The organism is Micromonospora sp. NPDC005298 (genome assembly GCF_040607375.1).
GTDB lineage: Bacteria > Actinomycetota > Actinomycetes > Mycobacteriales > Micromonosporaceae > Micromonospora.
Window position 1 is genome coordinate 1 of record NZ_JBEXGP010000035.1, and the last position, 46,037, is coordinate 46,037.

Below are 46,037 nucleotides of genomic sequence, written 5' to 3' on the forward strand. Positions count from 1 at the left end.
TCAGGCCAATCTGCAGCGGTTCGCTGATCTGGGTGTGGATGTGCAGATCACCGAGTTGGACGTGATGACCGGCTCCAACCAGGCCAACATCTTCGGATCGGTCACCCGCGCCTGCATGAACGTCTCCCGCTGCACCGGCATCACCGTGTGGGGCGTACGGGACAGCGACTCGTGGCGCGGGAGCGACAACGCGCTGCTGTTCGACAGGTCGGGCAACAAGAAGGCCGCGTACACCTCGGTCCTCAACGCCCTGAACGCGGGCTCGAACCCGACGACGCCCCCGCCGGGCACCCCGGTGGACACCACCGCCTGGTACGTGCTGGTGAACCGGAACAGTGGCAAGGCGCTCGACGTGTACGAGCGGGCGACCACCGACGGTGCGCGGATCGCGCAGTGGGCCAGGAACGACGGGGCGTGGCAGCAGTGGCAGTTCGTGGACTCGGGCGGTGGCTACTACCGGCTGAAGTCCCGCAACTCGGGCAAGGTGCTGGACGTCTACAACTTCTCCACCGCCGACGGTGGAGCGATCGTCCAGTGGAGTGACGGCAACGGTACGAACCAGCAGTTCCGGCTCGCCGAATCCGCCGGTGGATACCTCCGTCTGATCAACCGCAACAGCGGCAAGGCGGTCGAGGTGCAGGGCGCGTCCACCGCCGACGGCGGCAACGTCGTCCAGTACGCCGACTGGGGTGGCAACAACCAGCAGTGGCAGCTGGTCCGCACCGGGTAGCCACCCCGGCACCCGCGGCGCGGCTTTGAACCTGCTGTACGAGCACTGCGGTGGCGCGGACCCACACGTCCGCGCCACCGCCGTCACCCGCCCGCCGGATCGAGCTTCTATAGTCGGCAGGTGAACGCGGAACAGGTCCGGCAGGCGTACTCGTCAGTGGCGCAGCTCTACATCGGGCTGTTCGGCAGCCGCGAGCAGGTGCACCCGGACGACCTCGCCTTCATCGAACGGCATCTGGCGGGCCACCCCGGCCCGGTGCTCGATCTGGGCTGCGGGCCCGGCCACATCACCGCCCACCTCCGTTCGCTTGGCGTCGACGCGGCCGGAGTCGACATGGTGCCCGAGTTCATCGACCACGCGCGGGCGACCCACCCGGACGGGAGGTACCGGCTCGGGTCCATCGACGCCCTCGACGTCGCCGACGGCTCGCTCGCCGGCATCCTGGCCTGGTACTCACTGATCCACCTTCCGCCGCAGGATCTCGACGGCGTGCTCGCCCGACTCCGACGGGCGGCCGCTCCACAGGCGACCGTGGTGGTCGGCTTCTTCGACGGGGACGAGGTCGACGCCTTCGACCACAAGGTCGTGACCGCCTACCGCTGGCCCGTCGACGAGTTCTCCGCGCGGCTGGCGCGAGCCGGGTTCACCGAGGTGGAGCGCCTTCAGCGGTCCACCGATGGCACTCATCGACGGCACGCCGTCATCGCGGCGACCGCGACCGAGAGGCCGAACGGACGGTGACGACCGCACGGCGCCAACGCCGTTTGCGGTACCTGGACGCCGGGCAACAAGAGTCACCATGACGAATGAACGACGCATGTCTGTCGGCGACTACGTCCTGCGACTTGTCGGGGGAGTGGCGGTCATCGTGGGGCTTCTGGGCATCTTCGGCACCTTGGCCGAGGGCAATGTCGTCGGAATGATCCTCAGTGGCATCTTCATCGTCGGTGGGGTCGTCGCCCTCAAGCGTTCAGGGCCATCGGGTCGCGCGAAAGAGGCGGCGTGAGCTGAGCCCGTCGTGAGCGCCGCCCGGGCGGACGCGGCGGGCACGGCCTCCACCAGCGGCGACGGCACGCCGTGCGGCGGGAGGGGCGGCCTCGGGCGGGTGTGACCACATCGTCCACGATGTGGTCACGGGGCGGACACCACGTCCGCCGGTGGCATCCTGTCCGGGAAGCATGTCGTCCCTCGCGCCACGCGCACGATGCGCCGACGATCGGAGCACCGCCCATGATTGGCTCACGCATTCTCGCGTTCGGCCACTACCAGCCCGCCACCGTGCTCACGAACGACGACCTGGCCCGCATGGTGGACACCAGCGACGAGTGGATCCGCAGCCGGGTGGGGATCCGCACCCGCCACATCGCGGACAAGGCCGACTCCGTCGACTCGATGGCGGCCCACGCGGCCCGGCATGCTCTGGAGAACGCCGGCGTGCGTGCCGAGGACGTCGACTACGTCCTCGTCGCCACCTGCACCGCCGAGGACCGGTCTCCGAACATCGCCGCCCGGGTGGCCGCACAGCTGGGTCTGCCGAGCCCGGCGGCGCTGGATCTCAACGTCGCCTGCGCCGGCTTCACGCACGCCCTCGCCACCGCCGACCATGCCATCCGCGCGGGGGCCGCCCGCACGGCGGTCGTCGTCGGCGCGGAGAGGCTGTCGGACTGGACGGACTGGTCGGACCGGAGCACCTGCGTCCTCGTCGGTGACGGAGCGGGCGCGGCGGTCCTCACCGCCGCCGACCAGGCGGAGGTCGGGCCGGTGGTGTGGGGCTCGGTGCCGCAGATGTCCGACGCCGTCCGCATCGAGGGACGCGACGGTACGTTCCAGCAGGCGGGACAGACCGTGTTCCGGTGGACGACGACCGCCCTGCCGCGCATCGCCATCTCGGTCTGCGAGCGTGCCGGTGTCGATCCGGCGGAGCTGGCGGCGATCGTGCCGCACCAGGCCAACCTGCGCATCATCGAGCCGCTGGCCCAACGGATCGGCGCCGCGAACGCGGTGATCGCCCGCGATGTCGTCGACTCGGGCAACACCTCGGCCGCCAGCATCCCCCTGGCGCTGTCCAAGATGGTGGAACGCGGCGAGATCCCCTCCGGGGGCTGGGTGCTGCTGTTCGGCTTCGGTGGGGGCCTGTCCTACGCCGGCCAGGTGGTGCGCTGCCCCTGACCGGATCTGGCGGTGACCGAGCCCGCGCGGCGGCCGGTCGGGCGGTCGCCGGACGACGGCCCAGGGCTACGCGTGGTGTCGCTCGCGACGCGCGGTCAGAGCTGCGCGATCACCACTTCGGTGGCCCGGGCGACGAGGGCGTCGTCGTGGGTGGCGTCCTTCTCGTCGCGGCTTGACAGCACGGCGAGGACGACCGGGGCGCGATCCGGCGGCCAGATCACGGCGATGTCGTTACGGGTGCCGTACCCGCCGGTGCCGGTCTTGTCCCCGACGACCCAGCCGTCGGGGACGCCGGCCCGGACGAGCGCGCCGCCGGTGGTGTTGCCCCGCAGCCAGCCGATGAGGATGTCGCGGTCGGCGGGTTCGAGGGCGTCGCCGACGGCGTACGCCCGCAGGTCGCCGGCCAGTGCCCGAGGGCTGCTGGTGTCCCGCCGGTCGCCGGGAGTCGCCTCGTTGAGGCTGGTCTCGTACCGGGCGGCGTCGGTGACCGTGTCACCGATCCCGCGCAGTTGGGCCTCGAACCCCTGGGGCCCACCGAGGTGACGCAGCAGCAGATTGCCGGCCGTGTTGTCGCTGTGGCGGACGGCGGCGTCGGCGAGGGCGCGCACCGTCATCCCGTCGGCGACGTGCCGTTCGGTGATCGGCGAGTGCGCCACCAGGTCCTTCGCCGGGTACCGCACCACCCGGTCCAGCTCGGCGTCGGTGGTCTCGTCGAGGACCTCGGCGGCGGCCAGCGCCTTGTACGTCGAGGCGTAGGCGAACCGCTCGTCGGCGCGGTACGTCACCGTCCGGCCCGTGCCGGTGTCGACGGCGTAGATCCCCAGCCGCGCCCCGTACGTCTCCTCCAGCCGGCGGAAGTCCTGGCTGCGGTCGGGTGTCGGGGAGGCGCTGGCGGGTGTCTCGCCACTGTCGCGCGTCGGCGCCCCGGTCGGGTCGGCGGTGCCGCACGCGGCCAGGGCGACCAGGGCCGACGCCGCGACGAGCGCTGTCGCCGGCCGTCCTGGCGGCCCGGCGGTGGCACGGGCACCGAGCATGTCCTGAACTCCCCGGGGTGCTGGCTGACGGTCGCGGGCGGGAGACGGAGGCCATGGTATCGCCCTCGCCGACCAGGGGTATCTATCAGCAGAACTGCTGATAGGAGTGGACATGACCAAGGTTCTGATGGTGTTGACCTCGCACGACCAGTTGGGGGACACCGGAGACAAGACCGGTTTCTGGCTCGAGGAGCTGGCGACGCCCTACTACCGCTTTCGGGACGCCGGATGGGATGTGACGCTCGCCTCGCCCCGGGGCGGGCGGGCGCCGCTGGACCCGAAGAGCACGGAGCCGGACTTCCAGACGGACGAGACCCGCCGGTTCGAGGCGGACGCCGAGGCGAAACGCCAGCTTGACGCGACGGTACGGCTCGACTCGGTGGCGGTCGAGGACTTCGACACCGTCTTCTACCCGGGGGGCCACGGCCCGCTGTGGGACCTCGCCGAAGACGACAATTCGGTCAAACTGATCGAGCGGGTCGTCGCGGCGGGCAAGCCGATCGCGCTTGTGTGCCACGCGCCCGGGGTGTTGCGGCACTGCACGACGCCCGACGGTGAGCCGCTGGTCGCCGGACGGCGGGTCACCGGATTCACCGACAGCGAGGAGGGGGCCATGGGTCTGACGACGGTCGTCCCGTTCCTCGTCGAGGACGAGTTGGTCGCCAAGGGCGGCGAGTTCTCCAAGGCGGGAAACTTCGAGCCGTACGTGGTGACCGACGGTCTGCTCGTCACCGGTCAGAACCCGGCGTCGTCGGGTCCGGCAGCGGACCACCTGATCTCCCTGGTCGGCCGGACCGACGGCTAGCTGGGCCACCTTTCGTCCGGCGGGACCACGACCGGTGGTCCCGCCGGACGAAAGACCGCGCCTGGCGGCCTATGACATCTGATGTATGTGCGGCCTGTCGCGTGTCTGGCCGTCGTTCCTGCTGGTATCGGCCCTGCCTGCCGCCGCCGCCACTGTCGGGCGTCGTCTGAATCTCCCTGGTCACTGTCCCCGTGGGGCGGCAAGGTCCACATCGATCGATCATTGCCTATCTCGCGGCTCCGGTGTAACCTTCGCGAAACACATCGGATGTCTGACTGTCCATGGGCCGCCAAGGACCCACGCGGCGACGTCGTGGTGTGGCACCACCGAGCGGATCCACTGTGGCTCTCATCCCTGTCGCGCGTGGGGTGGCCGGATCGGTCACCGTTTGGAGGATCGATCGATGTCAGACCTGACCCGACGGCAGGCCCTGCGGATGGGCGCTGCCGGCGCGGGCGGCGCTCTGCTGCCGCTCCCGTGGACGGCGGTGGCCCGAGGTGAGTCGGCGGCACCGCCGGCGGTGCTGGCCGCCGGGGACCTGGCGCTCTGGTACGACGAATCGGCTGGCACCGACTGGCTGCGGGCGCTTCCGATCGGAAACGGCCGGCTCGGCGCCATGGTGTTTGGAAACGTCGACGCGGAGCGACTACAGCTCAACGAGGACACCGTCTGGGCCGGTGGCCCGCACGATCCCAGCAACACCAGGGGTGCCGGGGCGCTGGCGGAGATCCGTCGGCTGGTCTTCGCGAACCAGTGGACCCAGGCCCAGAACCTCATCAACCAGGCCATGCTCGGTAACCCTGTGGGGCAGTTGGCCTACCAGACCGTTGGCAACCTCCGGCTGACCTTCCCCACCTCGGGCTCCGCCTCGCAGTACGACCGGCAACTGGACCTGACCACCGCCACCACCTCGGTGACGTACGTGATGAACGGTGTCCGCTACCAGCGCGAGGTGTTCGCGAGCGCGCCCGACCAGGTCATCGCGATGCGGTTGACCGCCGACCGGTCCGGGTCGATCTCGTTCACCGCCACGTTCGACAGCCCGCAACGGACCTCGGTCGCCAGCCCGGACGGCGCCACGATCTCCCTCGACGGCGTCTCCGGTAACCAGGAGGGGGTCAACGGTGCGGTCCGCTTCCTCGCGCTGGCCAACGCCACAGTCGGCGGCGGCAGCGTGTCCAGCTCCGGCGGCACCCTGCGGGTCACCAACGCCACGAGCGTGACCTTGTTGATCTCCATCGGTTCCAGCTACGTCAACTACCGCAACGTCGGGGGTGACTACCAGGGTCTCGCACGGGGGCGTCTCACGGCCGCCCGTGCCAGCAGCTACGACCAGTTGCGCAGCCGGCACGTGGCCGACTACCAGGCGCTGTTCGGTCGGGTCAGCCTCGACCTGGGCCGTACCGCCGCGGCCGACCAGCCCACCGACGTCCGGATCGCCCAGCACAACAGCGTCAACGACCCGCAGTTCTCCGCGCTGCTGTTCCAGTTCGGCCGGTACCTGCTGATCTCGTCGTCGCGGCCCGGCACCCAGCCGGCAAACCTCCAGGCCATCTGGAACGACTCGTTGACCCCGGCCTGGGACTCCAAGTACACGATCAACGCCAACCTGCCGATGAACTACTGGCTGGCCAACACCACGAACCTGTCGGAGTGTCACAGCCCGGTGTTCGACATGGTCCGGGACCTCGCGGTCACCGGCACCCGTACCGCACAGGTGCAGTACGGCGCGGCAAGCGGCTGGGTCACCCACCACAACACCGACGCGTGGCGGGCCACCTCCGTGGTGGACGGCGCCTTCTGGGGCATGTGGCAGACCGGCGGCGCCTGGCTGAGCACCCTGATCTGGGACCACTACCTGTTCACCGGTGACGTCGAGTTCCTGCGGGCGAACTATCCGGCGATGAAGGGTGCCGCGCAGTTCTTCCTCAACACCCTGGTGACCGAGCCGACCCTCGGCTACCTGGTCACCAACCCGTCGAACTCACCGGAACTGAGCCACCACACGGACGCCAGCGTCTGCGCCGGCCCCACGATGGACAACCAGATCCTGCGGGACCTGTTCGACGGCTGCGCCCGGGCCAGCGAGATCCTCGGCGTCGACGAGACGTTCCGCGCCCAGGCGCGCGCCACCCGCGACCGGCTCCCCCCGATGAAGATCGGATCCCGGGGCAACATCCAGGAATGGCTCTACGACTGGGTGGAGACCGAGCGCAACCACCGGCACATCTCCCACCTGTACGGCCTGGCCCCCAGCAACCAGATCACCAAGCGCGGCACCCCGCAGCTGTTCGAGGCCGCGCGCCGGACGCTGGAGCTGCGCGGCGACGACGGCACGGGCTGGTCGCTGGCCTGGAAAATCAACTTCTGGGCGCGGATGGAGGAGGGCAAGCGGGCCCACGACCTGATCCGCTATCTCGCGACCACCGCACGGCTCGCGCCGAACATGTTCGACCTGCACCCGCCGTTCCAGATCGACGGCAACTTCGGCGCCACCGCGGGCATCGCCGAGATGCTGTTGCAGAGCCACGCCGGTGAGTTGCACGTCCTGCCGGCACTTCCGCCGGCCTGGCCGAGCGGCCGGGTGACCGGTCTGCGCGCCCGGGGCGGGCACACGGTCGGCATCACCTGGGCCAACGGACAGGCCACCGAGATTCTGCTGCGGCCGGACCGCGCAGGTACGGTCCGCCTGCGGTCGCGGATCCTGACCGGGACCGTCACGGTCGTCGACACCGCCGACGGTACGGCCGCCCGGACCACCCGGATCGAGAGCGACCTGGTCGACGTCACCGTGCAGGCCGGGCGCACCTACCGGGTCACCAGTTCCGGCGCCACGACACCGACGCTGGAGCAGAGCTTCAGCAACGCGGGAATCACCAACGACACCAACACCGGCGTCGGCAACTTCGACGGCAACGGGGCGACGCTCTCCGCGCAGGCCCTGGCGCAGGCCGGTGCCAGCCCGGGCGGCACGGTGAGCCGCAACGGTGTCACCTTCCGCTGGCCCAACGTCAGCCCCGGTCTCGCCGACAACGCCATCGCCTCGGGCCAGGCGATCAGCGTGACCGGCACGGGCAGCACGCTCGGTTTCCTGCTGACCGGCACCTACGGGGCGGTGTCCGGGACCGGAACGGTCGTCTACGCCGACGGCACCCGCCAGGCGTTCACGCTCAGCTCGCCCGACTGGTACGGCGGGCCGCAGTCCGGGGCCACCGCGGCCATCGTGTCGGCGTACCAGAACCGGCCGGGCAACGTGCGTCAGAACACCGCTGCGTGCATCTACTACGTCGGCGTCGCCCTGCAGAACAGGGCCGTGGCCCGGGTCGAGCTGCCGAACATCAGTGCCCGACCCGCGTCCGGTGTGCCGACCATGCACATCTTCGCCGTGGCGATCGGCGCCTGACGGGTCCGTACGCACCGGCCGACCATCCGGCCCCGCACGTGTCCCGACCCGGACGCGAGCGGGGCCGGCTGGCGTGAGGCACCTTGACGGGCGGCCAACACATCCGCGAAAGTCTATGTCGCAGAGATTGGCACGCTGTGGGGAGCCCGGTGTGCCATCGGGCAACTGTGTATGCCGGTACGGGTGCGATCGGGCCGCGCCTGTTAGCGCTAACAGCGATGCGTACGCCCATGGGCAGACGCCAACTCTCACGCGTGACGCCGTGGATCGTGGTGCGTCACCCCAGCTCAGGAGAATGTTCTATGAGGAAACTCAGAGTGCGCAACGCCGCCCTGGTGTCGGCCGGCGCGGTCCTGTTGGCATCGACGGCGGTAGCCCTGGCGGCGCCGGCGGGCGCCGCGGCCGCCGGCTGTTCGGTGGACTACAGCGTGTCGTCGCAGTGGCAGGGTGGCTTCGGCGCCAACGTCACCATCACCAATCTCGGCGCTCCCGTCAGCGGCTGGACCCTGACCTGGTCCTTCGACGCGGGTCAGACCGTCCAGCAGGCGTGGAACACGTCGTTGACGCAGAACGGCGCGACGGTCACCGCACGGAACGTCGACTACAACGGGGCCATCGCGACGAACGGCACGGCCTCCTTCGGCTTCAACGGCTCGTGGACCGGCAGCAACCCCGCTCCGGTGAGCTTCGCGCTGAACGGGGTGGGCTGCACCGGCGGCACGGAACCCACGCCGCCTCCGACCACCCCACCTCCGACCACCCCGCCCCCGACCACCCCGCCGCCGAACGGGCCGGCGGACATCACGGTGAACAGCGCCACCCGGTACCAGACGGTCGACGGGTTCGGTGCCGCGCAGTCCATCTGGGGTAGCGCCTGGTCGACGGCGGACACGCAGACGCTGGTCGGGATGGGTGCCAACCAACTGGGCCTGTCCATCGTGCGTACCGGCCTGTCACCGGTCTCCAGCGAGTGGGCGACGCATGTCAGCTCGTTGAAGACGGCGAAGTCGTACGGGTCCAACGTGAAGATCCTGGCGTCTCCGTGGACGGCGCCGGCCGCGTGGAAGACGAACAACAGCCGGGTCAACGGCGGCAAGCTGAAGACCGACTACTACGACGACTACGCCAACCACCTGAACAGCTACGTGCAGTACATGCGCAACCAGGGCGTGAACGTCGACGTCACCTCGGTGCAGAACGAGCCGGACTGGCACCCGGACTACGACTCGATGGACTGGAGCGGTACCGAGCTGCGCGACTTCGTCCGCGACCAGGGCGCCAGGGTGCAGAACACCAAGCTCATGGTCGCCGAGGCGGTGAACATGAACTACGGCTTCACCGACCCGACCCTGAACGACACGACCGCCCGGAACAACATCGGCTACATCGGCGGCCACCTGTACGGCACCGAGGAGTCGGGCCGGCTGAAGCCGTACCCCCTCGCCGAGCAGTACCGCAAGCCGGTGTGGATGACCGAGTGGAACCACCACGAGGCGGACGGCAGCGGTTCGAACATCTGGGGCAACCCCAGCAACCTGGCGGTCTGGGACGAGACGCTCGACGACATCATGCGCACGGTGCACAAGTCGATGGAGTCGAACTGGAGCGCCTACATCTGGTGGTACGGCAAGCGCTACTACTCCTTCATAGGTGACGGCGAGGCGGCGTACGGCACGACCGCTGGCGCCCCGCTCAAGCGCGGGTACGCCTTCTCGCAGTACGCCAAGTACGTCCGCCCCGGCTACCAGCGGGTCGCCCTGACGAAGAGTTCCAAGGCCACACCGCTGGAGGTGACCGCCTACCAGGGCGACGGGAAGATCACGCTGGTGATCCTCAACCGGTCGAACAGCGCGGTCAACAACGCGGTGATCCAGGCGCCGCAGAACGTCACCCGGGCGGAGCACTACCTGACCTCGCAGAACGCCAACGCGGCCAGTCAACCGACGAGCGTGAACGGAGGGCAGGCCACCGTCAACGTCGGCCCGCGCAGCATCTCCACAGTGGTGTTCACCCTCTGACGGCCACGCCGGGCGTGCGGGTGTGGCGGATCGTCCGCACCCGCACGCCCCCGATCGTGGTCCCGCCCGGGCGGGAGCGGCACCTCTGCGTCCCACACTCCACAGCGATATTTAGTGAGGACCGTCGATATTGACGTGAGCCCGTCGACGACGACAGGATCTCGGCACCACCCCCACCGTGATCCGTCTGTGAGGCGTCATGACCCGTCCCCGCCTGCCGCTCCTGCGCGCAGCCGCCCGCCTGGCCGCACTCGCCACGGCCACCGCCGGCGTGCTGCTCGCCGTCGCCACACCCGCCAGCGCCGCCGTGCCCACCGGCCGCTACGTCGCTCTGGGTGACTCGTACACCTCCGGCCCGCTGGTCCCGACGCAGATCGACCTGAACTGCCTGCGGTCCAACCGCAACTACCCGGCCCTGGTGGCCGCGTCCGCCGGCTCCTCGTCGTTCGCCGACGTGAGCTGCTCCGGCGCCACCACTGACGACATCCTCTACGGCGGCACCGGCCAACTGGGCATCACGCTGCCGCCGCAGCTCAGCGCGGTCACGTCGAACACCGCCCTGGTCACGGTGCAGATCGGCGGCAACGACATCGGCTTCGCCGGGATCATCGGCGACTGCGCGGAGGCCAGCCTCAGCAGCCCGCTCGGGTCGCCGTGCAAGAACCGCTACACCGCCGGAGGCGTCGACCAGTTGCAGGCCCGGATCACCGCCACCGCGCCCAAGGTGACAAGCGTGCTCCAGGGGATCCGCCGGGCCGCGCCGGGCGCGCGGGTCGTGGTGCTCGGCTACCCGGCGATCGTGCCGGACAGCGGATACGGCTGCTGGCCCGTCGTCCCGATCGCCTACCAGGACGTGCCGTACCTGCGCGCCGTCGAGAAGTCGCTCAACGCGATGCTTGCCAACACCGCGGCCGCGAACGGCGCCACCTACGCCGACGTCTACACCCCGTCCATCGGGCGCGACGCGTGCAAGAGCAGCGGCACCCGGTGGGTCGAGGGACTCGTGCCGCAGAACGCGGCGGCCCCGTTCCACCCGAACGCCCGAGGCGAGCAGGGAATGGCCACGGCGCTCCTCGCCCGACTCAACAGCTGACCGGACACACGATCGGCTGAGCCGGCTCCGTCATGGGGGGCCGGCTCAGCCGCGTCCGGTGGTCCGGGCGTACGGTCAGGCCGGCCCGGACGGCAGGCTGTCCATGAACGAGCTGACCGAGAAGACGGCTCGCCCCGCTCCGGCCGGTCCGTAGCCGGGAGGACTGGACAGGCCGTGGGCGTCCATCGTCGCCCGGTAGACCTCCAGCAGGCGGACGTGGTACTCCAGCGGAGCGCCCTCGGGGTTGTCCCGGCCGAGTGGCGTGGTGGGCTCCGGGCACCAGGTGGTGAACCGCGGGGTGATCCCGCGCGACATGAAGTACTCCAGCCCCTCGGCTGTGGAGTCGATCGCCTCGTTCACCCTCGTGAAGCCGTGCGGTGCGGCCATCTCGACGCCGGCCACGAAGTTCGGGATGACGTTGCGCGGGCCGAAAACCTCGGCGGAGTCGAGGATCCGGCGGTGCCACTCCTCGCGGCCGACGTACCGCTCCTTGCCCGGGCAGTACAACTCGAACAGCCGCTTGTCCCACACCTCGTAGTTGGGGTGGTAGATGCGGATCCCGTAGTCGTGGAACCGCTGCACGTCGGCTCGGGGCAGCGCCTGGGCGACGACCTTGCCGATCCACCGGCCGGGGAACCGCTCCTCGATCGCCTGCGCGTACTGGCCGTAGAAGTCCGCCTCGGCCAGCCCGCCGACGTGCGAGGTGATGCTGCCGCCGGTGAGGGTGTACGCCTGCGAGGCCCGCTCGGTGTCGTACCGGTCGATGATCTCCAGGGCCTCCAGCACCTCGTCGACGGGCTTGACCCCCGTGTAGGGACGACCCGCCTGCTTGTGCTGCCGCCAGTTGTGGTTGATGTCGCAGTACTGGCACTCCTCCTTCGCCCCGAAGTACTGGCAGACCCGGAACGCGGTCAGGTAGATGAGGTAGCCCCACTGGATGGTCGGGGCGACCTCCATCACCGACTTTCCGTTGGCGAGCGTGTGCCGGTAGTAGCTCGGCATCGGCGGCAGTCCGACGTCGGCGATCGGCCGGCCGTCCAGGAACAGGCGCAGCCGCCCGTCGCTGTCGGTGCGGACGCGGTACGGAGACCCGGGGTTGGTGCGTACCGAGACGACCGTCCGGCGCAGCTCGTACGGCCCGCCGGTGAGCACGATCTCCTCCGGCGGTCGGCGCAACGCGGCGGTCCCCAGCTCCGGCAGCGTGCGGTGGTCGAAGGAGAAGATGAAGTAGGACTTCGGCTTGACGTCACCGTTCTCGTTGTCGGTCAACGCCGAGTCGTCGAAGGCGAGGCCGCCGCGCAGCAGGTCCTCCTTGATGACCGCCTCGCGCGGCACGTGCGGGAATCGACTCATCAGGTCTTCGACGAGGTCGGTGCGCGGCGTCATGCGGTCCTCCCGATCGGGGTGCGCCGGACCGGGTGGCGCAGCGCCACCCGGTCCCGACGGCTCAGTTCTGCTTGGTCTCCCAGAAGATCTTCGCGATCTCGTCGATCTTCGCGAGCAACTGCTCCGCGACGGCCGGGTCGGTGGCACCCTTGGCGCCGCCGGCACCGGCCAGCTTGGTGGCCTCGTTGAAGAGGGTGTGCAGCTGCGGGTACTTCTCGAAGTGCGGCGCCTTGAAGTAGTCGGTCCACAGCACCCAGAGGTGGTGCTTGACCAGCTCGGCCCGCTGTTCCTTGATGATCAGCGACCGGGTGCGGAACTCCGGGTCGTCGCTGGCCTGGTACTTCTCCGAGATCGCCTTGATCGACTCGGCCTCGATGCGGGCCTGGGCCGGGTCGTAGACGCCGCAGGGGAGATCGCAGTGGGCGCTCGCGACGGTCCGCGGGCTCAGAAGGCGGGGCAGGTTCATCAGATGTCCTCCAACAGCGAGCAACGTGATCCACGGCGGAGGTTAAGACTTCAACCACACTTCATGTCAACTCGGTCGTCGTGGGCTCGCCACACACCGATTGTGCCGCTCCTGCTCCGCCCGTACCTGCCGGAGACGCCTGTGAGAATCGTCGCCGTGACCGGACGGATCGGGGTGCGGCCGACGACGTCACGCGGCGAGACGGGTGATCGCCGCGATCGACAGGTCCACGTCCGCCTCGGTGGTGGTGGCGTTCGACACCGAGATGCGCATGAGCCGCCGTCCCCGCCACGTCGTGCCGCCCGCCCAACAGGTGCCGTCCGCCTGCACCGCGGCCAGCACCCGGTCGGTGCGCGCGTCGTCACCGAAACCGACGAGCACCTGGTTGAGGACCACCTCGTTGGCGACCTCGAACCCGGCCGCGGTCAGACCCTCGGCGAACCGGCGCGCCAACGCGCAGCAGCGATCCACCAGAGCCGTGAGCCCGTCCTGCCCCAGCTCGCGAAGGCCGGCCCAGACCGCGAACCCCCGGGCCCGGCGCGAGGACTCGGCGGTGAGAGCCGCGCCCGCCGGCACGCCGTCGGCGCCGACGAGGTACGCGGCGTTGAGGGACATCGCCGCCGCGTGCGAGTCGGGCCGGGCGCAGAACGCGAACGCGGTGTCGTACGGCAGGTTGAGCCACTTGTGGCCGTCGCAGGCCCACGAGTCGGCCATTTCCAGCCCGTCCACGAGATGGCGGGTGGTGGGGCTCACCGCGGCCCACAGGCCGAAGGCCCCGTCGACGTGCACCCAGGCGCCGTTCCGGTGCGCCAGCTCGCTGGCTTCCCGCAACTCGTCGCAGGCGCCGGTGTTCACGTTCCCGGCCTGGAGGCACACGATGGTGGGGCCGGCGGGGCCGTCGCTCAGGACGTCGCGCAGCGCCCCGGGGTCGATGGCGCCGTTCGGGCCGGCAGGCACCGGCTGTACGGCGTCCACGCCGAGGCCGAGCAGGCGCAGCGACCTGTCGATCGTGGCGTGCCGCTCGGCTCCGGCGATCACCCGGATCGGCGGCGCACCGAGCAACCCACGCCGTTCCACGTCCCAGCCCGCGTCCGCCAGCACCTGGTGCCGGGCGGCGGCGAGCCCGGCCGTGTTGGCGGCCTGGGCGCCCGTCACGAAGCCGACCGACGCGGTCGCCGGTATCCCGAGCAGCTCCTTGAGCCACGCTCCGGCGGTGGCCTCGGCCGCGACGGCGGCCGGCGAGGTGACGGCGTTGAACGCGAGCTGGTCCCAGCCGACGGTGAGCATGTCGGCGGCCGTCGCGGCCGGTAGCGCGCCACCCACCACGAAACCGAAGTAGCGCGGGCCGGCGCTGGCGACGAGACCGGGCTCGGCGGCGGCGAGCAGGTCCGCCACCACCTGCTCCGGCGGGCAGGGTTGGGCGGGCAGCGGGCCGGCGAACGTCCGGGTCGCCTCGGCCCGACCGGGCGGCGGCGCGACCGGCCGGTCCGGCAGCGAGCGTCGGTAGTCGGCGGCGTGGTCGGCGGCCAGGCGGAACAGGTCGGTGAGGTCCTTCATCGACGCACCATATCCCCGGCCGGGGTGCGGTCCACGACCTCGATCGCGGCGAGGTGTCGGTGGCCGGCCGACGATTTTTGGGATGCTGTGGCGGTTCACCTGACGACATCACCCGATTCGAAGGGGCACCGCGATGGCAAAGGTCATCTCCACGCTGTTCATCTCGGCCGACGGTGTGGCCGAGATCGACCCCGACTGGCACTTCCCGTACTTCGACGACAACATGGGTCGCGCTGTCGGCGAGGACTACGACACCGCCGACGTCCTGCTCATCGGCCGGGAGACCTACGACAGCTTCGCTGGCGCCTGGCCGGACCGGGAGGCCGCCGGAGGGGAGGACGCGTCGTTCGCCAAGCAACTCGGGGACATGCGCAAGATCGTCGTCTCGCGTCAGCCACTGACATTCTCCTGGCGGAACTCGGAACTGCTCTCCGGTGACCTCCTGGACACCGTCGCCGCGCTGCGGGCCGACCCCGACAGCAGGGGTGTCCTGATCCCCGGGTCGATCTCGGTGGTGCAGCAGCTTCTCGCCGCGGGACTTGTCGACGAGTTGCGCCTGCTGGTGCATCCGGTGGCGGCGCGCAAGGGCCGCAGGTTGTTCGACGACGGCGGGACGCCGTACCACCTGAAGGTGACCGCGACCGAGGCGTTCCCCACGGGCGTGATCCGCGTGATCTACGCGCCGACCGACGCGCCCGGGGCGGTCGGCTACGACGAGATCACGGACCAGGTGCCGGCCGGCAGCTAGCTGGCTTGCGTCCCGTCGACGACCGCCGAGCCGGCCCCGCCGCTGTGCGCGACGGGGGCGGCTCGGATCGTCCGGAGGATCGCTGACGTCAGGCGGTCGTGCAGGCCGCGCCGTTGAGGGTGAAAGAGCTCGGCCCGGCGGCGTTGCCGGTGTGCGTGGCCTGGAAGCCGATGCTGATCGATGCGTTCGGCGCGATGGCCGCGTTGTAGGCGACGTTCCTGGCCGTCACCTGCCCGGAGCTGGGGGAGTAGCTGGCGTTCCAGCCCGAGGTGACGCTCTGCCCACCGGGCAGGGTGAACACCAGTGACCAGCCGTTGACGGCGCTCGTGCCGGTGTTGGTGATGGTGATGTTCTCGGTCAGCCCGGTGTTCCAGGCGTTGACGGCGACACTCACCCGACAGGCGCCGGAACCCGGCGGCGGCGTCGTGGGCGGAGGCGGCGTCGTGGGCGGTGGCGTCGTGGGCGGGGGCGGCGTCGTGGGCGGAGGCGTCGTGGGCGGGGCGGTCAGGCCGAAGAACCCGATGGCGGCCGCGGCCATGCCGCCGGCCGGCAGGCTGTGTCCGGCGCCCTGGATGCTGTACGCCTCGACCTGGACGGCGCCGCTGGCGTCGGCGTACCTGCGCCGGTTCCAGTTGGCCTGCGGGGTGTCGGTGGACGTGGGTGTCTGGCTGAGCCCGAACACGTTGGTCCACTGCTCGATCGTCTCCTGAAGGAGCGAGTACGGCACGAGCGTGTCGTTGGTGCCGTGCCACACCTGCACCCTCGGCCGGGGGCCGGAGTAGCCGGGGTAGGCCTGACGGACCGCGTCACCCCACTGCTGCGGGGTGCGGTTCATGCTGCCGCCGGTGCACTGGCTGGTGGCGGGCGGGTAGTCCGCCGCGTTGGCGAAGCAGTTGAAGGGCACGCCCATGAACGCGGCGCCGGCCTTGAACACGTCGGGGTACAGGGCCAGCATGTGATTGGTCATCATGCCGCCGGACGAGCTGCCGGTGGCGTACACCCGGTCGGGGTCGGCGTTGTACTGCTGCTGCGCGTACCGGATCATCGAGATGATCGACACGGGGTCGCTGCCTCCGCCGCGGCGTTTGGCGGCGTCGGACCAGACGTCGAAGCAATTGCCGAACCCGGCCTGCTGGGTTGCGCTCGGGTAGATGACGATGAATCCGTACCGGTCGGCCTGGGCGGCGAACTCACTGCCGGAGTAGAAGCCCGGACCGGATCCGCCGCAGCCGTGCATGGCCACCACGACCGCCGGGCGGGACGGGCGGACGTCCGGCACGTAGACGTGCATGCGCATCCGGCCCGGGTTGTCGCCGAAGCTGGTGACCTCGGCCAGCGACGCGGCGTACGCGGGGCCGATGGTGGGAACCAGCAGGCCGGCGGCCACCAGCGACGCGGCGAGGCCGAGCAGTAGCAGTTTCCTTCTGACTTTCACGGGGACGACTCCTTCGATCACCTGTGCAGGCTGGGACTGGCCGCGCGTTCGGTTCGCGGGTGTGCCCGGTCGCCCGCGGTGATCGCGCGTCGCCTCGTACGTGTGGGTGCCCTGCCGGCTCCGTACGGGATCGCGTAGCAGATATTGTCCTCTCAGGGCGAATAAGTGTCAATCGACGGTCCTCGATCAATGGGGTGCGTCCGTCCGCCGACGATCGGTCTACAGTCGGGACAACGTCCCTGAGCCGAGCCCGGAGGGCCCGTGGCGAGCCCGTTCGACATCGAGGAGATCTATCCGGACGACGGGGAGCACTCGCTTCGGCTGCCCCGGAGGCAGGCCGGCACCTCGCCCCAGGGCGTGGCGGTGACCCTGCTGGCGGACTACACCGTCCGGACCCGTGCGGCGCTCCCGTCCGCGGGCATCGTCGCGCTGCTCGCCGAGTCGGGCGTGACCACGGCCGGCGCGCGGACCGCGATCAGTCGGCTCTCCCGTCGGGGAGTGCTGGAGGGCAGCAGGCACGGCCGTCGCAGCTCCTACCGGCTCAGTCGCGCCGCAGCCACCAACCTCTCCGCCGGCGCCCAGTGGATCCTGACGTCCACCGCCGCGACGACGGAGTGGGACGGGTGCTGGACGACTGTCGCCTTCTCGCTGCCCCAGGACCGGGGCGCCCAGCGGCGGGCGCTGCGCGGTCAGCTCCGCTGGCTCGGATACGCGCCGCTGTACGACGGACTGTGGATCTCGCCGTACGACCTGACCCCGGCCGCGCGGGAGCTGCTCGGGCAGTTGTCGGGGGGCCGCGTCACCGTGTTCCGGGGGCGACAGTCCATGCTCGACACGCCCAGCCAACGGACACCCATCGACGCCTGGGACATCGACGCGATCAGCGGGCACTACGACCTGTTCCTGCGGCGGTGGTCGCCGCTGCTGCCCCTCGTGCGCTCGGGGCGGGTCGACGGCGCGGCGGCGGTGCGGGCGCGCACCGAGGTCATGGACACCTTCCGGCGCTTTCCCATCCTCGACCCGCGTCTGCCGCTGGAACTCCTCCCGGCGGGATGGCTCCGCCAACCGGCCCGGGATCTGTTCGCGGCCGTCTACGACGGCCTCGCCGAGCCGGCCGAGCGGTACGTCCGTGCGGTCGTCGCGCGGTTCAGCGACGACGGGGACCCGGGCGTGCGGGCACACACCACCGCCGACCTCCTGACCGGGGTACGCGACGACGACCGGTGACGGCCACCGGGCACCGTGCCGCTCACCCGGTGTGTACCTTGTGGAGAGATCGCGGCGACGGGAGGCCCGGGTGACGTTCGGCAGCGGAGAGCTCTCAGCGGCAGACCGGATCGACACCACAGTCGCTCACCCCGCCCGCAGGTACAACTACCTGCTGGGCGGCAAGGACAACTTCGCCGCCGACCGGCGCTCCGGCGACGCGCTGGCGGCCGCGATGCCCACCATCCGGCTCGCCGCCGTCGAGAACCGGATGTTCCTGCACCGTGCGGTGCGGTTCCTGGCGCAGCAGGGCGTCCGCCAGTTCCTGGACATCGGAACGGGCATCCCGAGCGCCGACAACACGCACGAGGTCGCCCAGGCGATCGACCCGGCGGCGCGGGTCGTCTACATCGACAACGACCCGATCGTCCTCGCCCACGCCCGTGCCCTGCTCAACAGCACACCCGAGGGTCGTACCGCCTATCTCGACGCCGACCTGCGCGAGCCGGAGCGGATCCTCGCCCATCCGGATCTGCGTGCCACGCTGGACCTCACCCAGCCGGTCGCCCTGATGCTGGTGGCCATCCTGCACTTCATCCGCGACGACGAGGCTCCCAGGAGCATCCTCGACCGCCTCGTCGCCGCGCTGCCGTCCGGCAGTTATGTCGTTGCCTCGCACGTGACCTGGGAATATCTGCCGCCCGAGGTGATCGCGGAACTGGAGGCGAACAACCAGGACGGCCGGTTCCAGGCCCGCACCACTGAGCAGTTCGCGGGCCTCCTGGAGGGCCTGGAGCTCGTCGAGCCCGGCATCGTGTCGGTGTCGCGGTGGCGTGCCGACGACGCACCGCAGCCGCGACCGTCAGTGCGCGACGTGTCGTTCAACGCGGCCGTCGCCCGGGTCGTCTGACCGTCGCGGCGCACCGGCGCGTCACCCGGGCGGCCCGTAGCCTCGGGCGGACGCGACGGCCCGCCCGCGTTCCGACTCGGGAAACCGGTCGAGCATGGCCCGCACCTCGGCGGCGCTCACGTTCGCGCCGAACAACTCGCTGCCCGGTTCGAGCCGTACCCCCTCGGCGAGAGCGCCGGCGACGACCGGGTCGAAGCCGAGCGCGTCGACGAGGGACGCCACCTCGGCGAGATCGGCGGGGTCGTCGCCGGCGATCGCGATGGCCTTGCGACCGGCGGCTCCGGCCGGTCGCGCCTCGTCCTCGAGATCGTGGTAGCCCATGTGGTTGAACGCCTTGACCACCCGCGCGCCCGGCAGGAACGCCTTGACGATCTCGCTGGACGAGGTGCGCGGGTCGGTCAGGTCGTCGCGGATGCCGTCGACCTCCCACCAGTAGTTCATGGCGTCGACGACGAGCTTGCCGCGCAGCGCCTCGGCGGGGATCGCGCGGTACTTGCCCAGCGGCAGGGCGAGGATGACGACGTCGGCGTCGGCCACGGCGTCGGCCGAGGTGGTCGCGGTCGCCCCGGGCGTGAGCACCTCGATGGTCAGGGCGATCTTCGCCGGGTCGCCGGAGCCGGCGACGAGCACCCGGTAGCCGGCGGCGAGCGCGAGCCGGGCGAGTACGGTGCCCACCTTGCCGGCCCCCAGGATGGCGAGGGTCCGCGGCCCGTCGTTGCCGTTCATGTCTTCCCTCCAGGGGGTGATGTGGTGGTTCAGCCGGCGAGGATGTCGCGGACCATGGGGATCACCCGGGAGCCGTAGAGTTCCACGGCGCGCATCCGGGCGCTCACCGGCTGGGCTCCCGCCGTGTAGATGAGGTCGAACCGGCCGACGCCGAGGCTGCCGATGGCGCGCGCCATCCGGCGCGCCACGGTCTCCGGCGAGCCGATGTACAGCGAGCCGTGCTCCACCTCGGAGTCGAACTCCTCGCGCCGGATCGGTGGCCAGCCCCGCAGCGCGCCGATCCGGTTCCGCATGACCCGGTAGTGCGGCCAGAACACCTCCTTCGCCTCCTCGTCGGTGTCGGCGACGAAGCCGGGGGAGTGCATCCCGACGGGGTACGCGGTGGTGCCGAGCTGGTCGGCCGCCCTCCGGTAGAGGTCGATGTAGGGTGCGAAGCGCTCCGGGGCGCCGCCGATGATGGCCAGCATGAGGGGCAGCCCGTACTGCGCGGTGCGGACGACCGACTGCGGCGAGCCACCGACGCCCACCCAGGTGCTGAGGTGCCCGGATTCGGTCTTCGGGAACACGTCGGCGTCCGTGAGTGGGGCGCGCAGGGTGCCGCTCCAGGTGACCGGCTTCTCGTCGAGCAGCTTCGCGAACAGCTCGATCTTCTCCTCGAACAGCGTGTCGTAGTCCGCCAGGTCGTACCCGAAGAGGGGGAACGACTCGGTGAACGAGCCGCGACCGAGGATCACCTCGGCCCGGCCGTGCGACAGCGCGTCGACGGTGGCGAACCGTTGGAACACCCGGACCGGGTCGTCGGAGCTGAGCACCGTCACGCCCGAGGAGAGGCGGATGCGCGAGGTGCGCGTGGCGATGCCCGCCAGCACGGTCTCCGGGGTCGACACCGAGTATTCCGGCCGGTGGTGCTCGCCGAGTGCGATGACGTCCACGCCGAGATCGTCGGCGAGCACCGCCTCGTCGACGACCTGACGGATCGCCGCGGCGTGGGAGACCGGCGTGCCGCTGTCGTCCTGCGGTACGTCGCCGAAGGTGTCGAGGCCGAACACGAGGTCAGACATGGGTGGGCTCCTTCGCCAACAGCTCCCGGACGCGCGGCGCGACCTCGCTGCCCAGCAGCTCGATGGTTCGCGCGCGTGCCTCGCGAGGCAGGTGCATGATGTCGTATTTGAGGTCGAACCGACTCAACCGCAGATCACGGGCCATGGTGGCGATCTTCCGGGCCACCGTCTCCGGGGACCCGACGAACAGCGCTCCGTGGTCGATCTCGGCCTCGTAGCGTGCGCGGTCCGGTTTGTAGAAGCCGCGCTCCTCGGCGAGCCGCGCCACGGTCGGCTGCCAGTACCGCCACCATGTTTCCACCGCCTCCTGGTCGGTGTCCGCGACAAGGCCGAGTGAGTGCTGCCCGATCGGCTGTGCGGTGTTCCCGAACTGCTCGAGTGCCCGGAGGTAGAGGTCGACATGGCCGGCGAAGCGCTGCGGACGCCCGCCGATGATCGCGAGCATGAGCGGAAGTCCGTAACGGGCGGCGCGGACCACCGAGCCGGGGCTCCCGCCGACGCCGATCCAGGTGGGGATGCCGCCCGGACGCATACGCGGATGCAGCCGCTGCTCGACCAGGGGCGTTCGTACGGTCCCGGACCAGTTGACCGTTTCGTCCCGCTGGAGTCGGACGAAGAGGTCGAGCTTCTCCTCGAACAACCGCTCGTAGTCCGCCAGGTCGTAGCCGAACAGCGGGAACGACTCGGTGGCCGACGCGCGCCCGAGGACCAGCTGGGCCCGCCCGTCGGACACCGCGTCGAGGGTGGCGAACTCGTGGTAGAGCCGTACCGGATCGTTGGTGCTGAGCACCGTGACCGAGGTGCCGAGACGGATCCGTTCGGTCGCCGTCGCCATCGCCGCGAGCAGCACCGGCGTGGCCGAGTCGGTGTGGCCCTCGCGGTAGTGCTCACCCAGGCTGAACACGTCGAGGCCGACCGACTCCGCGAGTCGGGCCTCCTCGACGAGCAGTCGTACCGTCTCGGCGTCGGTCAGGGTCCGGTCGCCGTCGGTGGCCACCTCCCCGAACGAGTTGAGCCCCAGTTCGAAGGCTTGAGCCGTCATTGTCTCCTCCTCGGCGCAACCGCCGGTGACCCGGGGAACGCCCCTCCCTGTTGACGTGTCAATGATGCTAACCTGCCGATTGACACGTCAATTCCGTGGAGACTGAGATGACCAGCGCCACACCCGAGCGGCAGAGGGGACGCCAGCTGCCGACCGCCGAGGAGCTACGGATCTGGCGGGACTTCATCGAGACGACGGAGGCCCTCAGCTCCCAGGTCGGCGCCCGCCTCCAGACCGACGCCGCGCTCTCGCCGGGCGACTACGTCGTGCTCCTCGCCCTCACCGAAGCGCAGGACCGGCAGCTGCGCTCGTCCGCGCTGGCGGCCCACATCGGGTGGGAGCGCAGCCGACTCTCCCACCATCTGGGCCGGATGGAGCGGCGCGGGCTCATCCGCCGCCAGGAGTGCCCCACCGTTCCCCGCGGAGCCGAGGTGCTCCTCACCCCGGCGGGAGCCGACGCCTTCCGGCAGGCCACCGTCCCGCACCTGCGCGCCATCCGGGAGCTGTTCGTCGACGCTCTCACGGCGGACCAGCTCCGCGCGGCCGGCGAGATCGCCGCGGCGCTGCGCGCGCACCTCGCCACGCGACGCGAGGACTGACGGGAGCGGCGCGGTCAGCCGTCCGTGTCGGCGAGGTGCCAGACCTCCGGCACCGGAACCCACCAGTCGTCGCTTCCCTCCGGGGCCAACGACTGCTGGCAGGGCTCGGTCAACTTCCACCACTCCTGCGTCTGCGGATCGGCGGCGATGCGCGCCTGGTCGGCGGCGTGGTCGTCGCCCACGTACTCGTAGTAGCCGAACAGCAGATCGTCGTGCAGGAAGATGCTGAAGTTCCGCATGTTCGCCTGTCGCAGCGTCTCCTCGACGGCGGGCCAGACGGCGGCGTGCAGCCGGAGGTAGGTCTCCCGGTGCTCCGGTCGGAGCCGGATGACCATTGCGTGTCGTCGCATCTCACGCCTCCGCGATAGTGGACTGTGGGCGACCGGTGCGCCCGCCGCGTCCCGGACGCCGCGACCATACCGACCCGGCGGGGAACCGTCGAGAGTGGTACGGCGTATCGACGCCGATCGTTTGACGTATGACGATGTGAACGCTAACTTCTGACTCGCGGGTCGCGTGGGCCGCCGGGGGCCGGATGCGCCGCAGCGCGCCGACGGGCCGGCCGCACCCACCCGCACCACACCCCAACGTGCTGACGCCACCACCCGACGCCGGCACACACGCCAGGGCACGCGCGTGCGTCTCGCCCGTGGGTGACCCCGACCGAAGGAGTCGACCATGAAGGCCATCGGTGAGGCTCGTCCCGCCTCCCCACCGAGACGTCACCGGCGGTCGGCGTCCGCCGCGGCGGCTGCCGTGATCATGACCGCAGGCCTGCTCGTCGCGGTCGACGCGGCACCAGCGGCGGCGGCGACCGTGGACACGAACGCCTCGTACGTCCTGGTGAACCGCAACAGCGGCAAGGCGCTGGACCTGTACGGCTCGGCCACCAATGACGGCGCGCGGATCAGCCAGTGGACGCGCAACAACGGCGCCAACCAGCAGTGGCAGTTCGTGGACTCGGGAGGCGGCTACTACCGCCTGAAGTCCCGACACTCGGGCAAGGTCCTCGACGTGTCCAACTTCTCCACCGCCGACGGCGGCGCGATCGTGCAGTGGTCCGACCTCAACGGCACGAACCAGCAGTTCCGGCTGGCCGACTCGGACGGCGGATACGTCCGGCTCATCAGCCGGCACAGCGGCAAGGCCGTGGAGGTGCAGGGCGCCTCCACCGCCGACGGCGCGAACGTCGTGCAGTACTCCGACTGGAACGGCACCAACCAGCAGTGGCAGCTCGTCCCGACGGGCAGCACCAACCCGCCACCCACCGGCGGCAGCGGGTGCGGCAAGGCGCCGACGCTGTCCAGTGGCACGCACACGATCCAGAGCAACGGCAAGAGCCGGACGTTCATCCTGCGGGTGCCCGCCAACTACAACAGCAGCAACCCCTACCGACTGATCTTCGCGTTCCACTGGCGAGGTGGCACGATGCAGGAGATCTCCTCCGGCGGCACCAGCGGGACCGCGTGGTCCTACTACGGGCAGCAGGAGCAGTCGAACAACAGCGCGATCCTGGTCGCGCCGCAGGGATTCGGCAACGGCTGGGGCAACGCCGGAGGCGAGGACATCACCTTCGTCGACGACATGATCACCCGGATCGAGAGCGGCCTGTGTGTCAACCCCCGGCAGCGGTTCGCCCTCGGCTTCAGCTGGGGCGGCGGCATGAGCTACGCCGTGGCCTGCGCGCGGGCCACCGTGTTCCGGGCCGTCGCGGTCATCTCCGGCGCGCAGATCAGCGGGTGCAGCGGCGGTACGCAGCCCATCGCGTACTTCGGGCTGCACGGGATCTCGGACAACGTCCTGAACATCTCCCAGGGGCGGGCGCTGCGCGACACGTTCGTCAGGAACAACGGCTGCACGGCACAGAACCCGCCCGAGCCGGCGGCGGGCAGCCGGGCGCACATCACCACCACGTACTCCGGTTGCCGGGCCGGATATCCCGTGCAGTGGGCCGCGTACGACAACGGCCACATGCCCGGACCGGTGGACGGGACCTACGCCGAGAGCGGCATCACGACCTGGACCAAGGGTGAGATCTGGAGGTTCTTCTCGCAGTTCTCGTGACGGCGGTCAGCGTCGGAAGGCGGCGTCCGCTCCCGTACCCGGGGGTGGGCGCTGCTTCGTCCCTCCGGTCAGCGCTGGAGGCGGACCGGCTTGCCCGAACCGCTGCGTCGCACCAGCCACGCCTCGGTGATGTGGGTGAACATCGCCTCGGCGGCGCCGTCCTGGTCGTGGGCGGCGATGCGCTCGTAGATGCGCCGGTGCCCCTTGTTGGACGCCACGCACAGGGAGCGTTCGGTCCGGCCCATGTACCGGGCGGTGTTGATGACCTGGCTCTCCAGCGCCCGCACGACCCCACGGGCGATACGGTTGCCCGACGCCTGCATGACCGTGTCGTGAAAGGCCCGGTCGTACTCGTGGTACGTGACGTGGTCGTCGACGAGCTCGTCCATCCGGTCCACGAGGGCGCGCAGCCGCTCGATGGTCTCGTCGTCGGCGAGGCGGGCCGCGACGTTCGCCATGTCGGACTCCAGCACCCGACGGGTGACGACGAGGTCGTCGAGGATGGCGAGGCTGTCGTCCTCGGCGATCGTGGCGGCGAGGACCAGTTCGTCGAGCATGTCCCAGTTCGACGGGGGAGTGACCATGGTGCCGGCGCCCTGGCGGACCTGCACGAGCCCTTTCTCCTGAAGGATCTTCACCGCCTCCCGGACGACTGTCCGGCTCACCGAGAAGGTCTCGCAGAGGACGGGCTCGGGGGGCAGGGAGGTTCCGGACGGGTGTACGCCTCGGACGATGCGTTCGACCAGCTCGGCGGTGACCGCCGTGGCGAGGTTGGCTGGTCGACGTACCCATGCCGGGGTCACCGGATTGTTCAGGGCTGTCTCCTGCGCTGGCGTCATGTCCCCCTCCGAATGACTCGCCGTGGCACGACGTCCGGCTCAGTGTACGGCTGACTATTGACGTCACACGTCATACGAGTTACGTTCCGATCACTCTTGGCGCGGCGGCACGCCCGTCGGCCACCCCACTTTCAGAGGTGACAACTGATGAGACAGCGAGCAATATGGTCGGCCGTCCTCGTTGTGAGCCTGGCCTTGGCCGGCTGTGGAAGTGCTAGTGATTCGGGTACGACCACCAGTTCGGACGGCAAGCTGGTGGTGTGGGACTTCAAGTCCGGTGAGGCGTTCGCCAAATCCTATCTGGACAAGGCGAAGGCGGACTTCAAGAAGAAGCACCCGGATGTCACCGTCGAATTCGTCGCGCAGCCCTTCGACCAGTACTACACGTTGCTCGGCGCGGCCATTCAGGCCGGCAAGGGCCCGGACGTCATGATGTTCAACGGCGGCGGCCAGATCCGCGACCGGGTGGACGCACTCGTGCCGCTCACCGACTACGTCGCCGAGGACAAGCAGCGACTGGCCGGCTGGGACGCGTTCACCAAGGACGCCAAGGTCTACGGCAGCCCGGTGACCCTGCAGGGTTACCCCATCTACTACAACAAGGCGATCTACGACAAGGCCGGCCTCGACCCGGCGAGCCCGGCGACCACCTGGGACGCGTTCGTCGCCAACTGCGCCACCATCGCCAAGGCCGGCGCGAAGTGCTTCGCCCTCGGCAACAAGGAGGGCGTCGGCATCCAGTTCTGGCTCTCCAGCCTGGGCTCGACCACCCTCACCGCCCAGGAGTACGACGCCTGGATCGCCGGCAAGCGCGACTGGAACTCGGCGAACGTCAAGCGGATCTTCCAGACCTGGAAGGAGGCCGGCGACCGGAAGATGAACAGCGACGGGGCCAACTCGACCGCGATGTTCAACGACTCCTTCGCGTACTTCCAGTCCGGCAAGGCCGCCCACGTCATGGGCTTGATGTCGGACGTCGGGCACTGGCAGGACTTCAACGAGTTCCTGACCCCGGAGAAGCTCGGCGTCATGAAGGCGCCGGTCGTCACCGCCGGCACCAACCCGAGCCTCCCGTACGACGGCGGCATCGGCTACGCGGTCGCCAAGTGGACGAAGGACCCGAAGGTCGCCGCCGACCTGGTGCGGTCCCTGACGTCGACCGAGGCGCTCAACGCCTTCTACTCCGGCGCGGGCGCGATCGTCGCCGACACCACCATCGACGTGTCGCAGGCCGGCCCGGCCGCCGCGACGATCGTCGGCGAGCTCAAGACTGGTAAACCCGCCCTGCACGTGGCGCTCTCCTCCAAGACTCTCGACCTGATGGGGCGCCTCTCCCAGCAACTGCTCAGCGGTTCGATCACCGTCGACGAGGTGGTGAAGCAGCTGGCCGCCTCCGACCAGGCGGGCTGAGCACGTGCCGATCGGAAACACGCCACCGTCGGTCCGTCCGGCTCCGGCCGGACGGGCCGGCGGGGTGGCCGTCACCCCGTCCGCCCGGCGTGTCGGCGCGCCTCGCCGTCGCGCCGGCGGTGCGGGTGCGGAACGCCTCGCCCCGTACATCCTGGTCGCCCCGGCCGTCCTGATCATCGTCCTGCTGCGGCTGTATCCGCTGGTCCTCGGGGTCAACTTCTCCTTCACCGGCGACGGCGCGCAGAACGGAACGGCCGTCGGGTTCGGCAACTACCGGGAGCTGTTCGCCGACCCGCTGTTCCGGACCGCGCTGAGCAACGTCGGTCTGCTGGTGCTGCTGCTGCCGGTGGCGGTGGCCATCCCCGGCCTGCTCGCCACGTTCATCTACCTGCGGGTGCCCGGGCACCGCTTCCACCGCAGCGTCTACTTCTTCCCCGCGGTGCTGTCCCCGGTCATCGTCGGTGCGATCTTCAACCTGCTGCTCGCCTTCGACGGCCCTCTCAACGCCGTCCTCGGGGCGGTCGGTGTCGGTCCGGTCGACTGGCTCGGCGACCCGGGCATCGCGATGTTCATGGTGGTCGGCGTGCACATCTGGGCCACCTTCGGCATGGCCCTGGTGGTGTTCCTCGCCGGTTTCGCCACCCTGGACGCCGCGCTGCTCGACGCCGCCCGGGTGGACGGGGCGTCGCTGCCCCAGGTCATCTGGCACGTGATCGTCCCGAGCCTCTCGCGCACCATCCAGTTCGTCTTCGTGACCACGATGATCGGGATGCTGACCTCGATGTTCGGGCTGCTCTTCGTCATGACCAGCGGCGGACCGGAGGGGGCGACGTACCTGCCGGAGTTCTACATCTGGAAGCAGCAGGGCCAGATGAACCGCCCGGCTCTCGCGTCGGCAGCCTCGACGGTCCTCTTCATGATCATGCTGGTGGTGGGGCTGTTGCAGATCAAGCTGCTCGAACGATCCGGAAAGGAGGACTGATGCCCCACCTCCGCCTGGGGCGGTGGCTGATCGCCATCCCCATGTCGTTGCTCGCCCTGGCGACGATCTACCCCCTGCTGTTCACCGCCAACGTCGCCATGAAGACCCGCCGGGACTACATCCTGGACCGTTTCTCGCTCACCGACACCCTGCGGTGGGAGAACATCGACGCCGCGTGGAGCACCGTCGGGATGGGCCGCTACTTCGCCAACTCGCTCTTCGTGGTGACGTCGTCGGTGCTCCTGCTGCTACTGCTCGGGTCGATGGCCGGTTTCGCCCTGAGTCAGCTGCGCTTCCGCGGCTCGTCGGCGCTGTTCCTGGGCTGCCTGGCCGGACTCTTCATCCCGTTCCAGGTGGTCATGGTGCCGCTCGCCCGGATCATGGCCGACACCGCGCTGATCGACACGTACCCCGGTCTGATCCTCGTCTACGTGGCGCAGTTCCTGCCCTTCACCGTCTTCCTGATGACCAGCTACTACCGGGGCATCCCGTCGGAGATCGTCGACGCCGCCCGGATCGACGGCAACACCGTTTACGGCGTGTACCGACGGATCATGCTGCCCCTGGGCACGCCGGCGCTGCTGTCGGTCGGCATCCTCAACGCCCTGTTCTGCTGGAACGACGTCCTCATGGCGCTGGTGATGATGCCCTCGGCGGAGCACCGGACGTTGATGATCGGGGTGACCTCGTTGCGCGGGCAGTACTCCGACGACGTCCCGACCTTCGCCTCGGGCGTCCTGATCGCCGCGATACCCGTCCTGTTGGTCTACCTGTTCCTCCAGCGCCAAATCGCCGACGGTGTCGCCGCCGGTTCCACGAAGGGTTGACATGCGGATCACTGGATATCGGACACTCGCCACTGTCCAGGAATGGGGGAGGCCCGTCGGCGATGCCAACGGTGTCTTCGCCGACGGGGTGGTCCCGGTGTCGATCGTCATCGTCGAGACCGACGAGGGCATCTCGGGGGTCGGCCTCGGGCCGCACGTCGAGATCGAGCGGATCTTCGCCGCCATCGAGGGCGAGGACCCCCGCGCCGTGACGACCCTCTACGACCGCATGCTGCGGCACACCTTCAAGGCGGGCCACGCGGGCCCGGTGTTCGGCACCATCGGCGCCCTCGACACCGCCCTGTGGGACATCAAGGCGCAGGCCGCCGGCGAACCGCTGTGGCGACTGCTGGGCGGACGCGACCGACGGGTACCCGCCTACGCGTCCGGCCTGGACATCGGGCTCACCGACGAGGAACTCGTCGCGGAGTACGAGGTCTACGCCAGCCACGGTCTGCGGGCCGCCAAGCTCAAGGGCGGCCTCGACATCGAGCGCGACAGGCACCGCCTCGGCCTGGTCCGGGACGTGCTGACCGAGGCCGGGCACGGGCTGCGGCCGGGTCTGATGCTCGACGTGAACGAGGCGTGGACCCGCAAACAGGCGGTCCGGCACGTCAGCGAGATCGAACGCGGCATGGACCTCATCTGGATCGAGGAGCCGGTCCGGCGGTGGGACGCGGAGGGCCACGCGGCGGTGGGCCGGGGGATCAACGCGTCGGTCGCCACCGGGGAGAACCTCACCGGGCTCGAACAGTACCGGCCGCTGATCGTCGCGGGAGCGGTCGACATCGTCCAGATGGCCGCCGTCTGGGGGGTCACACACTTCCTGCGGGCGTCCGCCCTGGCGCACGCGTACGACCTGCCGGTGAGCCCGATCGGCAACAGCCCGGTCGGGCTGCTGCACGCGGCGACGTCGGTGCCGAACCACCTGACCAGCGAACTTCAGGACCTGCGGCCACCGGTGGGCGTCTCCGTCGACCACCACGTCGAGGATGGCGCGTTCGTGCTCGGCGATACGCCCGGACTGGGAGTCCGCGTCGACGAGGAGCGGATCCGCACGGCCAACCGTCGTCCGCAGGCGCAGACGGCCGAGAGCCCGAACGTCCGGCCGGAACGGGCCGGACGGCGACTGCTGGCCGGGGTCGACGGCGTCTCCGCCCGCAAGGTCCCCGTGGTGCCGCTGAACTCGCACAACGAGGTGTCGTCCACCGCACGTCACTGACGCCGACGTGCGTTGACCGCCAACACCGTGCCGGGATGAACGACGCCCCGGCCGCCGAGATGGAGGATCGATGAAGGCAGTCGTCTACCGGGGCGCGCGGGACCTCAGGGTCGAGGAACGTGATCCGGAGGCACCGGGCCGCGGCGAGGTGCGGATCGAGGTGGCCTACACCGGGATCTGCGGCACCGACCTGCACATCTACCACGGAGACATGGACGCGCGGGTCGGCGCGTCGGCGATCATCGGGCACGAGATGTCCGGACGGATCGCGGCGGTCGGCGAGGACGCCGGCGACTGGACCGTCGGCCAGGCCGTCACCGTGATGCCGACCCGGCCGTGCGGACGGTGCGCCGCGTGCGGACGCGGACTCTCGCACATCTGCCACGCCATGAACTTCCTCGGCATCGACTCACCGGGCGCCATGCAGTCCTCGTGGACCGTGCCGATGGACCTGGTCCTGCCCCTGCCCGAGGCCCTGCCGCTGGACCACGCGGCGCTCGTCGAGCCGGTCGCGGTCGCCGTGCACGACGTCCGCCGGGGGAACGTGACCGCCGACGACCAGGTGGTCGTGGTCGGAGGCGGACCGGTCGGGGTGCTCATCGCCACCGTCGCGCGGGGCCGGGGCGCGCGCGTGCTCCTCGTCGAACCGGACCCGTTCCGCCGGGACGTGGCGGCCGGGCTCGGGGTCGAGGCCGTCGATCCGACGACGACCGACGTCGTGGCGCTTGTCAACGACCGCACCGACGGCGCGGGCGCCGACGTCGCCTTCGAGGTCTCCGGCTCGGCCGGGGGCGTCACCACGGCGGTCGACGTTCTCACCACCCGGGGTCGGCTGGTGATGGTGGCGATCCACCCGAAACCGCGCGAGGTCAACCTGCACCGGTTCTTCTGGCGCGAGCTGGAGTTGCACGGCGCCCGTCTCTACCAACGCGACGACGTGGTGGAGGCGATCCGGTTGGTCGCCTCCGGCGCGATCCCGGCGCGGCGGCTCATCTCCCGGGTCGAGCCCGTCGAGGCGGCTGCCGCCGCGTTCACGGCGCTGGAGGGTGGGGGCGTCATGAAGGTCCTGCTCGATCTGCGGGAGGGCGACCGATGACCCTGTTCGACCTGACCGGACGGACCGCCGTGGTGACCGGGGCCCGGCGCGGAATCGGGCTCGCGATGGCCGAGGCGCTCGCCCTGGCCGGCGCCGACGTCGTCGGTGTCTCCGCGCAGCTCGAAGCCGACGGCAGCGAGGTGGAACGCCGGGTGCGTGCCGCCGGCCGCCGGTTCACCGCCCTGCGGGCCGACCTCGCCGACCGTGCGGCCGTACACCGGCTGGCCGGGGACCTCACCGCACTCGGCCCCATCGACATCCTGGTCAACAACGGCGGCACGATCGCCCGTACGCCAGCCGTCGACCACCCGGACCTGATGTGGGACCACGTGATCGAGGTCAACCTGAGCAGCCAGTTCGTGCTGAGCCGGGAGATCGGCCGGACGATGCTCGAACGCGGTCGCGGGAAGATCATCTTCACCGCGTCGCTGCTGAGCTTCCAGGGCGGCGTCACCGTCCCCGGCTACGCGGCGTCGAAGTCGGGCGTCGCCGGGCTCACCCGCGCGCTAGCCAACGAGTGGGCCGGGCACGGGGTGAACGTCAACGCCATCGCCCCCGGCTACATCGCCACCGACAACACCCAGGCCCTGCGCGACGACCCGGTCCGCGAACCGGCGATCCTCGCCCGGATCCCGGCCGGCCGGTGGGGGCGCGCCGACGATCTCGGTGGTGCCACCGTGTTCCTGGCGTCGGCCGCGTCCGACTACGTCAACGGGATCGTGCTGCCCGTCGACGGAGGCTGGCTCGGCCGCTGACGGTGACGCCCCGGTCGGGACCGGCTCCGTCGCCCGGATGCCGGCCCCGACCGGGGCGCCGTTGTCACCGCCGATTCGTCACACCTGGCTGAACCTCCACTGCTGGTTGGTCGCACCGTGGCAGGTCCACTGCAACAGCCGAGCGCCGTCCGCCGTGGAGCCGGTGTTGACGTCCAGGCAGAGACCGCTCTGCACGTTGCGCACCGTGTAGATCCCGGCCGTCGCCGTGGCCGTCGCGGTGAACTTCTGCTGGTTGCTGTTGTTGCAGGTGGCCTGCTGGAGGAACGCGCCAGCAGCGGTGGAACCGCCGATCACCTCGGCACACTTGCCGCTGTGGACCGCCTTGAGGTAGACCGCGCCGCTGCCGGCGTCGACGGCCTGCCACTTCTGGTTGTTGCCCCCGGTGGCCGCCCACTGGTTGATCTGGGCGCCGTCGGCGGTCGAGACGCCGCTGACGTCCATCAGCTTGCCGCTGTGCTGCGCGGTGAGCGTCCAGGTCCTGCCCGCCACCCCGGTGCCGGTCCCGGGTACGCCGACCCCGGCCCCGCCGAACGTGTGCGAGTCGAGGTCGAACCAGTTGTTCGTGCTGCCCTTGAACACCATGTACAGCGTCTGTGTCCCCGCGAGGGCGGCGACACTCACCGGCGCCGTGGACTGGTAGTTGTCCCAACCTCCGGTGCTCGGCACCGGTGTGGTGGCCAGCAGCGTTCCCGTCGGTGAACCGGCCCGCAGCTCGATCGTGCCGCCACCGGACGGCGACGACAGCCGGTAGCTGACGGTCGAGATGCCCGACAGGCTCATCGGGCTGAACGCGATCCAGTCGTTGTTGGAGATGTCGCCGACGCGCTTGGTGCTCTCCGCGGCCGCCTGGTCGACGACCCGGACGCCGGACTGGCTGCTGAAGTACTCGGACTGCTTGTGCTTGGGCTGGAGGATCACCTGCGCGGTGCCGGTGAGCGGAGCCGCGCCTCCCGCACCGCCGCTGTCGGTGTACCGGGCGTTCAGCACGTAGAACAGGTTGGCGCCATCGGGGTGCCCGCCGAGCAGATCGGTGGAGATGGTGCCCGAGCAGCCCGGGTACTCCGTGGTCTCGTGTGCGTGGTCGTCGTGACCCAGCGCCGGGTTGAGGACCACCTTCGAGCAGTCGACCGTCCCGCCGTCCGGATCGGTCACGCTGATCTGGTACGACACCTTGTCACCGAAGGTGAGCATCCCGCCGTTGGGCGGGGTGGTGATGGTGACGACCGGCGCGCTGTTGCCGACGGTGATCTGGACGTTGGCGAAGCCGGTCTTGCCGGTGTTGTCGGTGACCTTCAACTGCGCCGTGTAGTTGCCGTTCGAGGTGTAGACGTGCGACGGGTTGGCGGCCGTGGAGGTGGTGCCGTCGCCGAACGTCCACTGGTAGCTCAGCGTGTTGCCCGGGTCCGGGTCGGCCGTGCCCGCGCTGTTGAACTGCACGGTGAGCGGCGCGCTGCCGCTGGTGGGAGTGCCGGTGGCCTTGGCGATCGGCGACCTTCCGCCCTGGATGTAGTCGATCCGGTAGAGCCCGGAGTCGCTGTTGCCGCCACCGAAGTTGGTGCCCCACTCCAGCAGGTAGAGCGACCCGTCCTTGCCGAACTCCATGTCCATCGGCTTGTTGAACCGCGTGTTGGGCAGGAACGGGTTGGTGCGGGTCACCGCCGTGGCGGAGTCGAAGTGCACCTCCTTGATGTAGCTGCGCGACCACTCGTAGAAGAAGTGCACACCGTCGTAGTAGGGCGGGAACTTGGTCGCCGAGGGGTTCGCCGCGTCGTACCGGTAGACCGGGCCGCCCATCGGCGCGGAGCCGCCGGAGCCCAGCTCCGGGAAGGTCGGCGAGGTGCCGTAGCCGTACCAGATGTTGGGCGCGACGATCGGCTTCAGACTGGTCAGGCCCGTGTTGTTCGGCGAGTTGTTGACCGGCGCGTTGCAGTTGAACTTCGCGCCGACGGCTCCGGTGTCCGGGTTGTACGGCGCGTACGGCTGGTTGTCGCCGTGGCAGAACGGCCAGCCGTAGTTGCCGGCCGACTTGATCACGTTGAGTTCGACGAGCCCTTCGGGCCCGCGGTTGGTGGTGGGCGGGTTCCGGTCGGGCCCGTAGTCGGCAAGGTAGACCCAGCCGTTGGCGGGGTCGATTGAGAACCGGAACGGGTTGCGGAAGCCCATCGCGTAGATCTCCGGGCGGGTCTGGGCCGTACCCTGGGGGTAGAGGTTTCCCGTCGGGACGGTGTAACCGCCGCTGGCGGAGGGCTTGACGCGCAGCAGCTTGCCGCGCAGGTCGTTGGTGTTGCCGGCGGACCGGGCGGCGTCCAGGTTGGACTTGCCCGACCGCCAGTCCAGCGGCGCGTAGCCCTGCCAGTTGGGGTCGAGGTTCGGCGGCGTGTCGTCGCCGGTGGCGATGTAGAGGTTGCCGTCCGGGCCGAAGTCGATGTACCCGCCGGTGTGGCCGGGCTCGGGGAACGTGCGGTCACGGTAGGCGGGGATGTCGATGATCCGGGCCTCGCTCGACAGGTTGAGTGTGTCGCCGGTGAGCGTGTAGCGCGAGACCCGGTTGACGTCGGTCGTGCTGCTCGCCGGTGAGTGGTACAGGTACACGTACCCGTTGCTGGCGAAGTTCGGGTCCAGGGCCATGCCGGTCAGCCCGTCCTCGCCTCCGGTGTAGACACTCAGCGTGGCGGCCGTGACGGTGCTGTTGGTCGAGGGCTTGAAGATCTTGACCTGTCCGCCGCGCTGGACGTAGATGACCCGTCCGTCCGGTGCCACAGCCAGCGCCATCGGGTCGACGGTGTTGTCGTCGAGCGTGCGCTTCTCGAAGTTGCCCCACACGGTGCCGCCGCAGTCGCCGGGCACGTTGCCGGCGGCCCACTTGACGCCACCGAGGACGTGGTTGCGGAAGTTCGTCTCGCTGTACGAGTCGATCGCGTGGCCCATCGCGGTGGCCCACACCCGACCACCGCCGGCGTTGCGGCACCAGGAGATCGGGTGGTCCGGGCCCATGGCCCGGGATCCGGGGTTGTACGTGCGCTCGTCGGCCGTCACGAGGACGTGCACGTTGCCGCGCGGGTTGGTGTCGAAGTTGTACCACTCCTCGCTGCGGTTCCAGCGGTCCGGCAGGCCTGCCGTCGACGGGTGCTGCTTGTCGGCGACGATGGCGGTGCCGGGCAGCACGCCGGGGGAGTGCTCGGGCATGTGGGCTCCGCCGTTGACGGTCTGGTCCCACCACGGGTACTCGGACTCGATGCCCATGTCGGTGGCGTTGTGGACGCCGACGATGCCCTTGCCGCTGGCGAGGTAGCCCTCGATGGCCTGGCGCTGGGCCGCCGACGTCCAGACCATGCCGGAGGTCTGGAACATGATGACGACGTCGAAGGTCGCGAGGTTGGCCGGGGTGAAGACGCTGGCGTCCTCGGTCTGCACCAGCTCGAAGTTGTTCGCCGCGGCCTGCTGCTGGAACATCGAGATTCCGGCGGGGATCGAGTCGTGGCGATAGCCGGCGGTCTTGGTGAACAGCAGGGCGCGGAAGGCCGGGGCCGCCGACGCGGGTGGCGCGAGGCCGAGCGCCAGTAACAAACCGGCGATCATCGCGATGAGCAGTGTGTTGCGACGCATGGGCGTCTCCTAGGTCGGACGGGCAGCTGCGATAGCGGCCATGGCCCCGCGCCGCGCCAGGTTGTGCCTGGACGCGCGCGAGGGCACGACTGTGGTGGTCGGTCCTCGTGCCGTTCGCCGAAGACGGCAGTCAGAACCGGTGGACGTCACCCAGCGTGATGAAGCTCGCGGGTTTCGTCTGATGATTCACGGGGTCAGGATGAGCCAGCAATAGGTGACTGTCAATTGATGAACGTCGCCGCCATCCTGCCCAGTGGACGGCGAGCGAGATCGACCCGTCGACGGCGGGACCGCCGACGGGCTCCTACTGTGGCCCCGTCAATCAGCCCCGGTCGAGGATTGCGGACCCCTATCCAAACATCTATCTTCATACGTGTGATGTTTCGGCGATGTCAAGGGAATGTTCGTACCGCAAGAACGTAAGTATCCGTCGATGTCTACGAAAGTTCGATGTTCAGGTCCTTGACGTGACCGTAGGGTCACATCGAATCCTGTTGATGACTACTGTCTGCGAGGGCTTTCGGGATGTCAGACCCACCGCCGGCGCCGCTGCTCACCCTCCGGGGCATCGGCAAGTCCTTCCTCGGGGTACGCGTCCTCGACGGTGTCGACCTCGATGTCGCACCGGGCGAGGTCCACGCCGTGGTCGGTGAGAACGGCGCCGGGAAGTCCACCCTCATGAAGGTCGTGTCGGGTGGGTACGCCCCCGACGGCGGCACCATCGAGCTCGCCGGTCAGCCCCGCGTGTTCCGCGGACCGCGCGACGCCCAGCGGGCCGGGGTGGGCATCATCCACCAGGAGTTCAACCTCCTGCCGGAGCGCACCGTCGCGGAGAACGTCTACCTCGGACACGAGCCGGTGCGCCGCGGGTTGGTCGACCGTCGGGAGATGCTGGACCGCACCACCCGGCTGCTCGCCTCGATCGGGGAGACCGCCCTGCCGGCCGACGCCCGGGTGGGACGCCTCGGCGTCGCGCAGCAGCAGGTCGTCGAGATCGCCAAGGCCCTCGCCCTGGACGCACGTCTGCTCATCATGGACGAGCCGACCGCCGCGCTGGCCGACCACGAGGTCGAGTTGCTCTACGGACTGGTACGCCGCCTCCAGCAGCGGGGGATCGGCCTGCTGTACGTCTCGCACCGCCTCACCGAGGTCTTCGACCTGTCCACCCGGATCACGGTCCTCAAGGACGGCCGCCGGGTCACCACCGTGGACACCGCCGCGACCACCGCCGACGAGTTGGTGCGGCACATGGTCGGCCGGGAGCTGTCCAGCTACTACCCCGAAAGGGCCGCCCCCGACGACATCGGCCCGGTACGCCTCACCGTCCGCGACGCGGGGAACCGGAAGCTGCGCGGCGTCGACCTCCAGCTGCGCGCCGGCGAGGTGCTCGGCATCGGCGGCCTGCAGGGCTCCGGACGCTCGGCGCTGGCCCGCGCCCTCTTCGGCGTGGCTCCCTTCACGACCGGCGATGTCACGCTCGACGGCCGACCGGTCCGGCTGCGCTCCCCGCGCGCCGCGATGCGGGCCGGCATCGCCTACGTCACCGAGGACCGCAAGAGCGAGGGGATCGTGCCCCGGCAGTCGGTGCTCGACAACGCGCTGCTCGCCAGCCGCGCCGTCTTCGCGGCTCGGTCCGGTCGCGCCGCGCGCACCGCACGCGTACGGGAGCTGCTCGCCGCCGTCGAGGTCCGTGGCGCCGGCGACGACCAGGAGATCCGCTTCCTCTCCGGCGGCAACCAGCAGAAGGTCGTCCTGGCCCGGTGGCTCGCCCTCGACCCACGGATTCTCCTCTTCGACGAACCGACCCGGGGCATCGACGTGGGAGCGAAGTCGGCCATCCACGATCTCGTCCGCCGCCTGGCCCGCGACGGCGCCGCCGTGTTGATGATCTCGTCCGACCTGCCCGAGCTGCTGGGGATGAGCGACCGGATCGTCGTCATGCGCGACGGCCGGATCGCCGGCGAACTGCCCGCCGGCGCGAGCGAGGAGGACGTCGTGGCCCTGGCCGTCGGCACCGTACGCGAGGCCGCCCTGTGAGTGCCCTGTCGCTTCTGCCCGCCCGGCGTCCCGTACCCGGTGTGTTCGTGGCCCTGGGTCTGACCCTGGCAATCGGCTGGTTGGTCGTCCTGGTCGACGGCGGCCACTTGTTCAACCAGTCGACGACGGTGAGTCTGCTGCACGTCGCCGCCGGTCTCGGGCTCGTCGCGGTCGGCCAGACCCTGGTCATCCTCGGCGGTTCGCTCGACCTCTCCGTGGCGTACGTGATCAGCCTCAGCACCCTCGTCGCGGCCGAGACGATGAACGGCAGCGACGGCGGGCTGCTGCCGGCGATCGGCCTGGCGCTCGCGGTCAGCGCGGGTGTCGGGCTGCTCAACGGCCTTCTGGTCACGAAGCTCCGGGTGAACGCGTTCATCGCGACCCTCGGCGTCGGACTGCTGCTCAAGGGGTACCTCGACAGCGGTTACGACGGTCCGGCCGGCACCACGTCGCCCACGCTCGTGCAGACCCTCGGCTACCAGCGGGTGGGTCCGGTGCCGGTGTCGTTCCTGCTGCTGGTCGCCGTGACCGGGGCGGCCTGGTTCGCGTTGTCGCGGACCCGCTTCGGCCACCACCTGGTCGCCGTCGGTGGTGATCCGGAGGTCGCCCGGCTCTCCGGCGTCCGCAACGACCGGGTCCTCGTCACCGCCCACGTGCTGTGCTCGCTGTGCGCCGGGCTCGCCGGGATCTACCTCGCCAGCCGGCTGGGATCGGGCGCCCCCCGGGTGGGCACCGAGGGCCTGTACGACCTGGAGTCGATCGCGGCTGTGGTGATCGGCGGGACCGCCCTGGCCGGTGGGCGCGGCGGTGTCGTCGGCACCGTCGGCGGTGTGCTGCTGCTCGCCAGCATCGACGCCATCTTCAACCAGCTCGAGGTGGACGCCTTCTTCAAGCAGGTGATCAGGGGCGCCATCATCATCGCCGCGGTCGCCGTCTACGCCCGCCGGGCCATGCGAAAGGCGGCCTAGCCATGCAGACGGTCCAGCCCCGTTTCCTGCCGCTGCGGGTGCCACGGCTCCGGCCCGGTGGTGTGCTGCCGATCCTCGCGATCCTGGCGGTGCTGCTGGTGCTCGTCGGCATCCGGCAGCCCGACTTCCTGGCGCCCTCGTCGCTGATGTCGTTCCTCGGTCGTTCGGCGCCGATCATCCTGCTCGCCGCCGGCCAGTACTTCGTGATCGTCTCCGGCGAGTTCGACCTCTCCGTCGGCTCGCTGGTCACCGCGCAGGTGGTCGTCGCGGCCCGGCTGATCGACGGCGATCCGGCGCGTACCTGGCCGGTGGTCCTGCTGCTGCTCGCGTTCGGGGCGGTGGTCGGGCTGATCAACGGCCTGATCACGACGCGACTGCGGGTGCCGTCGTTCATCACCACCCTGGGCATGTTCCTGATCCTCGTCGGCGCCGTGTACCTGTGGTCCGACGGCGCGCCGAAGGGTGGGCTGTCCGAGGAGTTCCGGCGGTTCGGCCGGCGTGCCGTCGAGGACGTGCCGGTGCTCGGCCGTGTGCCGTACGCCCTGCTGGTCCTGCTGGTTCTCGCGGTTCTCGCCGTGCTGCTCATGCGGTCCGACTTCGGCCGGACGCTCGTCGCCGTCGGCGACAATCCGCGCACCGCGGCGCTGAGCGGGGTACGCGTCTGGCGGGCCCGGACCATCGCCTTCGTCCTCAGCGGGCTCGCGGCGGCCGTGGCGGCGATCCTGCTGGGCGGGTACAGCGGTGTTTCGTTCCAGGCCGGTGCGGGTCTGGAGTTCGGGGCGATCACCGCAGTCGTCCTCGGCGGCGTCGCGCTGGGTGGGGGTCGCGGCTCCGTCGTCGGCGCGATGCTCGGCGCGCTGACCCTGGAACTGCTGTTCGCCCTCATGAATTTCTACGGCGTCTCCGGCGCCCTCAGGTCGACCGTCCAGGGCGCGATCATCCTGCTCGCCGTGGCGGTCTCGGCAACCCGTTCTTCGTCGAGATAAGGGGAAACCATAGTGCGACGTTCCATGGCGGCTCTGGCCGCCGTCACCCTGCTGTCCCTCGCCGCCTGCGCCACGGACGAGCCGGCGGCGGGCCCCTCGGGCAGCGCCTCCGCCGCAGCCGGGTCGGGCACCGGGGACCAGTCGAAGTTCTTCGTGCAGGCCGACTACGACGCCGAGCTCGGACTGCTCGACGCCACCGCCACGGGGCCGGCCGACAAGCCGTGGGAGCAGGTGCTCAACCCGAAGATGGTGGACACGGCGAAGTTCAGGAAGAACGGCCCGCACAAGATCTGCTTCTCCAACGCGGCGTTGAACAACCCGTGGCGGCAGGTCGGGTTCAAGACCATGCAGGCCGAGGTCGAGGCGCAGAAGAGTCGGATCAAGGAGTTCGTGCACGTCGACGCCGAGGGCAAGGACCAGAAGCAGATCGCGGACATCAACGACCTGCTCGGCAAGGGTTGCGACGCGCTCATCGTCTCGCCGAACACCACCGCCACCCTCACCCCGGCCGTCGAGGCGGCCTGCAAGGCCGGACTGCCGGTCGTCGTCTTCGACCGCGGTGTCAACACGAAGTGCCCGGTGACGTTCATCAACCCCATCGGCGGCTACGGCTTCGGCCACGTCGGGGCCGAGTTCGTCAGCCAGAAGATGAAGCCCGGCGGCAAGGTCCTCGCCCTGCGGATCCTGCCCGGCGTCGACGTCCTGGAGACCCGCTGGTCGGCGGCGAAGGTCGCGTTCGACAAGGCCAAGGTCGACGTCGTCGGCGTCGAGTTCACCGACGGGGACCCGGCGAAGACCAAGAAGATCGTCGACGACTACATCCAGCGGTACGGCACCATCGACGGCGTCTGGATGGACGCCGGAGCCGTCGCCGTCGCGGCCGTCGAGGCTTTCCAGGACGCGGGCAAGCCCGTTCCCCCGATCAACGGCGAGGACCAGCTCGACTTCCTGAAGATCTGGAAGGACAAGAACCTCACCGCGATCGCGCCGACCTACCCGACGTACCAGTGGCGTACGCCGATCATCGCCGCGCTGCGGATCCTCGACGGCGAGCAGGTGTCCAACCCCTGGAAGCTGCCCCAGCCGACCATCACCCAGGACAACCTGGACCGGTACCTCGACCCGAACATGCCGCCGTTGCACTACGCGATGTGCGGCTGCACCGACCTGCCCGGTTACCCGCAGCGCTGGAAGTAGGTTCCGGTGTACGCCATCGGCGTCAACCCCTGGGTGTGGGCCTCGCCGGTCGACGACGAGGCCCTCGCCGAGCTGATCCCACGGATCGCGGCATTCGGTTTCGACGCGGTCGAGCTGCCGATCGAGCAGCCCGGCGACTGGGACCCGATCCGTACCCGGGACCTGCTGGACGCGCACGGTCTCGTCGCGGCCGGGGTCTGCGCGGTCACCCCGCCGGGGCGGGACCTGGTGGACGCCGCCCCGGCCGTCGTGGAGTCGACAGTCGCGTACCTCATGGGGTGTGTGGCGAGCGCGGCGGCGGTCGGCGCGCCGTGCGTCGGCGGTCCGGTGTACGCCTCGGTCGGCCGCACCTGGCGGATGTCGCCGACGGCCCGCGCGGCCTGCTACGCGGACTTCCGGCGGGCCCTGGCGCCGGTGGCGGAGCAGGCCGGTGAGCGGGGCGTCAGCATCGGTGTGGAGGCGTTGAACCGCTACGAGACAAGCGTCGTCAACACCGTCGAACAGACCCTGGAGCTGATCGACGGCCTGCCACCGAACGTCGGCCTCATGATCGACACCTATCACATGAACATCGAGGAGGCCGACCCCTACGCGGCCCTCTCCGTCGCCGCCGGGCACATCAAGCACGTCCAGGTCAGCGGCACCGACCGGGGCGCTCCCGGTACCGACCACTTCGACTGGCCCCGCTTCTTCACCCTCCTGTGCGACACCGGCTACCAGGGCGCCGTCTGCATCGAGTCGTTCACGGCGGAGAACGAGACCATCGCCACCGCCGCGTCGATCTGGCGGCCGTTGGCCCCCTCGCAGGACCGTCTCGCCACCGACGGTCTGAGCTACCTGCGGGGAGTGCTCGCGTGAACCGCCGCCACCCACCCCGTCCAGGCGCCGCACCCCCTCTCACGTCAGGAGAACCTTCCGTGCCCGTCCCGTCCACCGCACCTCCGCGCCGATTGCTGGCCGCCGCGGCCGCGTCGGCGTTGACCGCTCTGGTCGCGGTGACCGCCTCGGCGTCCCCGGCCCTCGCGGCGACCACCACCCTCTACGCCGCACCCTCCGGCACCGGCACCACCTGCTCCGCGAGCCAACCGTGTTCGCTGACCGCCGCGCAGACCGCGGTGCGGGCGGTCAACAGCGCGATGTCCGGTGACATCGTCGTGGAGCTGGCCAACGGCGCGTACCGCCTCCCGTCGCCGATGCGGTTCACCGCCGCCGACTCGGGCACCAACGGCTACCAGGTGATCTGGCGGGCGGCCGCCGGCGCGCGTCCGACCATCACCGGCGCCCGGGCGGTCACCGGTTGGTCGTTGGTCGACTCCGGGAAGAACATCTGGCGCGCCAACGTCGGAGCCGGGGTCGACAGCCGTCAGCTCTACGTCAACGGTGCCGTCGCCACCCGGGCGCGGACCGCCGTGAACCGGGCCGACTTCACCTTCACCACGTCCGGTATGCGGTTCACCAACAGCGCGCTCAACTACCTCAACAACCTCGGCAACCAGAACCGGGTCGAGGTGGAGAGCGTCGGCTCGTTCACCGACCGGTACTCGCCGGTGCAGAGCATCAGCGGGAACTTCCTGACGATGCAGCAACCCGCCTGGAACAACAACACCTTCGGGTTCGACACCCTGTCCAGGCCGCACCGCGCCGGCCCCTTCTACCTGGCCAACGCGTACGAGTTCCTGGACTCACCGGGGGAGTGGTATCTCAACCCGGGCAGCGGCCAGCTCAACTACATTCCGCTCGCCGGACAGAACATGAGCACCGTCAGCGTGGAGCTGCCGCAGTTGCAGTCGCTGGTGAACGTCGGCGGCACCTACGACGCGCCGGCGCACCACATCTCGTTCAGCGGCATCACCTTCACCGGCACCAGCTGGCTCGGCCCTAGCAGCAGCAACGGTTTCGCCGACCAGCAGACCGGCGCGCACATCGTCGGCACCTGGGCGCGTCCGTCCGACGCGCTGACCTCCTGCCAGGAGGGTTGCCCGCTGTTCGAGGCCACCCGCCCGAGCTGGGCTCAGATGCCCGCAGCCGTGCAGGTCTCGGCGGCCAACACCATCAGCTTCAGTGACTCCCAGTTCGTCAATCTCGGGCAGACCGCGATCGGCATCGGCAACGACGCCAACGCCCACGCCAGCGGCGTCGGCCTGGGGGCCAGCAACATCACGGTCACCCGCTCCGAGATCGCCCGCAACTCGGCCGGCGGCATCGTGGTCGGCGGCGTACGGGCCGACGCCCACCACCCGGGCGACCAGCGGATGGTCAACCGCAACGTCACCGTCAGCAACAACCGGGTGCACGATCTCGGGCTGGACTACCGGGGCGTGGTGTCGATCCTGACCACCTACGTGAACACGGCGCTGGTCTCGCACAACGAGGTCTACAACATGCCGTACACCGGTCTGTCGGTCGGCTACGGCTGGGGTGCCAACGACGCGGGCGGGAGCCAGCACTACGCGAACCGGGGCCTGTACAACTACCAGCCCCGGTACACGACTGCCACCACGGCGGCCAACAACCAGGTGGTCGGCAACTACGTGCACGACGTCATGCAGCAGATGACCGACGGCGGGTGCATCTACACGCTCTCGGCGAACCCCGGCGGCACCATCAACGAGAACCACTGCCTGCGGACGAACGGCTGGTTCGGGCTCTACTTCGACGAGGGTTCCCGTTACTACACCGCCCGTAACAACGTGTTCTCCTCCACCGGCACCTGGGCCACCGCGAACTACTACTACGCGGAGAACATGGGCAACTTCACGGTCACCAACAACTGGTCGACCAACGGCAGCACGAATGTGACGAACGGCGACCGCGGCAACGTCGTCAACGGCAACGTGACGGTCGCCAACGGCAACTGGCCGTCGGGCGCGCAGACGGTGATCAACGCGGCTGGCGTACAGAGCGGCGGCGGCACCAGCCCGCAGAACGTGCAGATCGTGGGCGTCCAGTCGGGCCGGTGCGCCGAGATCGGCGGGTCCAGCACGACCAACGGAACCCAGGCTCAGATCTGGGACTGCATCAGCGGCGCCGCCAACCAGCGGTGGACCTCCACCGCCAGCCGGCAGCTCATGGTCTACGGCACCAAGTGCCTGGACGCCTCCGGCCAGGGCACCAGCAACGGCACCACCGTGGTGATCTGGGACTGCAACGGTCAGGCCAACCAGCAGTGGACCCTGAACGCCAACGGCACGATCACCGGCGTGCAGTCCGGCCTGTGTCTGGACGCGAACGGCGCCGGCACGGCGAACGGCACCAAGCTGATCCTCTGGTCGTGCAACGGTGGCACCAACCAGCAGTGGCAGCTGCGCGGCTGAGACAACGGCGCACGCGCCCACAGGTCCGGGCGGGGGCGGTACCGCCCCGCCCGGACCGGTCCGGCGTCCAACCGGGAGCGTCGGAGGAGACCACCGCGTCGGCCTGCCACGGGCGCGGGTGCGCGCCGGTCGGGGCGCGCGGCGACGACGGCGCCCCCGCCGACGAGGGCGGACCGCCGTGCGGAGGCGCTGCCTCAGGTGCTCAACGAGCCCTCTTCGTCGGCCGCTTGCGCGGCGGCGTCAGCAGGTCCGCGATCGCCCCGATCGCGGACGGCACCAGGCTGTAGTACGCCCAGACGCCGCGCTTGTCGCGCTCGAGCAGACCGGCCTCGGTGAGGATCCGAAGGTGATGGCTCACCGTCGGCTGGGAGAGGCCGAGCGGCGCGGTGAGGTCACTCACCGACGCCTCGCCCTCCGGAGCGGACTGGATCAGGCTGAGAAGTCGCAGCCGAGCCGGGTCGGCGAGTGCCTTGAGCACTCCCGCCAGTCGCTCGGCGTCGACGCGCTTGATCGGCTCGCCAACCAGTGGCGAGATAGCAGGCATATCGGTTTTCGCAGCTCCCACGCCGCCCATAGTCCCACCAACACCACGGATAGACGGGTGGAACCGCCACCAGCACCCGGAAGACGTCATCCGGGTGCTGTCCAGGTCGGCCACCAGGCGCGCACGGCCGACGTACTCGTCGTCACGGTTCGGAACATGAGACCTGTAGCATGCGGCGGACGACGGGCGGCAGCCGTAGCCCGGCTCCGGCACGGCCCAGCGCGCGGTCGCGCCGGATCGGCGGGCATGGCACCGGTGCGGCCGGGGTCGCAGTGAGAGAGGAACCTGCTCGGCGTGTTCCAGGAACCGGACCGGAGTCAGATGACCGGCGGAGAGCCGTTCGGCCCGACGCGCGGCGGCGTGTCGGACAGCACCGCGCCGGAGGCGTGGGACGCGGAACTCGCCAGGGCGGTACGACGGCTCGCCGTGGTCCGCACGGGGTTCTACGTCATCGTCCTGCTGGTCGCGCTCGGCGGTCAGGTGTCCGGGGCGATGGAGCGACTCGACATGCCCTGGTACGTGGCGCTCCCCGCCGTCGGTGCGCTGGAGCTGGGCGGTGTCGTGGTGCTGGCGAACGCCGACCTGCGGCGTCGGCTCGGCGAACAGGCGATCCTGTCCCGCGTGCTGTCGGCCGCCATCGCGGTCGCCGCCGTGGCCTTCAACTGGCTGGCGCACAGCAACCACCTCGAGGGCGGCTTCTACGCCGGCATGTCCCTGCTCGGCTATCTGGTGTGGCTCATGAACACCGGCAACCAGCGGCGGGACCGGCTGCGCGCCAAGCGGCAGCTGCCACCCACGACGCCGGCGTACGAGCCGCTCGGGCACTGGTTGCGACACCCGTGGCTGACCCGTCGTGCCCGCTCGCTGGCCAAGGCCGACCCGGGCCTCGGGCTGTACGCGTCGCTCGACGCGGCCCGCGCGCAGATCCGGGCCGAACGGCGGCAGGCCGCACTCAGCAAGGTGCTGCACCGCAAGATCACCCGAGCGTTGGACGCCACCACGGCCGACATCGCCGTCGCGGTGTACGACCTCGACGAGATCGCCCGGCGGCTGGCCGACCACGCGGACTACGACGGGCTGACCGCGCTGATCGCCGCCGACCTGGCACCCGCGCGGGTCCTGGCCGGCAACCTGCCGACGCGCCGTCGCCGGTGGTGGCGTCGCTCCGGTCGACCCGACCCGGTCGCGCTGGCGTCGGCCGCGCGGCTGCTCGCCGACGCTCCGCAGCGGCTGCTCCCGGACGGTCCCGAGCCGTCCGTACCCGCGGCACCCGAGCCGGTCACGCCTCCGGTCGACGACGGCCCGGCGGCGTCGACGGGCGATCCCTTCGAGCGTCCGAAGACCATCGAGCGGGTCGCCGACGGCCCCGAGCGACCGACGGCACGGCGCTCCCGGGCGACGCCGGAGCGCGGCGGCCAGCCGGCGACCCGGTCGGACGCCTCGGACCAGACCACCTCGACCGCCGAGCAGCCCCGCGCCTCCGAGTGGGCCGCGCTGCACGCGGAACTCGCCCCGCTCCTGCCGGCCGCCGCACCGCGCCGGACGACCCGCACGACGGCGGACCGGTCGGACACCGGCCGGTCGGAGGCATCGCCGACCACCGACGCCCGGGCGGCCGTGACGCCGCCACCCGCGGCACCGCCGACCACCACCGCGCCGACCGCGACCGCGCCGACCGCGACCGTGCCGACCGCGACCGTGCCGGCCGCCGCCGTGCCGACCGCGACCGTGCCGGCCGCCGCCGCGCCGACCGCGACCGTGCCGGCCGCCGCCGCGCCGAC

At 70.3% G+C, this 46,037-nt stretch carries 37 protein-coding genes and 1 pseudogene; 26 read left to right on the forward strand and 12 right to left on the reverse strand.

Annotated elements, in window-relative coordinates; translation table 11 throughout:
* From ABZS77_RS28585 to ABZS77_RS28600, 4 genes and pseudogenes are all read left to right on the forward strand, one after another.
* A pseudogene (locus tag ABZS77_RS28585) lies at positions 1-721 on the forward strand (RICIN domain-containing protein); the annotation flags it as partial.
* 129 nt (positions 722-850) lie between these two features.
* Positions 851-1,471, forward strand: a complete 621-nt coding sequence (locus ABZS77_RS28590) for a class I SAM-dependent methyltransferase (RefSeq protein WP_354829179.1) — start codon at positions 851-853, stop codon at positions 1,469-1,471.
* A 58-nt stretch (positions 1,472-1,529) separates the two neighbouring features.
* Positions 1,530-1,736, forward strand: a complete 207-nt coding sequence (locus ABZS77_RS28595; protein ID WP_354829181.1) for a hypothetical protein — start codon at positions 1,530-1,532, stop codon at positions 1,734-1,736.
* 224 nt (positions 1,737-1,960) lie between these two features.
* The gene (locus ABZS77_RS28600) at positions 1,961-2,899 is read left to right on the forward strand and encodes a beta-ketoacyl-ACP synthase III (protein WP_354829184.1); all 939 of its coding nucleotides are present in this window, start codon (positions 1,961-1,963) and stop codon (positions 2,897-2,899) included.
* Positions 2,900-2,994: 95 nt separating this feature from the next.
* On the opposite strand, the gene bla is transcribed toward ABZS77_RS28600, so the two are convergent.
* Positions 2,995-3,933 carry a class A beta-lactamase gene (gene bla, locus ABZS77_RS28605; RefSeq protein WP_354829187.1) on the reverse strand — a complete coding sequence of 313 codons (939 nt, stop codon included), beginning with the start codon at positions 3,931-3,933 and terminating at the stop codon, positions 2,995-2,997.
* A gap of 112 nt (positions 3,934-4,045) precedes the next feature.
* Between bla and ABZS77_RS28610 the strand changes: the two genes are divergently transcribed.
* The 4 genes from ABZS77_RS28610 to ABZS77_RS28625 all read left to right on the forward strand — a co-directional run bounded on the left by ABZS77_RS28610 (position 4,046) and on the right by ABZS77_RS28625 (position 11,252).
* Positions 4,046-4,738 (forward strand): type 1 glutamine amidotransferase domain-containing protein, encoded by a 693-nt coding sequence (locus tag ABZS77_RS28610; protein ID WP_354829190.1) that lies wholly within the window; start codon positions 4,046-4,048, stop codon positions 4,736-4,738.
* A gap of 403 nt (positions 4,739-5,141) precedes the next feature.
* Entirely contained in the window at positions 5,142-8,141 is a 3,000-nt protein-coding gene (locus ABZS77_RS28615; RefSeq protein ID WP_354829193.1) for a glycoside hydrolase family 95 protein, read from the forward strand.
* Positions 8,142-8,443: 302 nt separating this feature from the next.
* A complete protein-coding gene (locus ABZS77_RS28620) occupies positions 8,444-10,159 on the forward strand; it encodes a cellulose binding domain-containing protein (protein WP_354829196.1) in 1,716 nt (571 codons plus the stop codon).
* A 199-nt stretch (positions 10,160-10,358) separates the two neighbouring features.
* The gene (locus ABZS77_RS28625; RefSeq protein WP_354829199.1) at positions 10,359-11,252 is read left to right on the forward strand and encodes an SGNH/GDSL hydrolase family protein; all 894 of its coding nucleotides are present in this window, start codon (positions 10,359-10,361) and stop codon (positions 11,250-11,252) included.
* Between the two features lie 75 nt (positions 11,253-11,327).
* Here ABZS77_RS28625 and ABZS77_RS28630 read toward each other — a convergent pair whose 3' ends face one another.
* The 3 genes from ABZS77_RS28630 to ABZS77_RS28640 form a co-directional block, all read right to left on the reverse strand.
* Entirely contained in the window at positions 11,328-12,638 is a 1,311-nt protein-coding gene (locus ABZS77_RS28630) for a radical SAM protein (RefSeq protein WP_354829202.1), read from the reverse strand.
* 61 nt (positions 12,639-12,699) lie between these two features.
* Positions 12,700-13,104, reverse strand: coding sequence for a superoxide dismutase, Ni (gene sodN / locus ABZS77_RS28635; RefSeq protein WP_354829204.1), 405 nt, complete (start codon positions 13,102-13,104; stop codon positions 12,700-12,702).
* Positions 13,105-13,293: 189 nt separating this feature from the next.
* The gene (locus ABZS77_RS28640; RefSeq protein WP_354829207.1) at positions 13,294-14,661 is read right to left on the reverse strand and encodes an aminotransferase class V-fold PLP-dependent enzyme; all 1,368 of its coding nucleotides are present in this window, start codon (positions 14,659-14,661) and stop codon (positions 13,294-13,296) included.
* Between the two features lie 133 nt (positions 14,662-14,794).
* Here ABZS77_RS28640 and ABZS77_RS28645 point away from each other — a divergent pair, with 133 nt between their 5' ends.
* Entirely contained in the window at positions 14,795-15,409 is a 615-nt protein-coding gene (locus tag ABZS77_RS28645; protein ID WP_354829210.1) for a dihydrofolate reductase family protein, read from the forward strand.
* An 88-nt stretch (positions 15,410-15,497) separates the two neighbouring features.
* Here the strand turns inward: ABZS77_RS28645 and ABZS77_RS28650 are convergent, their stop codons facing one another.
* The gene (locus ABZS77_RS28650) at positions 15,498-16,844 is read right to left on the reverse strand and encodes a PHB depolymerase family esterase (protein WP_354829212.1); all 1,347 of its coding nucleotides are present in this window, start codon (positions 16,842-16,844) and stop codon (positions 15,498-15,500) included.
* Positions 16,845-17,105: 261 nt separating this feature from the next.
* Here ABZS77_RS28650 and ABZS77_RS28655 point away from each other — a divergent pair, with 261 nt between their 5' ends.
* Positions 17,106-18,071: a PaaX family transcriptional regulator C-terminal domain-containing protein gene (locus ABZS77_RS28655; protein ID WP_354829214.1), complete on the forward strand. Its 966-nt coding sequence runs from the start codon at positions 17,106-17,108 to the stop codon at positions 18,069-18,071.
* Between the two features lie 70 nt (positions 18,072-18,141).
* Complete coding sequence (locus tag ABZS77_RS28660) at positions 18,142-18,960, forward strand: SAM-dependent methyltransferase (RefSeq protein WP_354829217.1); 819 nt, start codon at positions 18,142-18,144, stop codon at positions 18,958-18,960.
* Positions 18,961-18,981: 21 nt separating this feature from the next.
* On the opposite strand, the gene ABZS77_RS28665 is transcribed toward ABZS77_RS28660, so the two are convergent.
* From ABZS77_RS28665 to ABZS77_RS28675, 3 genes are read right to left on the reverse strand one after another with little or no spacing between them, the layout of a single operon-like run.
* Positions 18,982-19,686: an NAD(P)-binding domain-containing protein gene (locus ABZS77_RS28665; protein WP_354829219.1), complete on the reverse strand. Its 705-nt coding sequence runs from the start codon at positions 19,684-19,686 to the stop codon at positions 18,982-18,984.
* A 29-nt stretch (positions 19,687-19,715) separates the two neighbouring features.
* On the reverse strand, positions 19,716-20,747 hold the full coding sequence (locus ABZS77_RS28670) for an LLM class flavin-dependent oxidoreductase (protein ID WP_354829221.1): 1,032 nt from the start codon (positions 20,745-20,747) through the stop codon (positions 19,716-19,718).
* Complete coding sequence (locus tag ABZS77_RS28675; RefSeq protein ID WP_354829223.1) at positions 20,740-21,789, reverse strand: LLM class flavin-dependent oxidoreductase; 1,050 nt, start codon at positions 21,787-21,789, stop codon at positions 20,740-20,742. The genes ABZS77_RS28670 and ABZS77_RS28675 overlap by 8 nt, the downstream gene beginning before the upstream one ends.
* Positions 21,790-21,896: 107 nt before the next feature.
* On the opposite strand from ABZS77_RS28675, the gene ABZS77_RS28680 reads away from it, so the two are divergent.
* Positions 21,897-22,388: a MarR family transcriptional regulator gene (locus ABZS77_RS28680; protein ID WP_354829225.1), complete on the forward strand. Its 492-nt coding sequence runs from the start codon at positions 21,897-21,899 to the stop codon at positions 22,386-22,388.
* Positions 22,389-22,402: 14 nt separating this feature from the next.
* Here ABZS77_RS28680 and ABZS77_RS28685 read toward each other — a convergent pair whose 3' ends face one another.
* Complete coding sequence (locus ABZS77_RS28685; RefSeq protein WP_354829228.1) at positions 22,403-22,738, reverse strand: L-rhamnose mutarotase; 336 nt, start codon at positions 22,736-22,738, stop codon at positions 22,403-22,405.
* A gap of 328 nt (positions 22,739-23,066) precedes the next feature.
* Here ABZS77_RS28685 and ABZS77_RS28690 point away from each other — a divergent pair, with 328 nt between their 5' ends.
* Positions 23,067-24,452, forward strand: a complete 1,386-nt coding sequence (locus tag ABZS77_RS28690) for an RICIN domain-containing protein (RefSeq protein WP_354829230.1) — start codon at positions 23,067-23,069, stop codon at positions 24,450-24,452.
* Between the two features lie 68 nt (positions 24,453-24,520).
* Here ABZS77_RS28690 and ABZS77_RS28695 read toward each other — a convergent pair whose 3' ends face one another.
* Entirely contained in the window at positions 24,521-25,291 is a 771-nt protein-coding gene (locus ABZS77_RS28695; RefSeq protein ID WP_354829233.1) for a FadR/GntR family transcriptional regulator, read from the reverse strand.
* Between the two features lie 147 nt (positions 25,292-25,438).
* Here ABZS77_RS28695 and ABZS77_RS28700 point away from each other — a divergent pair, with 147 nt between their 5' ends.
* The 6 genes from ABZS77_RS28700 to ABZS77_RS28725 all read left to right on the forward strand — a co-directional run bounded on the left by ABZS77_RS28700 (position 25,439) and on the right by ABZS77_RS28725 (position 31,583).
* Positions 25,439-26,701: an extracellular solute-binding protein gene (locus tag ABZS77_RS28700; protein ID WP_354829236.1), complete on the forward strand. Its 1,263-nt coding sequence runs from the start codon at positions 25,439-25,441 to the stop codon at positions 26,699-26,701.
* A gap of 4 nt (positions 26,702-26,705) precedes the next feature.
* On the forward strand, positions 26,706-27,683 hold the full coding sequence (locus ABZS77_RS28705) for a sugar ABC transporter permease (protein ID WP_354829239.1): 978 nt from the start codon (positions 26,706-26,708) through the stop codon (positions 27,681-27,683).
* Positions 27,683-28,510: a carbohydrate ABC transporter permease gene (locus tag ABZS77_RS28710; protein ID WP_354829242.1), complete on the forward strand. Its 828-nt coding sequence runs from the start codon at positions 27,683-27,685 to the stop codon at positions 28,508-28,510. The genes ABZS77_RS28705 and ABZS77_RS28710 overlap by 1 nt, the downstream gene beginning before the upstream one ends.
* Position 28,511: 1 nt before the next feature.
* Entirely contained in the window at positions 28,512-29,732 is a 1,221-nt protein-coding gene (locus tag ABZS77_RS28715) for a mandelate racemase/muconate lactonizing enzyme family protein (protein WP_354829244.1), read from the forward strand.
* A gap of 70 nt (positions 29,733-29,802) precedes the next feature.
* Positions 29,803-30,828, forward strand: coding sequence for an alcohol dehydrogenase catalytic domain-containing protein (locus tag ABZS77_RS28720; protein ID WP_354829246.1), 1,026 nt, complete (start codon positions 29,803-29,805; stop codon positions 30,826-30,828).
* Positions 30,825-31,583: an SDR family oxidoreductase gene (locus tag ABZS77_RS28725; RefSeq protein ID WP_354829249.1), complete on the forward strand. Its 759-nt coding sequence runs from the start codon at positions 30,825-30,827 to the stop codon at positions 31,581-31,583. The genes ABZS77_RS28720 and ABZS77_RS28725 overlap by 4 nt, the downstream gene beginning before the upstream one ends.
* A gap of 78 nt (positions 31,584-31,661) precedes the next feature.
* Here ABZS77_RS28725 and ABZS77_RS28730 read toward each other — a convergent pair whose 3' ends face one another.
* Entirely contained in the window at positions 31,662-35,210 is a 3,549-nt protein-coding gene (locus ABZS77_RS28730; RefSeq protein WP_354829252.1) for a ThuA domain-containing protein, read from the reverse strand.
* 525 nt (positions 35,211-35,735) lie between these two features.
* On the opposite strand from ABZS77_RS28730, the gene ABZS77_RS28735 reads away from it, so the two are divergent.
* Genes ABZS77_RS28735 through ABZS77_RS28760 form a run of 6 tightly spaced genes read left to right on the forward strand, consistent with a single transcriptional unit; the run spans position 35,736 to position 43,712 of the window.
* Positions 35,736-37,247 (forward strand): sugar ABC transporter ATP-binding protein, encoded by a 1,512-nt coding sequence (locus ABZS77_RS28735; protein ID WP_354829254.1) that lies wholly within the window; start codon positions 35,736-35,738, stop codon positions 37,245-37,247.
* A 41-nt stretch (positions 37,248-37,288) separates the two neighbouring features.
* The gene (locus ABZS77_RS28740) at positions 37,289-38,215 is read left to right on the forward strand and encodes an ABC transporter permease (protein WP_354829257.1); all 927 of its coding nucleotides are present in this window, start codon (positions 37,289-37,291) and stop codon (positions 38,213-38,215) included.
* Between the two features lie 2 nt (positions 38,216-38,217).
* Positions 38,218-39,201, forward strand: coding sequence for an ABC transporter permease (locus tag ABZS77_RS28745; protein ID WP_354829260.1), 984 nt, complete (start codon positions 38,218-38,220; stop codon positions 39,199-39,201).
* A gap of 24 nt (positions 39,202-39,225) precedes the next feature.
* Entirely contained in the window at positions 39,226-40,398 is a 1,173-nt protein-coding gene (locus ABZS77_RS28750) for an ABC transporter substrate-binding protein (RefSeq protein WP_354829263.1), read from the forward strand.
* Positions 40,399-40,404: 6 nt separating this feature from the next.
* On the forward strand, positions 40,405-41,256 hold the full coding sequence (locus ABZS77_RS28755; protein WP_354829265.1) for a sugar phosphate isomerase/epimerase family protein: 852 nt from the start codon (positions 40,405-40,407) through the stop codon (positions 41,254-41,256).
* A gap of 59 nt (positions 41,257-41,315) precedes the next feature.
* On the forward strand, positions 41,316-43,712 hold the full coding sequence (locus tag ABZS77_RS28760) for a ricin-type beta-trefoil lectin domain protein (protein ID WP_354829267.1): 2,397 nt from the start codon (positions 41,316-41,318) through the stop codon (positions 43,710-43,712).
* Positions 43,713-43,914: 202 nt separating this feature from the next.
* Here the strand turns inward: ABZS77_RS28760 and ABZS77_RS28765 are convergent, their stop codons facing one another.
* Complete coding sequence (locus ABZS77_RS28765) at positions 43,915-44,256, reverse strand: metalloregulator ArsR/SmtB family transcription factor (RefSeq protein ID WP_139586681.1); 342 nt, start codon at positions 44,254-44,256, stop codon at positions 43,915-43,917.
* Between the two features lie 294 nt (positions 44,257-44,550).
* Between ABZS77_RS28765 and ABZS77_RS28770 the strand changes: the two genes are divergently transcribed.
* Positions 44,551-46,037: hypothetical protein (locus ABZS77_RS28770; RefSeq protein ID WP_354829269.1), on the forward strand; the 1,487-nt coding region annotated here is incomplete at its 3' end.

What these genes read in the sequence shown, in the direction of transcription:
- ABZS77_RS28670 (WP_354829221.1), bottom strand. Translation starts at nt 20,747, where the DNA reads ATGTCTGACCTCGTGTTCGGCCTCGACACCTTCGGCGACGTACCGCAG.
- ABZS77_RS28720 (WP_354829246.1), top strand. Translation starts at nt 29,803, where the DNA reads ATGAAGGCAGTCGTCTACCGGGGCGCGCGGGACCTCAGGGTCGAGGAA.
- ABZS77_RS28730 (WP_354829252.1), bottom strand. Translation starts at nt 35,210, where the DNA reads ATGCGTCGCAACACACTGCTCATCGCGATGATCGCCGGTTTGTTACTG.
- ABZS77_RS28765 (WP_139586681.1), bottom strand. Translation starts at nt 44,256, where the DNA reads ATGCCTGCTATCTCGCCACTGGTTGGCGAGCCGATCAAGCGCGTCGAC.
- ABZS77_RS28715 (WP_354829244.1), top strand. Translation starts at nt 28,512, where the DNA reads ATGCGGATCACTGGATATCGGACACTCGCCACTGTCCAGGAATGGGGG.
- ABZS77_RS28710 (WP_354829242.1), top strand. Translation starts at nt 27,683, where the DNA reads ATGCCCCACCTCCGCCTGGGGCGGTGGCTGATCGCCATCCCCATGTCG.
- ABZS77_RS28735 (WP_354829254.1), top strand. Translation starts at nt 35,736, where the DNA reads ATGTCAGACCCACCGCCGGCGCCGCTGCTCACCCTCCGGGGCATCGGC.
- ABZS77_RS28595 (WP_354829181.1), top strand. Translation starts at nt 1,530, where the DNA reads ATGACGAATGAACGACGCATGTCTGTCGGCGACTACGTCCTGCGACTT.
- ABZS77_RS28675 (WP_354829223.1), bottom strand. Translation starts at nt 21,789, where the DNA reads ATGACGGCTCAAGCCTTCGAACTGGGGCTCAACTCGTTCGGGGAGGTG.
- ABZS77_RS28685 (WP_354829228.1), bottom strand. Translation starts at nt 22,738, where the DNA reads ATGCGACGACACGCAATGGTCATCCGGCTCCGACCGGAGCACCGGGAG.
- ABZS77_RS28745 (WP_354829260.1), top strand. Translation starts at nt 38,218, where the DNA reads ATGCAGACGGTCCAGCCCCGTTTCCTGCCGCTGCGGGTGCCACGGCTC.
- ABZS77_RS28625 (WP_354829199.1), top strand. Translation starts at nt 10,359, where the DNA reads ATGACCCGTCCCCGCCTGCCGCTCCTGCGCGCAGCCGCCCGCCTGGCC.
- ABZS77_RS28630 (WP_354829202.1), bottom strand. Translation starts at nt 12,638, where the DNA reads ATGACGCCGCGCACCGACCTCGTCGAAGACCTGATGAGTCGATTCCCG.
- ABZS77_RS28640 (WP_354829207.1), bottom strand. Translation starts at nt 14,661, where the DNA reads ATGAAGGACCTCACCGACCTGTTCCGCCTGGCCGCCGACCACGCCGCC.
- ABZS77_RS28620 (WP_354829196.1), top strand. Translation starts at nt 8,444, where the DNA reads ATGAGGAAACTCAGAGTGCGCAACGCCGCCCTGGTGTCGGCCGGCGCG.
- ABZS77_RS28700 (WP_354829236.1), top strand. Translation starts at nt 25,439, where the DNA reads ATGAGACAGCGAGCAATATGGTCGGCCGTCCTCGTTGTGAGCCTGGCC.
- ABZS77_RS28695 (WP_354829233.1), bottom strand. Translation starts at nt 25,291, where the DNA reads ATGACGCCAGCGCAGGAGACAGCCCTGAACAATCCGGTGACCCCGGCA.
- ABZS77_RS28665 (WP_354829219.1), bottom strand. Translation starts at nt 19,686, where the DNA reads ATGAACGGCAACGACGGGCCGCGGACCCTCGCCATCCTGGGGGCCGGC.
- ABZS77_RS28645 (WP_354829210.1), top strand. Translation starts at nt 14,795, where the DNA reads ATGGCAAAGGTCATCTCCACGCTGTTCATCTCGGCCGACGGTGTGGCC.
- ABZS77_RS28680 (WP_354829225.1), top strand. Translation starts at nt 21,897, where the DNA reads ATGACCAGCGCCACACCCGAGCGGCAGAGGGGACGCCAGCTGCCGACC.
- ABZS77_RS28600 (WP_354829184.1), top strand. Translation starts at nt 1,961, where the DNA reads ATGATTGGCTCACGCATTCTCGCGTTCGGCCACTACCAGCCCGCCACC.
- ABZS77_RS28610 (WP_354829190.1), top strand. Translation starts at nt 4,046, where the DNA reads ATGACCAAGGTTCTGATGGTGTTGACCTCGCACGACCAGTTGGGGGAC.
- sodN (WP_354829204.1), bottom strand. Translation starts at nt 13,104, where the DNA reads ATGAACCTGCCCCGCCTTCTGAGCCCGCGGACCGTCGCGAGCGCCCAC.
- ABZS77_RS28615 (WP_354829193.1), top strand. Translation starts at nt 5,142, where the DNA reads ATGTCAGACCTGACCCGACGGCAGGCCCTGCGGATGGGCGCTGCCGGC.
- ABZS77_RS28690 (WP_354829230.1), top strand. Translation starts at nt 23,067, where the DNA reads ATGAAGGCCATCGGTGAGGCTCGTCCCGCCTCCCCACCGAGACGTCAC.
- ABZS77_RS28750 (WP_354829263.1), top strand. Translation starts at nt 39,226, where the DNA reads ATGGCGGCTCTGGCCGCCGTCACCCTGCTGTCCCTCGCCGCCTGCGCC.
- bla (WP_354829187.1), bottom strand. Translation starts at nt 3,933, where the DNA reads ATGCTCGGTGCCCGTGCCACCGCCGGGCCGCCAGGACGGCCGGCGACA.
- ABZS77_RS28725 (WP_354829249.1), top strand. Translation starts at nt 30,825, where the DNA reads ATGACCCTGTTCGACCTGACCGGACGGACCGCCGTGGTGACCGGGGCC.